This is a genomic window from Corallococcus sp. AB011P (assembly GCF_003611605.1).
Taxonomy (GTDB): Bacteria; Myxococcota; Myxococcia; order Myxococcales; family Myxococcaceae; genus Corallococcus; species Corallococcus coralloides.
In genome coordinates this window covers 809380-864601 of sequence record NZ_RAVX01000001.1, presented here as the reverse complement: position 1 = coordinate 864601, position 55222 = coordinate 809380, and the positions used below count along the sequence as shown (strand labels likewise).

Below are 55222 nucleotides of genomic sequence, written 5' to 3'. Positions count from 1 at the left end.
GCGGAGACGCTGATGACGCTGATGCTGGAGCGAGGCATCCCGCCAGACGAATATCCCCTGCGGTCGCTGGCGCGGCAGCGCCCCATGCGCATGGTGGCGCTCCTGCGCCAGCACCCCACGGTGGCCCTCTCGCATCTGCTGTTCGCGAAGTCCCCGGCGTCGCTGGACGCCGAGTCCCTGACGTGGATCGTCCAGCGCGACCCGACGCTGCTGGGCAGTGCGGAGGACGTGCTGGAGGACCTGCCGGAGCCGCTGCACGCGACGCTCACCGAGGCCTGGGCCTCGTCCGTGAAGCGGGCCCCCGCCTGGGGCACGAAGCTCATCGCCCGGATCGTGGCCCCGGCCGTGCGCGAGAGCGTCTACGCGCGCTGGACCGCGGGGGCGCGGAACAGGGACGGCGTCATCCAGCTGGAGCAACTGCGGCACCTGCCGGTGGACCTGCGCGAGCGCGAGGCGCGCCGGCACCTGCATGAGGTGATGGCGCTACATACCCGCGCCGAGAAGCGCATCGCCTACGCGCGCTACCTGCCGTGGAGCGAGGCGCTGGAAGTCCTCCGGGCCGAGATGGGCCACCCGGACGCAGGCATGCGCGGCGCGGCGCTGAGCGCCCTGCTGGCCCTGCCCGGCCTGCGTCCGGACGAGCCCGCGTGCATGGCCCCCGCGCTCGCGGTGGTGCTGGCCCGGAAGAACGAACAGGACCCGGTGCGTGGGCTGATGTTGCAGGCGCTGGCGGACTGGCCCCGGCGGATGTGGCGCGCCGAGCACACCGAGGCACTGGGCCGGGTGCTGCGCGACGCGCTGGATGCCGCGGACCTGTCGATGCCCACGGCGCAGGCGGCGGAGCGGCTGCTGGTGCGGGCGTTCCGCGCGGACCCGGCGTGGGGCGCACAGTGGCTGGGGACCTTCCTCAAGGAGCGCGGGCGCGTCCAGGACGGCGGGCTGGGGCACCGGTTGACGGACGAGGAGGTGCGCCTGTCCGCGCCGTACCTGCTGAAAATGGCGAAGGTCTGGGCGGAGCGCGAGCGGGGGGGGCCCCTGCTCCAATTGGCGGCGAGCCTGGGCAAGCGCGCGGTGCTGGTACCCGGCCTGTCGGACTGGCTCGTCTCCGTGCGTGACACCACCCCCCAGGTGCGGTTGTCGCTCGCCCTGACGGTGTGGCTGTCGAGGGAGGACCGGCCCCGCTTCGAGGCGACGCTCGCGGCCACGCTCCGGCTCTGGAGGGACCGGGGCTGGGCCGAAGAGGTCGTGGCGCTGGCGGCTTCCGAGCAGCCGGGGGAACCCCTGCACCCGGAGCTGGTGGGAGAGTTGGAGCGGATGGCGCTGCGGCAGGGCAAGGCGTACGCGTCCGTCCTGTCGATCCTGCGCCACCGCGCCTGGAGGGACTTCGACCGGCTCCTGCCCGAGCTGCTCAAGCGGGACGAGAGCATCATCGCCATTTCGGTGGTGCGCGAGTACCTGCACCGGCGGCGGCAGGACCTGCTCGGTCCCTACCTGGACGCGCCGGTCATCACCGGCCAGTTCGCCACGGGGGCGACGCACTGGATCCTCCCCTTCTTCTCTGGCTTCTTCCGGTGGACGACGGAGCAGTGCCAGGCGTATTCGCGCGCGCTCGCGAGGCTGTGCGCGGACATGGAGCGGGACACACCCACGCTGCTGGGGGCGGTGTCGCTGATGGCGGCGCTGGACTGGGCGCCCATGGACGCGCTGCTCGCGCTGGCGGACGACAAGCGGCCCGCGGTGCAGGAGCGGGCGCTGCGGGTGATGGCGCGGTGCGACCAGGGCCAGGGCGTGCCCACGCTGCTGAGGGCGCTGGAGGATTCACGTGCGCGCATCGCCATCTACGGCCTGCGGCGTGCGTTCAACGGCATGCCGGTCGCGCGGGTGCTGTCGCAGCTGGCGGAGGTGCCGCTGAACAAGGTCACGGTGGCCAAGGAGGTGGTGCGCCTGCTGGGCGAGCTGCGCTCGGACGCGGGCTACGAGCGGCTGCTGGAGCTGGACGCGAAGCCGCTGCACCGCGACGTGCGCATCGCGCTCTTGCGTGCGCTGTGGGACCACCTGGACCGCGAGCCCACGTGGGCGGTGTTCGAGCGCGCCGTCACCGGCGAGGACGCCATCATGGCGGCGCGCGTGGGCGACATCCCGGCGGACCGGCTGACGGAGGCGCTGGATGCGCGGCTGTCCGGGCTGCTCGCGAAGGTGCTGGCGCGGCCGGAGCCGGATGCGCGCATCGACCTGCTGCGGCGCGCAACCTGGCTGTCCGTGAAGGACCGGGAGCGGGTGTTCCTCTCCGCCTGTGGCGCGCGGCTGGCCTCGCCCTATGACGACGAGGTGCGCGCGGCGATGGGGGCGCTGGTGTATCGGGCCGACGAGCGCGACGTGGCGCTGTTCGAGCGGATGCTGGAGGCGGTGGCGCACGACCGGCGCGCGCTGAGCGTGGCGATGGACGCGCTGCTCCAGCCCCGGGACCGCATGAGGCCCGTGCCTCTGCAGGCTGTGTATGGACTGGTGACGGGAGGGCCGCTCACGAAGGACCCGTGCCTGGCGACGCTGCGCGTGCGCTGCGCGGTGGTGGCCCTGGGGCCTCCGGCTTTCGCGATCCACCTGGACGCGATGGGACAGGAGGGCTGGCTCCATGCGGACGCGCTGGTGGCGGCGCAGGTGGCGGTGTCGAACCTGCCGGTGGAGACGATGGAAGACGTCGGAGGGCGCCTGGCGCGGAGCTCCAGCCCGGAGGCGCGGCGCGTGGCCCTGCACTGCCTGGTGCGCGACGCGGGGGACGGACGCGGCTGGACGGAGGAACGGCTCGCGGCGCTCGCCATGTTCCAGCGGGACGACTCACCGCTCGTGGCCGGCGCCGCGCAGTTCGTTTTCCCGCCTCGGGAGATGGTGACGGCACCGGAAGGGGCATAGGCCCCCGGAGCGGTGCTCCAGAACCTGTCCGACTGTCGGACAGGTTCGTGCGATTCGCCGCCGACCGGGCTTCACGTTCGGCGCCCCGGACTCCGGACACTCAGTTCAGCGAGCGGACCGGGGCCATCCACGCGGCTCCGCGCTCCGCTTCGCTCGCGTATTGCTCCAACTGCAGCGCCCGGTGGGCCACGGTGTGTTCAGCCAGGACCCTGGCCCGGGCCCGCATGCCCAGTTGGCGCCGGTCCGCTTCCGGCATCGCGAGCAGGTAGCGCAGCACGTCCTGCTCCGTGCGGGCGACCATCACCTCCTCGCCCAGCGAGAAGACGTCCTCCAGGCCCGGCCAGGGGTCGCAGATGAGCGCCGCTCCACAGGCCGCGGCCTCGAACAGGTTCGCCCCCGGCGTGTGCTCGGCTTGGGACAGGGCCAGCGTGAAGCGCTGCGCACCGAGGAAGCCCGCGTGCTCCGGGAGTGACGGGGCCTCGTGCCTCGCCACGTTGGCGGGCCAGGCGTCATCCACCGCAGACAGCGTGCCCGCGAGCACGAAGCGCCCCTCGGGCCAGCCGCGCGCGGCGCCCAGCAGCCATTGCGTCAAGAGTCCCCGCCGCTCCGGCGACGACGGCCCCGCGTACCCCAGGTCCCAGCGCGTCCGCCCGCTTCCAGGCGCGAAGTGCTCCGCGTCCACGCCCGGCAGGAACACGCGCGCGCGGGCCACGCCCCACTCGCGCTCCAGCTGACGGGGCACCGGGCCTCCACTGGAGCAGAGATAGAGCCGGTAGCCCGTGAACAGGTCCGGCGTCATGCAGGCGGGGTCCTCCCGAAGGGCGTGCCGCGCCAGCGTCCGGGGCGTGTCCCGGTCCCAGAAGACCGTGAGCCCCCGCGCCGTGTTCGTGGCCCAGCGGCTCACGTCCGCGACCTGCGGCACGTCCGCGTCCACCAGCACCAGGTCCGCGCGGCGCACCCGCGAATGGAAGCGCGCGTGCAGGTCCGCCAGGTCCAGGTACGGCTCGGCGGCGGAGGGCTCCTCCCCACGTGCACCGGGCGCCGTGCGCTCCAGGAAGAGGACCGTGTGTCCGCGCCTCCGGAGCGCCTGCGCGAGCTGTCTCGGGGCCGTGGCCGCCTGTGCCTCGGCGGTGGCCCGGCACACGGGGCCCAGGAAGACGATGTCCATCCACTCGGGCCTCCTCACGCCCCCAGCCCGGCGGACGGAGGACGCCCCGCGCGCGGCATGCCCCAGGGCTATCGCTCCGCGACCGGGGCGGACAAGCCAGCAGGCCTCGTGCCGCGTGAACTCCTCAACGGCACGGCCAGCGTCCGGCCCGCGCGTGCCATGAGGACGTCCGCGAGTGGACCGTGCCCTTGTCCCGGAAGCCAGAGCACCTTGGGCTACTTCGTCGCGGGCGCGGCCTGGGTGGGCGGCGTGTTTCCCGCCGGGGCCGCCGCGGGCTTCGCGGCGCCGCCCTTGCGCAGGGGACACGCGGCGATGGCGCCCGAGACGTCGATGGCGTCCTTGCCCTCGCTCACATTGAGCACCTTGCGGTCCTCGCCCACGACGAACGTGTAGCGCTTGGACACCGTCATCACCGGCATCTTCACGTCGTACGCGCCCACCACCTTGCCGTCCGGATCCGGGACGAACACGAAGGGCGCCTTCAGCTCCGTCTTGAAGCGCGCCAGCGTCTCCGCGTCGTCCGTGGAGAAGGCCAGCACCTGGCCCTGCACCTGCTCGATGTCCTTGTAGCGGTCACGGTACGCGGTCAGCTCCTTCGTGCAGCCGCTGGTGAACGCCTTGGGGAAGAAGGCCACGATGACGGGCCCCTTCTTCACCATCTCCGACAGCGTGTAGGTCGTCCCCGCGGTGTCCTTCACCGTGAAGTCCGGGGCGGTTTCACCCACCTGGGGAATCGCTGCGCTGAGCCATCCGACGACGAGCAGGGAGTTGAGCATGCCCGGGACTTAACGGGCCCCGGACACCGCGACAAGTCCCCGCGCCCCCAGGCTCTACGGCGACTCCATGCGGGCCCACACGGCGGCGGCGGCCTCGCGCGATTGCTCGGCCACCACGGTGGGGTTCACCGACAGCGGCCTGCGCGCCCACACGCGCCACACGCCGTCCACCATCACCGCCTCCACGTGGCGGCTGCCCAGCCCGTGCACCACGTGCCACGCCAGCGTCTCCGCGGTCAGCGGCGTGGGCGACAGGTAGTCCAGCACCAGCAGGTCCGCGAGCGCGCCCTCGCGCATAGGGCCGATGGCCGCCTCGAACACCTGCGACGCCAGCCGGTGGCCGTTGGCCAGGTAGCGCAGCACGTCGATGGGCTGCCCCGCCTCGCGCGAGCGCAGATACGCCGCCTGCGCCTCCGCGAACAGGTCCGGCGACGTGCCGTCCGTCCCCAGCGACGCGCGCGCCCCGAACTTCAGCGCGGGCGCGTAGCCCACCTCCTGCCCCTGGTTGGAGCGCGGTGTGTGCAGGAACCACGTCCCCGTGGCCAGCACCTGCGCCAGGTCCGCCCACGCCAGGTGACCCGCGTGCGCCGCCATGGCGCGGGGCGACAGCAGGTTGCTGGTGAGCAGCCGCGTCACCGGCGGGTTGCCGTGGCGCTCGGTGGACAGCCGCTCGTCCAGCGGATCCTCCGCGAGCGGGAAGTGCAGCCCGGTGCCGGTGGTGTTGAGCGCCTCGCCCAGGCCCTGGAGCGCGTCGTCGCCCAGCGTGAAGCAGGGGCCCGCGCCCACCTGCCCGCGGAAGCGGCCCCGGGCCTTGCGCGAGAAGCTGACCGTCTCCTCCAGCCCCTCCTCGCGGCCCACCGCGCCCATGCGGTCCGTCACCGCGTAGGACAGCACGCCGCGCACGCCCACCTCATGGAGCCCGCGCGCCGAGCGCAAGAGCGAGCCCGTCACCGCCTTGGGCGAGGCGTGCAAATCAAACAAGGTGGTGGTGCCGCACTGGATGGACTCCAGGCCGCTCGCGGTGGCGGCCACCTGCACCGCGTCCAGGTCCAGCGCGTTCTCGAAGGGCCAGCGCACCTGCTCCAGCAGGGCCTGGTAGGACGTGGGCATCGGACGGACCAGGCCGCGCGACAGCACGGTCGCCAGCCGGTGGTGGGCGTTGACGAGCCCCGGGAAGACGAGCTTGCCGGACAGCGCGACCACCTCGTCGTCGGGGCCGGGCGCAAGGTCCTCGCCCCGCGCCACGATGCGCTCACCTTCGATGCGCAGGTCCACCCGCTCCACGGACGCGGGCTCCAATTCGACGACGAAACCACCCTTGAGGACGGTGCCCAACATCCCTCCCTGCATCCGCGACGGTACGCGAGGTTCGTGAAGGCGGCCCCCTCCCCTTAGGGGTCACGCTTGAGGCGGGGGACGTTAGCACTCCCGGCCCGTCCTCCGTCATCGGCTCCACACATCCCTGCACCCACACCCGTCGTCCCGGCCGGCCCAATACGGTGGGCATGCGCGGGGGGACCGGGGACAAGCAGGCAGGCGGCGCGTCATGACGTTGGGCGCCGGGGGCGCGGGCCCGTAGACTGCCGCCACCTTGGTGTCGGAACCCGGCGTTTCCTGGGCAGGCCGCTACCGCTTGAGCGCGCGCATCGCGACAGGCGGCATGGCGGAGGTGTATCTGGCGCGCGCCATCAGCCTGGACGGGCAGCGCGGTCCGGCCGTGGCGGTGAAGCGGCTGATGCCGCACCTGGTCGCGGACCGGCGCATCGTGCAGATGTTCCTCAACGAGGCGCGCATCACCGCGCAGGTGCGCCACCCCAACGTGGTGTCCATCCTGGAGCTGGGCATGGAGGGCGGGGAGCCCTTCATCGCCATGGAGCTGTTGGAGGGTCGCTCGTTCGCGGAGGTGCGGCAGGAGGCCGCCGAGCGTGGCCAGCGCGTTCCGCTGGGCATCACCCTGCGCGTGCTGGTGGATGCGTGCCGGGGATTGGACGCCGCGCACCGCGCCGTGGACGAGGCGGGCCGGCCGCTGCGCATCGTCCACCGCGACTTCACGCCGGACAACATCCACGTCGGGGCGAACGGCGCGGTGAAGGTCATCGACTTCGGCATCGCGAAGGCGGACGCGCTGGGGTCGGGGACGGAGCCCGGGACGCTGAAGGGGAAGTTCTTCTACATGTCGCCGGAGATGATCGCCGGCCGCAGCGTGGACCACCGCGCGGACCTGTTCGCCGCGGGGGTGATGCTCTACGAGCAGCTGTGCGGCCGGCGGCCCTTCACCGGCATGTCCACCGAAGAGGTGCTCACGCGCATCTCCGAAGGAAGGCCGAAGCCGCCCACCGCGTTCGACCCGTCGGTGCCGCAGGCGCTGGAGACGGTGTGTCTCAAGGCGCTCGCGAAGGACCCGGAGGCGCGCTTCGACAGCCTGCAGACGTTCATCGCCGCCATCGAGCTGCTGGGCGGGCCCGCGGAGGTCGCCGCGCCGGCGCAGGTGGCCGCGTACCTGGACACGCTGTTTCCGCCGGACCGTGACCCCAAGCGGCTGGCGCTGCGCAACGCGAGGCTCGCGGATCCGTCCAATTCGGGCGCGGATGGAGCCCCCGGCATGGACGTGCTCCCGCCGTTCGGTGTGCAGGGCATTCCGTCCTGGCCCGTGCCGCCACCGCCGGCCGCCGCTCCGCCGGCTTCACGTCCTCTTCCGCCCCTGGGCACCCACACCGTGTCGATTCGCGGTTCGACCCGGCCCATGACGGCGGAGATTCCGGTCGCGACCTCGGGAAACCCGGCGGAGGGCGCCGCGCACGGCGTGGCCTCCCCGGCGTCCGTGAGCAAGGGACGCGGAGAAGCTCCGGCGGGTGCTCGCGACCCGGCGTCGCGTGGAGCTCCCCGGTCGCGCAGAATCATCGCCATCGTCGCGGGTGTGCTCGCGCTGGGCGGACTGGGCGCGGGGGCCACGTGGTACCTGCGGCGCCCGGACCTGCCGCCCCCCGCGAGGATCGCCGCCGCCGAAGCCGCCACCACGGCGGAGGCGAAGGTGTCCGCGCTGGACGGGCTGGGCAAGGACGTGCGCGCCACGGCCAAGGAGCTGGCTCGCGCGGGCACGCTGCTGCTCGACGCGGGCGCCCACCCGCAGGCCCTGGCGCTGGCGGAGGCCTACACCTCGCGCTTCCCGAAGGAGGCGGAGGCGCACCTGCTCGCCGCGCGCGCCGCCACCGAGCTGCGCATGGGCAAGCGCGCGGAACGCGCCATCGACGAGGCCACCGCCCTGGCCCCCAAGGACGTCCGCGCGCCGCTGGCCCTGGCCGACCTGCGGGCCCTCCAGGGGGATGTGCCGGGCGCGCTGACGGCGCTCGCGAAGGCGTACGCGCAGGCGCCGGGCTCCGCGAAGGTCGCGCCCCGCTACGGCCAGCTCCTGTCCCAGGGAGGCCGGCTGGACGAGGCCGCCACCGTGCTGTCCGCCTGGACGCGCCAGCACGACGACGCCGAGTCCCTGGCGGAGCTGGGCTTCGTGCGCTTCCGCCAGGAGAAGCTGGACGACGCCGTCGCCCTGCTCAAGCGCGCGCAGCGCAAGGCCCCCTCGCTCGCGGTGGCCCATTCCTACCTGGGCGCCGTCCTCTTCCGGCAGGGCGACCTGCGCGGCGCCGAGCGCGAATACCGGGAGGCCGAGCGTCTGGCCCCGGACGACCCCCGCGCCCTCACCGCCCGTTGCCAACTGCACGTCCACGAAGGCGATGCCGCCCGGGTGGCCGAGGTGAAACGTACGCTGGCGGAAAAGTTCCCGGACCGGGCACAGGCCCTCTCGGCAGAGTGCGGCACGGGGGACTAGCTTCCATCCATGCGCCTTCGCCTCCTCGCCCTCGCCGCGTCCAGCCTGCTGCTGACCGCCACCGCGTGCGGCTCCACGGACGACTCCGACACCCCGCCCGATGACGAAACGGAGCTTCCGGGCAACCCGGCCGGGGACGTGGCCCCCGCGGACCGCACGGCCTGCGCGGGCCTGACCGTGACGCCCGGCACCTACGACTGGACGGTCGAGCACGGCGGCCACACCCGCGCCTTCCGCGTCCACGTCCCCACCGGCTACGACGCCACGAAGCCCACGCCCGTCGTCCTCAGCTTCCACGGCTTCGGCTCCACCGAGCAGGAGCAGGAGCAGCTGACCGGCTTCTCCACCCTGGCCGACGCGGAGGGCTTCATCGCCGTATACCCGCGTGGACTCAACTTCCCGGAGATCTACGGCCGGGGCGAACCCGACACGCGGGGCTGGAACGGCGAGGCGTGCTGTGGCCCGGCGCAGATTGCCAACGTGGACGACGTGGGCTTCGTGGACGCGCTGCTCGCGGACTTGGACACCCGCGTGTGCACCGACCCGCGCCGCGTCTTCGCCAACGGCTTCTCCAACGGCGGCTTCTTCTCCTACCGGCTGGCCTGTGAGCGCGCGCAGCGCATCGCCGCCATCGCGCCCGTGTCGGGCATGGAGGGCGTGACGGACTGCCGCCCGTCGCGTCCCATCCCCGTGCTCCATATCCACGGCAGCGCCGACGAGACCATCTTCTACGACGGAGGCAGCAACGTCATCGGCGGCAAGCCCTACCCGTCCGCTCCGGAGTCCGTGCGCCGCTTCGCGGAGTTCAACGGCTGCACCGGCCCCCAGCAACAGACGTATCAGCAGGGCAACAGTACTTGCGTGGCGTATACGGGCTGCCAGCCGGAGAGCGCCACCGCGAGCCTGTGCACCGTCACCGGCGGCAAGCATGCGTGGCCTGGGCAGCCGCTCTACAATGGCGGCACGACGGACCTGGACGCGTCCCTCCAGATGTGGCGCTTCTTCCAGGCGCGTCCCCGCCCCTGAAGGAGGCAAGCCACGCCGCCCCGCGCCCTCATCATCAACGCCGATGACCTGGGCTACGACCCGGGCATCACCCGAGGCATCCTCCAGGCACTGCGCGAGGGCGTCGTCTCCTCCGCCACCCTGCTGGTGAACGCACCGGACTCCGAGTCCGCCGCGAGACAGGCCCGGGGGCTCGCCATCGGGTTGCACCTGAACCTGGACCGGGGCGCGCCCGTGGCCCCTGGCTTCCCGCGCGAGTGGAGCACCGTCGATGGAAGCCTCGACGGAACCCGAGTGGGAACGCTCCCCGCGGACGTGGTGGAGGCGGAGGCGCTCGCGCAACTGGAGCGGCTGGAACGGCTGCTGGGCCAGGCCGCCACGCACCTGGACGTGCACAAGCACCTGCACCGGCATCCCCAGGTCCTGGAGGGACTGTCACGCGTCGCGAGGCGCGCGGGCCTGCCGGTGCGCTCCATCGACGCGGACATGCGCGGCGCGCTGAGGGCCCGGGGCGTGGCCACGAACGACCACTTCGTGGGCGAGTCCGGCGCGACGGCGTACTGGACGCCGAAGCGCTTCTCCCAGTCCCTGGCGGCGCTGCCCGCGGAAGGCGTCACGGAGTGGATGTGTCACCCCGGCCACCTGCCCGAGCTCGTCACCACGCGCTACGCCGCGCAGCGCGAGGTGGAGTGGACGACCTTCGTGGACGCCCGCTCGCGCACGGCCCTGGAACAAGCGGGAGTGCGCCCCACGGACTTCCACGTCCTGCGCGAGGCCCCACTCACGCGGGCGTGACGAGCGGAAGCTCCGACTCCACCGGCCTCAGCGTCCTCCGCACGGGCAGTCTCACGCGGGCGTGACGAGCGGAAGCTCCGACTCCACCGGCGTCAGCGTCCGGCGCTTCTCGCGCGTCAGCACGGTGCGCACACCCGCGAGCAGCTCCTCCGGGCGGTACGGCCGGGGACACAGCGCGGCGTTCTCCTGCGCCCACCACGGCCGCGCATCCCCCGCCAGCAGGATGGGCACCGGCCGCGCGCGGGGCAGCGTGGCGAAGGTCTCCAGGAAGCTGCCCACCGCGGACTGCGTGGCGCTCGTGGACAGGACGATGAGGTCCACCGGCAGGTGCGTCGCCTTGCGCAGGGCCTCCGCGCCGCTCTGCACGGTGAAGACCTCGAAGCCCTCCGCCCGCAGGGTGCGCTCCGCCGTGGCCTCCTGATTCGAGTCCTCGTCCAGCACCAGCACGCGCCGGGGCAGCCTCCGCACCTCGTGCGCGGGCATGCGCGGCAGGTCCAAGAGGAACGTGGAGCCCTCGCCCTCGCGGCTGCGGAGCGCCAGCGCGCCGCCGTGCATCTTCACGATGGAGTGGCTGATGAACAGGCCCAGCCCCAGCCCACCGAAGTTGCGGTGCGACACGTTGCGCGCCCGGTAGAAGCGCTGGAACACCAGCGCCTGATCCGCGCCCGGAATCCCGATGCCGTGGTCCTGCACCTGGATGCGCGCGGACTCGCCCGTGCGCCCCACCCGCACCGCGATGGGCGCCCCCGCCGGGCTGTACTTGTGCGCGTTCTCCAGCAGGTTCACCAGCACCTGCTCCAGCCGGTCCCTGTCCCCCAGGACCCAGACGCCGTCATGCGGCACGTCCACCGTGAAGGGGCGCTCGAAGGCGTGCCGGAAGTGGTCCACCACCTCCGCCACCAGCTGCCCCACCTCCAATGGCGACGAGTCCAGCGCCAGCCGGCCCAGCTCCAGGCGGCTTGCGTCCAGCAGGTCCTCCACCAGCCCCGCGAGCCGGTCCACCTGCCGCTTGGACTTGAGCACGCTCGAGAGCGACACCGACTGCCCCGCGGCGATGCGGCGCTCCATGGAGTACAGGCCCAGCTTCAGCGGCGTGAGCGGCGTCTTCAGCTCGTGCGACGCGATGGACATGAACTCCTCGCGCACGCGCAGGGCGGACTGGGCCTCCCGCAACAGCCGCGCGTTCTCCACCGCCACCGCCAGCTGGCTGGCCGCCGCGCTCCACATCTCCAGCTCACGCACGGAGAAGGACGCGCCCTGTTCCTTGTAGATGAGCAGCAGCCCCACCGTGCGGCGCGGCGCGCACAGCGGCACCGCCGCGAACACGGAGCCGACCGCGTCGCCGTAACCACGCTGGATGCCCAGCTGTGGCTGGCGCAGGGCCAGGGCCTGACGGTAGGGGTCCTCGGACGGGTCGAACGCGTCCTGCGGCGCGTCCAGGCCCTCCAGGTCCGACACCGCCATGCGCTTGAGCGTCGCGTCGTCCTCCTCGTAGAGGAACACCTCCGCGCGCCGCACCTGGGCACACCGCACCAGCGAAACCACGGCGGCCGAGCAGACGCGGTCGACCTCCAGCGACTCACCCACCGCGCGAGCAATCTCCCGCACGGCCTGTGAAAACGCGCCCTCGTCGTCCACGCCGGACGGCTCCACCACCAGCCACGCCCCGGCCGTGCCGTTCGTGTGGGTGGGCTTCACCTGCACACGCACCTGCCGGAGCGTGCGGGTGATGACGTGGCCGGAGTGCGCCCGGTGCTCGCGGATGGCGCGCTCCAGGGCGTCCAGGCTGCGGCCGGGCTCCAGGGCCTCCAGCAGGGTGCTGCCCGGGGAGAGCGTCACGCCCGTCTTGGCCGCGAAGCCCTCCTCGCACCATTGGACGCGCAAGTCAGGACCCACACGCAGGAGCGCTTGGGGCAGGCACGAGAGGACATCCTCGACGTCATTGGGTGGCAGCATGAGGGGCGGGACGCGCTCGCAACAGGGGTCGCCGGAGGGAGATAGGAATCCCCGAGCATGATCGCCAACCACCCCCGGACGTTCTCCTGTCCCGGAGGGTCGCGGCACGTTGGGACCCGAACAGAGCCGGCACCGGGCAGCCAGGGAGGCGCCGTTGTGGAGGGCGGTGACACGCGCCGAACGTGTGCTACACGACAGCGCATGTCCTCTCAGCCGTCCAAGGAAATCCAGACCTTCCCCAACCCCGCCGCCGATCGCGACTACGAGATCGCCTTCGACGTGCCGGAGTTCACCTGCCTGTGCCCCCTGACGGGCCAGCCGGACTTCGCGCGCTTCACCATCAAGTACGTGCCGGATCAGCTGTGCGTGGAGCTCAAGAGCCTGAAGCTCTACATGTGGTCCTACCGCAACGAGGGCGCCTTCCACGAGAAGGTGACCAACACCATCGCGGACGACATCATCAAGGCCATCCAGCCGCGCAAGCTCACGGTGGTGGGTGACTTCTTCGTGCGCGGCGGCATCGGGACCATCGTCACCGTCACGCACGACAAGAAGAAGCAGGCCTGAGCCACGCCTCTCAGCGGGTGAGCTGCTCCAGGAGCGGCACCCACTGGGACTGGGACAGGTAGAGGCCGGTGCCCGCCGCCGCGATGCCGGCGGTGAGCGCGGCCAGCACCCACTTGAGTTTGCTCGGAGCGCGTGAGGGCTTCTTCGTGGCGAAGACGTCCAGCACACCCAGCTCCTGCTGGGTCAGGTGGGCCAGGGCCTCCGTCTCCGTGAGCTTCTCGCGGTAGCGCAGGAAGGCCACGAGCAGCGCGGGGTGGGACACACGCACCTCGTGGGCGAGGAACAGGTCCAGCTCGCGGCGCATGGCCGCGGCGTCCGGGAAGCGGGCCTCCGGCTTCACCGACAGCGCGCGCTTCACGATGCGCGCGAGCGGTGGCGGCACGTTCGGAGCCACCTTCTGGAGCGGCGTGAACTTGCCGTCGCGGATGCGGGCAAAGACTTCGCCGGCCGTCTTGCCCACGAAGGGGCGGGTGCCGGAGAGGGCCTCGTAGAGAAGCACGCCCAGGGAGAAGATGTCGGTCCTCGCGTCGATGGGCGCGCCCGTGACCTGCTCCGGGGACATGTACGACGGCGTGCCCACGGCCATGCCCTGCTGGGTGAGGGCTTCGAGGCTGACGTCCTTGGCGATGCCGAAGTCCATGAGCTTCACCTCACCGGACTTGGTGAGCATGACGTTCGCGGGCTTGAGGTCGCGGTGGATGATGCGGCGGAAGTGCGCGTGGTCGAGCGCGCTGGCGATGCGCGCGCCGATGACGGCGGCGACGTCCGGGGGCAGCGGGCCGTCCTTGATGAGGCCGTGGAGGGTGGGACCGTCCACGTACTCCATGACCATGAAGAGGCTGTCGTTCTTCTCCACCAGGTCATAGAGCGTGACGATGTTCTGGTGGCGGAAGGCGGCGAGCGCCAGCGCCTCGCGGCGGAAGCGGGACAGGGCCTCCTGGTCGCGCTGGCCTTCGGGGAGCAGCTCCTTGATGGCGACCTCGCGCTGAAGCAGCTCATGCAGGCCGCGATACACCAACGCCATGCCGCCGCGGCCCAGCTCGCCGAGCACGCGGCAGGCGCCAATCTTGCGGTGACGGATCCTCTCACTCTTCTCTGCGGCGGCGACGGTCACGGGCCGCAGGGTATCGATTCACGTCTCATGCGTCGATGGGCCCTCCCTGGCGAGGTGGGTTCGCACAGGTGTGATGGAAAGGCGCGGTGTCGCTGTCTCACGCCAGGGGGCCTACCTGTGGCGCGGGGACTGGCAGGATGGGGACATGGGACTGGGACGCCGGACGGATTGGCTGTGGGTGTTCGTGGCGGTGGGGCTGGGCGGCTGCGCGGGGCCACGTCCGCGCACGTATGCGCAGCAGGGCATGGACTCGGTGTCGAACACCTGCCGGACCCAGCCTGCGCTGTGCGTCGGGCAGGAGTCGGTGGTGCCCGTCCCACGCGCGGCGCAAGTGGCCACGCTGATGGCGGGGGCGAAGCTGGCCCTGGACGCGGAGGCGAAACGGGCAGTGGAGTCCGTGCTGAAGAAATGCGCGGAGGATGCACGGTCGGAGGTGATGCTCCGGTATCACGATGGGAAGGACCCTACGGTCGAGCAGTGCAACGAACTGGTTCGCAATGCTCGAGGCGAGACCGTGTCCCGTGCCATCTGGCTGGGGGAACAGATGCACGCCGTGGCGCTGGCGTGCGCCGCAGAGGGCCTGGAGGCCGTGATTCCAGGGCGCTTCAGCATCGAGCCGACCTACCGCCTTGCTCAACGCACCGGCACCTTCACGCCCTTGAGTCGCCAAGAGGTCGAACTGCTCAAGCAGCCCCGGTTCCTGTACGAGCTGAAGGGGACGGTCTCACCGGACGTTGTCATTCACTCCGGTGACCTCATCCGGGTCAGCGCGGTCTACGATTTCAAGTTCTTCTGTTCGAACGCCGCCACGACCTCCGCGCCCGGGTGGCGGCCCCTTTCAAAGAGCGCTTCGCCCACCGATCCGACACAGAAAAACACCTATATGGACGCCTTCAATCTAGGCCATGAGCAGGTTCTCCGCGTCATTCCCAGGTGGGGGATACTCCGATGACAAGCCTGCCCCGCGTTCGGATCTACATCAGAGATGACTTCGGGCCAGACCTCCTCGCCGTGAATGACGGCCTCCAGTTGTGTCTCTTCATGCCGCACGCGCACAACGCCTTGAAGCCTCGGATACAGCGGGCGCTCGACCTCTATCGGGAGGCCATTGGAAAGGACGCCCTGGGCTTCTATGGAGATCTCGACGGCCAATGGCAGACAATCGACACGGAGAGCTGGAAGCTCATCCATCATCGCCTTCACGACGAAGATGTCTGCCATCTTCAATTGCTGGGTGGATCCACCTCGGACGTTCCCACGGAACCCCACCGGTACAAGTTCCATTACGTGGGGTACGCGCTCGATCGCCCCCCCGAAGACCTCCATTGGCCGGACGCCGTCAGCGCACTGCGGCTGACCTTCCCCACGGAGTTCCTGGAAGCCCAGGGCCCCGAGCGCTTCCGAGCACTGGCGATTGAGATTGCCGGTATCCTCCCCTTCGGTTCAGGCCATGCGGGTCTTTCATTCAACGGCGAGCCTCTGGCATCTGTCGTCCGCGATGAGGTGAAGGCATTGAGCTTCCGCCATCCGGCCATGGACGTGCTTGAATTCGACGATGTGGCCCGGGACCTGGGCACGCGAGTCCGCGCCCCGGCCTGGATGAACTTCCTGGGTCCACCGGTCCTCCATGAACTGGGGGGAGTGGAAGGTCTGCGCTCCCGGCTGCACTCGCCGGGCACCACCGTGCAAGCACTGGGTCCAGACCGGGCTGTCGTCACGCTGGGCCCATGGCCGGAGGCCGGCGACACCGAGCAGGGACAGACCTTGCCTGCCTACCGGGAGCTCGCGCGCGTGCTCGAACCATGGCTCTACCAGGAGGCCGGGGCAGAGGACTCTGACTTCTTCACCACGACGCGCCGCTGGCAGCGCCGCTTCCTCGACTGAGCGCTCCGTCTCCCGTCCCCCTCCGCCCTGCACCGCCCCGCGGGCGTTCCCATGCTTCTTCCATTCAACGTGCCTGGGAGGACGCCATGACGGAACGGGACGCATACATCCAGAAGATGGAGGCCGAGCAGAGTGAGGCGACCGCTCGCTTCCGCGAAATCGAAGCCCAGGCGGACCTGGCCGACAGTGAGGACACCCTCGATGTCCTCACCGGCGCCCGTGCCTTCAACGACGACGTCAACCGCGAGATCCAGGCGCTCCGCCGCGCGGACCAGCGCGACTGGGACCGCGTCAAAGCCGGCGCGGAGAAGGCCCGCAGCCGATTCCGCGAGCACCTGGACCACGCGGGCAGCCGGTGGGGCGAGCTCCGCGAAGGCTACCAGCGCCAGCGCGAAGCCGAGCTGAAGGAGCTGGGCGCGCAGATGGACCGCTGGGTCGCCTCCCACAAGCGCACCCGGGCCGAGGACTCGCTCCTCACCCGCGAGGAGCTCGACTTCATCACGCGCGGCCTGAAGACCTCCGGCGAGATGCTCAAGAACCTGCGCAACGCGCACGGGCATGTCTGGAAGACCGCCCGCGATCAGTACGAGGCCAACTGGCGCGAACTGCAGGAACGCTCCCGCATCATCCGCTCCGACGGCGCCCAGGATGAATCCGGCGTCTCCCCCTCCTGAAGCCCCATCTTCACCAACGCCACACGGCTGTCACACGGCTACGCTAGGAAACGCCCCCACCTGGAGGGACACGGCCCGGAAGGACCGTGCCCCTCCAGGCGTTTTCGTCCGCGAGCCCATGGCCCTTCCAGCACGCCCCTCCCCGACTCCCGTCCTCGCCGCCATCGATGTGGGCACCAACGCCGTGCGCCTGGAGCTGGCCCGCCCGGACGCCGAGGGCTCGCTTGAAACCCTCCACCAGGAGCGAGACCCCATCCGCCCCGGCGAGGGCGTCTTCACCACCGGCGAGATGCCCCCGGAGACGGCCGACCGCCTCCTGTCCACCCTGCGCCGCTACGCCGCGCTCTGCCGCCGCCACAAGGCCCAGGTGCGCGCCGTCGCCACCAGCGCGCTGCGCGAGGCCCGCAACCAGCAGGACATCGTGCGCCGCGTGCACGAGGAGGCGGGCCTGGAGCTGGAGGTCGTCAGCGGCAAGGAGGAGGCCCGCCTCATCTGCCTGGGCGTGCTGCACAGGAAGCCCGCCAACACCCGCTCGCTCCTCGTGGACATCGGCGGTGGCAGCACGGAGGTCGCCATCGCCACCGGCGAGAAGGCCGACGAGCTCTGGAGCCTCTCCCTGGGCTCCGTGCGCCTCACGGAGGTGTTCGACACCGCGCGCACCGTGACGCCCAAGCAGCTGCGGCTGATGCGCAGCTTCGTGGAGGAGACCCTTCACAAGACACTCCCGGAGAAGCTCCCCGCCCTGCCCCGCGTGGCGCTGGGCTCGTCCGGCACCATTGGCGCCGTGGTCGGCTTCGCCGCCGCGGACAACGGAGGCAATGCCACCGTGCGACAGCTCACCCAGACCGTGGAGTCCCTGGCGAAGATGCCGCCGGAGCGCCGCCGCAAGCGCTTCGACCCGCGCCGCGCGGACATCATCGTCTCCGGCGCCGTCATCCTGGAGGGCGTCGCGCGCCACCTGGGCGTGGAGTCCGTCAGCGTCGTCAACCGCGGCCTGCGCGACGGCCTGCTGGTGGACCTGCTCTACCGTCAGGACGAAACGCGCGAGGACCACAGCCTCGCGGACGCGGCCCTCGTCATGGGCCAGCGCTTCCGCTTCGACGAGAAGCACGCCCGCCAGGTCGCCCGCCTGTCCCTGACCCTCTTCGACAGCCTGGCCTCACTGCACCAACTGCCCCTGTCCGTGCGCCCGCACCTGGAGGTCGCCGCGCTGCTGCACGACATCGGCACGGCGGTCAGCTACGAGCGCCACCACCGCCACACGTACTACCTCATCCACAACGCGGACATCCCGGGCCTCGCGGACCGCGAGCGTGAAATCATCGCGCGCGTCGCCCGCTACCACCGGCGCTCCCCGCCGGAGCTGTCCCACTCCGGAATGGCCGGGCTCACTCCGTCCGAAGCGCGGCGCGTGCGCAAGCTGGCCACGCTGCTGCGCCTGGCGAACGCGTTGGACCACAGCCACCACCAGCCCATCCGCGACTTCAAGGTGACGGACGGCCGCGAGGCGGTGACGCTGCACCTGCACGCCCGCCACCCCCTCGACCTGGAGCTGTGGAACGCCGAGCGCGAGGTCGTGGCCTTCCGCAAGGTGTTCGGCAAGCGGCTCGCCTTCCAGGTCCACTCGACGGGACGCTAGGGCCACTGCCTCCCCGCCCGCTCTCCAGCAGAGGGAGCGCGGCGCCGGTCCTGCCCGGCCCCACCGCCGTGCCCAGAGTCCAGACGAACGGGTCCGTGTGCCTTCGCGAAGGCGCCGTGGGCCTTCACGTCTTTCGAGGCCCTGGCGGGGCAAGGAGCGGAACATGAAGGCAGTCGTTTTCCATGGCATCGGGGACATCCGGCTGGACGACGTCCCGGAGCCGAAGCTGAAGGAGCCCACGGACGCCATCATCCGGCTGACCGCCAGCGCCATCTGCGGCACGGACCTGCACATGATCCGCGGCACCATGGCGGGCATGAAGCCCGGCACCATCCTCGGCCACGAAGGCGTGGGTGTCATCGAGGAGCTGGGCAAGGACGTGCGCAACTTCAACGTGGGCGACCGCGTGGTCATCTGCTCCACCATCGCGTGCGGCAACTGCTCGTACTGCCGCGCGGGCTACTACGCCCAATGCAACGACGCGAACCCCAACGGCCCCGCCGCGGGCACCGCCTTCTTCGGCGGGCCGGAGATGACGGGTCCCTTCGACGGCATGCAGGCGGAGAAGGCGCGCATCCCGCACGCGGCGGTCACCATGGTGAAGGTGCCCGAAGGCGTCACCGACGACCAGGCCATCATGGTTTCCGACATCTTCCCCACGGGCTATTTCGGGGCGGAGATGGCGGAGATCAAACCGGGTGACACCGTGGCGGTGTTCGGCTGCGGCCCGGTGGGCCTGTTCGCCATCGTGAGCGCGAGGCTCCTGGGCGCGGGCCGTGTCTTCGCCATCGACAGCCACGAGGACCGGCTGACGCTCGCGAGGGCCCAGGGCGCGGAGGTCATCAACTTCGAGCAGGAGGACCCGGTGGAGACGCTCAAGCGCCTCACGGCGGGCATCGGCGTGGACCGCGCCATCGACGCGGTGGGCGTGGACGCGCAGCACGCGCACCACGGTCCGGCCGCCAAGAAAGCCAAGGTGGAGAAGCCCGGGTTCAAGCGCGAGGTGGAGCAGGTCGCGCCCAAGCAGAAGCCGGACGGGGACAACTGGGTGCCCGGCGACGCGCCGTCGCAGGCCGCGCAGTGGGCGGTGCAGTCGCTGGCCAAGGCGGGCACGCTGTCCATCATCGGCGTGTATCCGCAGACGATGACCGCGTTCCCCATTGGCGAGGCGATGAACAAGAACCTCACCCTGCGCATGGGCAACTGCAACCACCGCAAGTACATCCCCAAGCTGCTGGAGCTGGTGCGCTCCGGCACGGTGGACCCCACGGCCATCCTGAGCCACGTGAAGTCCATGGCCTCCGCCATCGACGCATACCGCAACTTCGACCTGCGCAAGCCGGGCTGGGTGAAGGTGGAGCTGGAGCCGGGCGCCACGCTCCAGTGACGCGTCACGAATCCAGGATGAGGCACGTGTCGCCGAACTCGTGTCCCAGGTAGCCCGCCGCTTCCGCGTGCGCCGAGGCCCGGAGCAGGAGCGGAAGCGGCGTGAAGGCTTGCAGCAGCGCATGGTGGCTGCTCCCCGGGTCGTGCACGCCGGTGAGCAGCCCGTGCACCACCCGGGGCACGTAGCCGGGCCCGAGCAGCAGGTCCGTCACGTCCTCGCCCGGCACCAGCCTCCCGTGTTGCGTCGCGCGCCCTTCCAGTGCACGCACCACGGTGGTGCCCACCGCCACCACACGTCCACCCCGAGCCCGAGTCTCCTCCACCAGCGACACGGTGCGCTCGGGGATGTCCGAGCGTTCGGGCCGGGGCAGCGCCGCGTCCAGCGCCGCGTCGCCCGTGGAGGAGAGGCCCGCCGCGTGCGTGAGGGACGCCCAGCGCACGCCGCGCGCCTTCAGCCGCAGCAGCACGGACGCGGTGAGGGGCAGGCCCGCGGAAGGCATCTCCGCGGCCCACGGCCGTGAGGCGTAGAGCGTCTGCACGTGCCACAGCGCGAGCGGCCCCGCTGTGTACGCGTACTGCACCGGACGGCCCGCGGAGTAGAGGGCCTGCCAGAGCGCCGCACCGGTCCGGTCGAAGGCCACGCGCAGGAGCCGGGGGGATGGGGGCAGCACCTCCACCACTCGCGCGGTGAGTCCGCCGACTTCCAGGCGTGCGCCCACGGGGAGCTCCGGCGGTGGGGGCCGGTCCTCGGTGCGCCGTCGCCAGTCTCCCGCGCCGAAGAGGACGGCGGTCCAGGTGTCGTCGGGTTCGCGGGAGAGGAGTCGCAGCTCGATGGCGGCGCCCGAGCCGGTGCGGCCCGTGAGGGAGCCGGGCAGCGTGGCCGCGTCGTTCATCACCAGCAGGTCGCCTTCGCGCAGCAGTTGGGGCAGCTCCGAGGCGACGGTGTCGGTGAAGCGTTCGCGGCGGGGCTCCACGTGCAGGAGCCTCGCGGTATCGGGGTGTTCCCGGGGCCAGCGTGCGGCGTTCATGCGGCCTCCCATCTCGCGGCCTCGAAGCGCAGGCCGGACGCGGTGTCCCGGGCCTCCACGAGCGCGAGGATGCGCGCGGCCACGTCCTCCGGCTTCGCCAGCGTCGCGGGGTCGGCGTCCGGGAGCGCGTCGCGGTGCATGGTCGTGTCCATGTCACCGGGGTCCACGGTGAGCAGGCGCACGCCGCTGCCCTCGAACTCAGAGGCCCAGATGCGCGTCAGGTGCTCCAGCGCGGCCTTCGACATGCTGTAGGCGCCCCAGCGGGGATAGGCGGACACGGCGGCGTCGGAGGTGATGTTGAGGATGAGTCCCCGGCCCCGGACGACCATGCTCCCCGCGACGGCCTTCGTCAGACGGAAGGGCCCCAGCAGGTTGACCTCCAGCACCTGCGACACGTCCTCGCACGCCGTGTCGAGCAGGAGCGGCAGGGGTGTGGGGCCCAGGGTGCTCGCGTTGTTGATCAGGACGTCCAGCGGGCCCACCAGCGCGGTGGCGGCGCCGACCAGCGGGTAGATGGCCTGCTTGTCCCCCACGTCGAAGGCGAGCCCGTGCACCGCCAGTCCTCGCGCCTTCAGGGGCGCCACCGCCGCCTCCAGCGCCTTCGCGTCGCGCGCCACGCCCACCACCCGGGCGCCCCGCCGGGCAAAGGCCTCCATCAGGGCCCGGCCCAGTCCCCGGCTCGCGCCCGTCACCAGCACTGCTTGATTCCGCATGTCCATGGCGTGTCTCTCCTTGAGGCATGGATAGCGGATGGGTGCCGACGGGATGGCATGGGCGCCAATGTGTTGGCAGAATGCCAGCGTATGAGCGAAGAGGACCTTCCAGGCAGGCTGGCGCGCAACCTGAGGACGCTGCGGGAGACACGAGGGGCCACGCAGGTGCAGCTCGCGAAGCTGGCGGGCGTGCCCCGGGCCACCTGGGCGCATCTGGAGTCCGGCGCGGCGAACCCCACGCTGTCGGTGCTGCACCGGGTGGCGGGGGCGCTGCAGGTGTCACTGGAGGAGCTGCTGGCCCGGCCCAAGGCGAGCGCCCGGCACTACCGGAAAGACAGCCTGCCGATGAAGCAACGAGGCGCGGCCTTCCTGCGCAAGCTCCTGCCGGATCCGCTGCCGGGCATGGAGTTCGACCGGATGGAGCTGCCGCCCAAGGCGCGCATCACCGGCGTGCCGCACACGCCGGGCACGCGCGAGTACCTGGCCTGTGAAACCGGAACGCTGGCGCTGGTGGCCAGTGGGGAACGCTTCGTGTTGGAGGCCGGTGACGTCGTCGTCTTCCGGGGAGACCAGAAGCACTCCTATGAGAACCCCGGTGCGCGCACGGCGGTGGGCTACTCCGTCGTGCTGCTTGCGCCGTCGCTCTGAGAGTGACCTTGCCTGAAGCCGAGACACCGCAGCACCGGGCTGTCGCGCCTCGATGCCGACGTCATGTCGGACCCGGGTGGAAGCATTCAGGGCATTCCCCTCCCAGGTGGACTCCCCGGAGATAGACGATGCGCGTGGGTGTCGTAGCGCTGTTCGCGGCCTTTCTGTTGGTGGGCTGCGCGGGCGTGGAGACTTCCTCCACGAGAAGCAGTTCACGGGCCTTCCGGCAAAGCGCCTCGCATGCATTGGACGCGTCCGACGAGGAGGAAGGCAGTCAACGACTCCACCGGCGTCAACCCGTCCGCATCCCTGCGGGGACGGTCATCCTCGCACCTCCTGGGAAGGTCTCGCGGCAGGCCCTGGAGATGGGCCTCCTGGATGTGGACGCCTTCGAGAAGCTGCTGGTGCGCGCCGGCATGGAGGACGTGGACGAACTGCCCCTGCGCCGCAATCCCTTCACTCCGGACGACGCAGTGGAGGTGCTGGGCCGGCTGATGGAGAAGCCGGTGACGCTCGGTACCTTCCCGCCGCGCATGGCTGCGGGCTTCCTGCTGCGCGAGGTGTTGGAGCGCGGAGAGGTCTCCCGCGAGGAGCTGGCGCGGCGGGTGACGCGCTTCGCTCGCGAGCAGGTGGCTGTGCTGCGGCCAGATGGATACCTCGCGTGGGCACTCAATGGGCGCACACAGCAGAAGGTCGCGCCCATCGCTTGGAGGAACGGCGCCTTCCGCGCGGGCAACTTCGAACTGGGACGTTTCTACAGTGGCAAGGGCGGGGTCTTCCGCCCGGTCGATGAGCAACTCCGGGCGTCGGACTCCAGACCGCTGGCCGAGGTGTACGACGACGCGGACGTCGTCAGCCGCTCGCTGGATGGCGCGGAGGACGCCTTCGTGGAGCTGTACCACGCACTGGGACAGGTCCTCTCCCGGCCCACGGACAGCATCGCGGGACTGCGCAATCTCCCCGCGGGCATCGCGGCCCTCATCGCGTCCTCGCCCGAGTACTGGGAGCGGTTCCAGTACATGACGGCCGGCGAGCAGATCCGCGAGACGGCCCGATTGACGACGAGCGTGGTTGCCATCTGGGGAGCAACCTCGGCCACGACGCGGACACTGAAGGGGCTGGCGTCGGGTATCGACGCCACGGTGCCCGTGCTGTCGCTGTCAGCGGAGGGGGCGCTGGTGCTGGAGCGCATCTCGGTCCCCGTGGGACGCACGGCGGCGGTGTTGAGCAGCGCTCCCGGTGCGGCCATCATCCTCCAGCGAGGCGATGATTCAGGCTCGGGAGATGGAAGCGGTGGAGGTTCGCCACCGAGCGGCCCAAAGGGCTACTCGTCCTTCAAGTCGTTCAAGCGGGCCATGGGGCCGGCGGGGAATGGAAAGGAGTGGCACCACGTCGTGGAACAAACCGACGGGAACGTGGCTCGCTTCGGACCCCAGGCGCTCCACAACACGGAGAACGTCATCCCGCTCGACAAGGCAGTTCATAACTCGGTGAGTGCGTTCTATTCGTCGCACCAGTATCGGCTCACAGGCTCGACGTCGCTAACCGTCCGGCAATGGCTGAGCACCCAATCATTCGAAGCCCAATGTGCATTCGGGCTGCGTGCCATCGAGAACATTCGGAACAGACTATGGTGACGGAAGATCTTCAGAAGCTTGTCGCGAAGTTCGAGCAGCATGCAGCGGCGCAATCAGAGGCCATCATGCGAGGGGACGCGAAAGCCGCGAACAAGCACGCGAAGGAATCCATCGCAGCGTTCAAACGGCTGAGGACCCACGGAGATGTAGGACGGGACGCGCTCGCAACCCTCTTCACCCATCCGCGCATGGATGTTCGAACGGCCGCTGCGGCACTGCTCCTGCGGTATCGCACCGTCGAAGCCAGAGCCGTGTTGGAGGAGGCCGCGAAGGGCAAAGGGCTGATCCCCTTTGAAGCACAGGAAGCCCTGAAGCGATGGGAAGAAGGAACCTGGTCCCTGGACCCTGCTTGAGAGAATGGCTCAGCACTCACTCGTTCGAAGCGAGTGGCGGGCCGGGAACCTGAAGTCCACGGAGGACTGAACATGCCCATGCGGAGCGCACGCCGCTTCCATTCAGACCTTTAAAGTCCAAATCCAATGGACTTTTCAGGTTCATGACGTCCAGACTCCCGGATGGCGCCGCCGCGCCGAGCCCTGGCCCCGAGGAGTTCATGCCGACGCCCCCATCCAGCAGCGAGCCGGCCCGCTCCCGGGTCGCACCGTTCCGTCACGTCTTGCCTCCCACGCCCGGCCGGCCCCGGCCTCTCTTCACCATCGACGGCGTCCGCTACGAGGCCATCCGCGAGCTGGTGCGGATGCAGACAGGGGAGGTGCTGATGCTCGCCCGCCGATTCCCGGAGCGGGGAGACACCCTGCCCGGGCTCTGCTTCGTGCGGCGCCTGGCCAATCCCTCCACCACGCCACGCCGCATGCGGCTGGGAGCGGAGATCCAGCTGGCCTTCCGGCTCCGTCACCCCGCCATCGCCCAGGTGTTCCACCGCAAGGTGCACCAGGACTCGCTGCACGTGGTCATGGAGTACGTCGACGGTCCCTCGTTGGAGACCCTGGTGAGCGCGAGCGTGGCGCGCGGCCAGCCCGTCTCCGAGCCCTTCGCCCTCTACGTGGGAGCGGAGCTGGCCGAAGCGCTGCACCACGCGCACACGCTGACGGATGAGGCGGGCAAGCCCCTGGGAATCATCCACCGCGACGTCAATCCCCGGCACGTCTATGTGGGGATGCACGGCGAGGTGAAGCTCGTGAACTTCGGAGCGGCTTATTCGGTGGTCATCGGACGCGAGGAGTCGCCCGCGAGCCTCGTCCGGGGTGACGTGGCCTATGCCTCACCCGAATACATGGAGCGGCTGGCACTGACGCCACGCTCCGACGTCTTCAGCCTGGGCGTGCTGCTGGTGGAGCTCTTCACCGGCAAGCATCCCTTCGACGTGCAGAACGCGCCCCGGCGTCCCGAGGGACTGCGCCCGTTGCAGGTCGAGTTCCTCCCTTCCCTGCCCCTGACGCAGATGCGGGTGTTGCTGGCTTGCTTCGGCCCGACGGAGGTCGAGGCGGCGGTGGGACCGCTCTCACCAGAGGTGAAGCAACTGCTGCACAGGGCCCTGCGCGCCGAGCCTGAAGAACGGTTCGCCACCGCGGCGGACCTGCGCGACGCCCTTCGCTCGGCCCTGGCCAGACGACACCCGGGCTACGGGCGCCAGGAGGCCGCGGATGAAGTCGCGCGGTTGCTGGCGGAGGGCCGCGTGCTCCGGGACGTAGTGGAGTTTGGCGAGGGCGGCCTCTTCGAGGAAGGCATGGAAGAGGAAGGCCCGGCGGAAGAGTAGCGCCTCAACGTGCCAGGGCAGAGGCGACATGGAGGAGTGCGTCCAGTTTCTCCGCGTCCAGCTTGCGCGCGAGGTGCAGCAGGCGTCGCAGGTCCGGCGCGTCGCCGTCTTCCCGGGGCGACTGCTTCTTCGAGCCCTTACGCACCTCGCCCGACGGGGTCAGGCCCAACAGCGCTTCAGGGGAGACGCGAAGCTCCTGGCAGAGGCGATAGAGAGACGGGACGCTGGGCAGCATCTTGCCGCGCTCCAGGCGGCTGTAGACGGGGTGTACCAGTCCAATGCGCTCGGCGACTTCGGCCTGCGTCAGTCCCAGATGCTCGCGGGCGGCGCGTGCCGCCGTGCCAATGGTGATGCCAAGTTCTTCATTCATGGAGGGCGCGCAGCGTATCCGAGATATGCGCTGAAGCCCCTCGGGCCTTCGCGAGGAGGCCGCATGCGCGAGACACATGAACCTGGAATGAGGACGCCATGAGGCCACCGCCCGCCATCCTGGCACCCGGAGCGGAGGTGCTGGGATACACGGTGGAGCGCCAGTTGGGACAGGGCGGCTTCGGCACGGTGTATCTCGCACGCAACGCGGGACAGCCATTCGCTTTGAAGCTGCTGTACCTGCCGCGTTCCGGCGAGCGGGTGGAACGAGAAGTCTCCATCCTCCTGAAGCTTCACCACCCCCACGTCGTGAGCCTCCAGGGTTACGGGCTGTGGCCCCCACGCGAGCCGCGCTTCGCGGTCATCGTGATGGAGTACGTGGACGGGCGCAGCTTGGACCTCTGGGCCCACGAGGAGAATCCCTCCGCGCGCCAGGTGACGCGGGTGTTGGTGGACGTGGCGCGGGCGCTCGCCGCGACGCATGCGGCGGGAGTGCTGCACCGGGACGTGAAGGAGGCCAACATCATGGTGCGCGCCTCGGACGGACCGGCCAAGGTGGTGGACTTCGGCATTGGCGACTACACCGGCGCGCGTGATTTGACGGTGGACATCCTCCCGCCCGGGACGCCGGAGTACCGCGCGCCCGAAGCGTGGAGGTACTTCCGGCAGCATGCCCGGGTGCTCGGGGCCCGCTACGAGGCGGGCACGGCGGATGACCTCTGGGCGCTGGGCGTGGTCTTCTACTGGCTGCTGACGGGGCGCAGGCCTTTCGATGGCGAGGACGACGCGGACTTCATCGAAGCCGTACTCACCCAGACGCCCGCGCTACCGCATGAAGTGAACGAGCGTGTGCCGCATGCGTTGAGCGACGTGTGCCTGCGTCTTCTGGGAAAGACGCCCGAGACTCGCACACCGAGCGCCCTGGCTGTCGTGGCCGCGCTGGAGGAAGTCCTGCGGGGCGCGGACGCGGCGTGGGACGTGCCCCTGTGCGACGCGTTCGCTGAGGACACCGCGACGACGGAGAGCGAGCTGGACAGCTTCGATAAGTGGCTGAGCCGTCCCAGGCACAGGCACAGGCGGGGCATGCGTGCACCGCTGGAGGCTCCACCGACGCAAGCCGGAGCCACGCCGCCGGAGACGAGGGCGAAGCCACGACATTCCTTGCGCGCGTGGGCGGTGGTGGTGACGGCCCTGGTGTTGATCACCGCGGGCGCGCTGCTGCTGCACAGGACGGTGCGATTCCCAGGAGTGGTCACGCTTCGTCAGGAAGTAGCGCCCACGGACAAGTCGCCTCAATCTGACCGGGCCGCGGCGCCCAGCGGGCCAGAGGCCACCGCCGCGGCCGTCGCCCTTCCCGCGACGCTCCAGGAGGTTGCCGCCACCGTGACGACGCAGATGCCAGAGACTTCCTCCCTTCCGCTCTCCTCGAAGCCCGCGAAGAAGGTCCGGAGTGCCATGACCCGTGCGGCGGGCATGGCCACCTGCACTGCGTTGCTGGGATGCCCCGGCACTCAGGTGCGTCCGCCCCCACCACCAGAGCCCTGCCCTGTAGGGGCGGTGAAGGCCATGAAGGAATGGGGCATCAGGATGGGGGACGAGTACATCGCAGCCTTCGACTTCTCGCGACCGCGCATCATCTCGGTGTCAGAAGGCCCCACCCAATTTCTCCTGGCCGAGAACGTGGGAGACCTGCGGGGCGGTGCGGAACTGTCAGGCCGGCTCATCGTGAGAGACCGCGTCTACGGGCGCCTGACCTGGGCGACGACCAACCAAGGCGACAGCTTTCCCGTGTGCCTGGAGGTCTACGCGGAGGAGGGAGGCCGGGGCCTGCCGAGGGAGCCTGGAGACGACTCACCGTCGAGCGCCCGGGTCTTCACCACGGTGAGCGTGAAGGCAGTGCGTGAGTTCGAGTAGCAGTCCTGCCTGGGAGATGCAGCCAAGTGCCCTCTTCATCCACGGTGGTCCTCCTGGCGCTCGTGTTCGCGAGTGTGGGGGCATTCGCCCAATCCGAGAGTTCGGCCTCCGTGCCGGGCGCCCGGCGCATTGAACTGTCCCCGGATGGGACGCCATTCGTCGCGGAAATCGCGGTCAGTGCAGGGCTCTCCACGAGCCTCTACTTCGACTCGGAGCTGATGCGTGACGGCATCGAACTGGAAGGGAGGGAGCGCTTCACCCTGGTGGACATCGGGCAGGCCACTCTCCGCCTGGTTCCCTCTTCGCGTGTCATCCCTGGCGAGCACTTCCGGCTCGTCGTGCGCTTCAAGGATGGCGCGGCTCCGGTGAGTGCCTCGTTTCTCCTCCAGGTGCATCCCGCGAAAGCGGAGCCCGTCATTGAGGTCTATCGCGGGAAGCGGACGCTCGAGACCTATCAACAAGAGGTCCGGGAGGTCCGTGCGGAATTGGAGCGCTGCCGGAATGAGAGGTCACGGTTGGAGGCCGAGCATGAGGCCCCAGCCGGACTGGCGGGGCTCCTCTCCACCGGAACCCTGGATAAGGATGGTGTGGCGGGGCGTGTCGTGACCAAGGACATCCTTCTGTCTTCTGGAAATGCCTTGGAGGCGACCTCCGTCATTACCTACCGCGCAAAGAGGGCTGTTGCCGTCGTGGTCACGCTGACGACGAAGGCGGGGGTGCAGCCCTGGAACTCAAAGGGGGCGACACTTCGAAGCAGGAGTGGAGCGGAATTGCAGGTGCTCCGCATCTGGCTGCAGCCATCCCGTCCCTTGGACAAGACCTCAAGCATCGTGGTCGAGGCCGAGGCCCCGGAGGCCGGTATCCAGGGACCGTTCTCCTTGAAGCTCTGGGAGGATGGCCCCCGCACCATCACGCTGGGCAACGTGACGTTCCCATAGTCACAGCTGCGTTTGGGCTCCGCGCAATGGAGAGCATTCGGAAACAGCCCATGGTGACGGAAGACCTTCAGAAGCTCGTCGCGAAGTTCGAGCAGCATGCGGCGGCGCAAACGGACACCATCTGGCGAGGCGACGCGAAAGCCGCGAACAAGCACGCTCCCTGGACCCCGCGTAAGCCGGGCCACCCGCTACGCCCCACCGCCCTGCCACGTCAGCATCCCCATCACGCCCACGTCGCGAGCTCCTCCCGCGTGGAGCCTCCAGGGCACCGCCACTCCGAACTCCAGGGACTTCAGCGGGCGCGCCAGCAGCCCCGGTGACAGGAGCAAGGTGGAGGTACCGTCCTCGTCCCTCCAGCCGGCCTCCACCATGGGCCGCAGCGGCCCCAATGCGAGCACCGCTCCGGCAGCGAAGTCCGGGTGGAGTTCGTTCCCCAGGCCGCGCACCCCGGGCAGTTCCTCCGCCTTCAACTGGAGGTTGAAGCCCACCGGTCCCACGTCCTGATACGCCAGCAGGTACGGTTCGAAGCCCGGGCGGAAGCGGTCGTCCGTGAGGTCGCGCGTGGCTTCCAGGTCCATTCCCACGCTCAGCGTGAAGCCTCGGCGGCTGTCGTTGATCAGCGCCAGCCCGATGCCCACCTCCGCCGTGTCCAACCCTCGCGGATCCTCCGGCGTCGTCAGCGCCACCTTCGCTTCCAACTGCACGCGGTCGCTCAGGCCGTACTCACCGCGCACCGGCAGCTCGAAGCGCGTCTCATCGTCCTGACGCGTCCACTCCAGCCCCGTGCCCAGCTCCACCTGCCCCCGCTGCTGCGGAGGCGCTCCGTCTCCCAGAAAGAACTCCTGCACCCGCCCCTGCACCCCTTCCTCCGCCACCGCCGGTACCGAGAAGAGGCCCAGGAGTCCCACCGAGACGAGCCACCGTCCGTTCGCCATGCCCGTACGGTGGACACGCGCCTCATGCCCCGGGGCCTCCCCGCCGTCCCTACCACCGCTCGGCTGCCCGCCCGCTTCAGGAACAACCCAATGCGCTGGCGCTCCGCGTGGGGGCTTGCATCACCGTGCGTGAGGGTGGCAAGCCTGCGCTCCCACTTCTTCGAGAACGACCATGCCCCTCCCCTCCGCTCGACACACCATGGCCCTGCTGGCCCTGAGCCTCACCGCCTGTGGCGGCAAGGACGTGCGCCCCGGCGATGATGAGAATCCCAACCCCGTCACCGACCCCTGCGTGGAGAGCACCACCGCCGACCCGGCCAGCGGGACGTGCGCGCCGCTGCGGTTGCAGTGCGCCAGGGACCTGAGCGGCTTCAAGACGGACCGCTACGTCTGGCGCGACCGCGACTGCCACGTGCGCTCCGTGTCGCTCGTGCGCAACGACGCGGCGGACCCCGCGGGCTGGAACGGCGGCTACATCCGCCGCTACACCTACGAGGTCGCGGGCGCCGAGCGCACCTGCGACGGCCAGAGCACCCAGGTGCCCGGCTGGGGCATGGTGACCAGCCACCTGAAGGAAGGCCAGACGTGGGGCGCCTGGACGCAGGACGTGCGCGGCACCGGCCGCTTCGTCTTCAAGGGCGCGCACCATGCGCTGCACGAATTGAAGTGGCCGCTGTCGCTGGATGGCCGCGTGGTGCAGGTGACCGTGCAGTACCTCTTCGCCACCGGCCGGGACCACCCGCTGTATGCCATCACCCACGACGCGTCCGGCTTCCCCGCGAACCAGATTGAAGCCGACGTGCGCTCGCCCTACGGCGACCTGGCTTTCGACGGCAACGCCAACACGGACATCGCCGGCCTGGGCTGGGGCGACCGCTACCGCTTCGTCACGCTGTCCTCCCCCGTGACGATGAACACCGGCTGGGACTACCGCGAACCCAACGTCGTCCCCTACACGCGCATGTGGACCGCCGCGCCGGACGCGGAGATGGGCGCGGTGCAGACCCAGACATGGGAGCAGAAGCCCGCGGGCGGCTACTGGCTGTATCCGGAGTGGGAAACGCGCCACGCCAACGGCCCCATGCCGGTGGCCTACAACTGGCCCTACCAGCTCAACCAGTACGAGCTGCCCTCCGTCACCAACTCCCACCGGCTCGCGTGGGGCAGCAACTTCGGCGCGGTGGGCCTCTCGCAGTACCCGCGCCTGGGCGATGACGGCGTGATGCTCTCCGGCCACCCCTACCAGAGCTACTCCGTCTTCATGGTGCTGGGCACGCACACGGCCAACCCCGTGCTGTCGCTCGTGTCGGAGGTGGAGGCCTGGCAGGGCGTGAAGCTCACCGCCTCCGAGGGCACCGTGCGCACGCGCGGCCCGGGCGGCGTGGGCCGGACCGACTCCGTCACCTACGACGTCGCCGGCTACAACCCCGTCTACGCCACGTGGGAAGCGGACGCCGCCTCCAACCGCGTGACGCTGGCGTTCGACACCGCGGGGCGCACGCTCGCGCGCCCCATGCTGGTGGTGCATGGCTACACCGCCACCACCGCGCCGAAGGCGGTCACCCTGGATGGCCAGGCGCTCACCGCGGACACGGACTACTTCGCGTCCGTGGATGAGGCGGGCAAGGCGCTCTGGCTCACGCTCCAGCGCGACCTGAAGGGCTCCGCCACCCTGAAGGTGGAGTAGCCCCACGCAGGGGACAGGCCCCTGGCACCCTCGCGAGTGCCCGGGGCCTTCCCTTCATCGCTTCACGCCGGACCGTCAGTCCGCGTCGCCGCTGCCGCCGTAGCCCTGCGGGGCCTCCGAGCGCAGCCGCTGCCACTCGGCGCGGGCGTCCTGCTCCACGCGCTTCTGCTCGTCCACGCGGCGCCGGGCGTCCTCCACCTCGCGCTTGGCCTCCGCGACGGCGGCCATGTAGTTCGCTTCCGACATGTCCTTGGCGCGCACGTCGCCGCTGCGCTCCAGCGCCTTGTACTGGGCCAGGTTGAGCTCCGTGTCCGCCACCTTCAGCTCCGCGGCGCGCAGGTCCTGCTCCGCCTTGGCGGTGTCCGTCTTGCGGTCGTGCCAGGACACCTCGGCGTCCGCGGCGACGCGCCCCGCCTCGGCGCCCTGGAGCTTGGACTGCGCCTGCGCGATGGGGCTCCGCTGACCGGTGGCCTCGGCGGCCTTCACCGCGGCCTTCTCCGCCTCCATGCGGCTCTTGGCGGCGTCGCCATTGCGGCGGGCCACTTCCGCGGCGCGCTCGGCGTCGCGCACCGCCACCTCGGCGCGCGTCACGTTGTCGGCGGCCTTGGTGCGGGCCAGCTGCGCGTCACGCACCTCGCCCAGCTGGTCCTCCGGGACGCGAGCCATCATCGCGTCGTCTACACGCGCGGCCTTCGAACTGCCGCAGCCGGCGAGGAACGCCATGGACGCCCCCAACGCCAGTCCCATCACCCAGTGCCGCTTCGTCCTGTTCTGGAACATGCTCTCAATCCCCCGTACGAGATGACTGGGGAAGAACCTAGACACGCCTCCGTCACGCGACAGGGGCCACGGACGCCGCCGTTGCCCCTGGAATCCGCCCGCGTTCGGGCAGGCCGTGGAGCAGGCAGGCGCGGCCCCTCTTTCGCCCCGCGCCGTTGCCGTCCAGCACTTTCGTCACGGGGCATGTCCCAACCCGCACGGGGTGCGTGTCTCAAGGTCGCGCGAACGACGCGCCACCAGGGAGAGGGATGACATGAAGCGAACCGGATGGGGATTCGTGCTGGGAACGGGCTGCGCGCTGATGGTCGCGGCCTGCGGCGCCGGCACCGAGGACTTCGACAACCTCGAGGGCACGGAGTCCGTGAAGATGAGCATCTCGCTCGCGGGTGACGCGTGCGGCGTCACTTCGGCCGCGGCGACCGTGAGCGCGCCGGACCTTCCGACCTCGTACCCCCAGTCCCTCTACGTGGGGAACGGCTACATCGAGGGCTACCTGAGCAACATCCCTGTCGGGCCCGGGCGAATCGTGGACGTGAGGGCCTACAACAAGGCGGGGCTGGAGGTGTACGCCGGCAGCGCGGTCGTGGACGTGTACTCGGGCTCGGTGGCGTACGCGCAGCTCCAGATGAGGCGCAATCCACAGAACTGCCCGGGCGGGGGGACGGGCGACATCTACATCATCGGCACGCTGGAGGGCACGGGCCCGGGCTGGGACGCGGGCTACGACGCGGGCCCCGGTCCGTCCTACGATGGGGGACCCGTCTTCGACGCGGGCAGCGCGTTCGACGCGGGCTAGAACGCGCGGAGGTGTCGCAGCCCTCCTCAAGTGCCCCGGCCGTAGAACCATGCGGTGAGGGCCAGGCGGGAGGCGTGGGCGGGCATCACCTCGTGCTCCAGCCGCTCGCTCAGGAACACCACCAGGCGGTCCAGCACCGGCGCCACCTCCACGGGGGCGCCGGTGTCCTCCGGGAACAGGCGCAGCACGCCGCCGTGCTCCGGCTTCCAATCCGCGTTCGCGTACCAGATGGCGGTGATGCGGCGGTTGGATTGGCCGGGGAACGCGTCGCGGTGGCGGGCGTAACGCGCACCGCCGCCGGGATAGCAGGCGAGCTGCACGTCGAAGCGCCCCAGCCCCAGGTACGCGCCCGAGGACACGGACTCCCCCAGTGCCTGGAAGCGGTGCCACAGGGCTTCGAGCTCGGGGGCGGCGCCGGGCAGTACCCACTCGATGTGGTCGCCACGCACGGACGTATCGAGCGCATGGTCCGCGCCGCGCCGGATGCCCGCGGGCTTCAGCGTCCCAGCCTCTACTCGCGCGAGCGCCGCGGCCCTTGCCGCCAGCGCCCGCGCGACGCCAAGGAAGGCGTCCCGCACGAAGTATCCCTGGGAACCCAGGGCCTCCGCCTCCGCGTCCGTCAGCTCCATCCTGCGTGACTCCTTCGCGAGTCCCTGTCCGGAAGCCCGCGTCCGACACGCTGCACCAGGATGCCCCCGTTCCGGAAGCGGGTAGACTTTCCCCCATGGCGAAGAACCTCTCGCGAGCCCTCTCCCTCCTCGCCGCGGTCGCGCTCGGCGCGCTGGGGGCCTGGGTGCTGCTACGCCCCACGTCTCCCCGGCTGCCGGACACGGCGGCGGTGGTGGAGCAGATGCGGGAGGTGGCCCGGCTGGAGACGCTGGACGTGTCCCTCTACAAGAAGGTCACCTTCACGCCGGAGCCGCAGGCCACGGACGCGCTGTGGAAGGACGTGCTGCTCTGGGCCAGCTACACGCTCCAGAACCCGCACGGCCGCGCCATCGTGTTCGCGGACGCGCACCTGGGGTTCGACTTCCAGCGCTTCGACTCGAGCCACCTGCGCGCCGTGGGCACGCGCGTGGACGTGCTGCTGCCGCCGATGCAGGTGACGGTGGCCCTGCGGCCCGGGGAGACGGAGATCATCGACTCCAACCTGGACAGCGCGCAGACGGCGCAGCTGTTGGAGAAGGCGCGTCTGGCGTTCGAGAGAGAGGTGCGCCAGGACCGGCGCCTCCAGGAGAAGGCTCGTCAGTCCGCGGAGCGCTCGCTGCGGGGGCTCTTGCTCACGCTGGGCTTCCGAGAGGTGCGGTTCGTGGAGACCTTGCCGGTGGGGAGCGCGGGATGACGGAACGGTTGGAGTTGATTCAAGGAGACATCACGCGCATCGCGGCGGACGCGATCGTGAACGCGGCGAACTCCGGCCTGTCGGGTGGCGGCGGCGTGGACGGTGCCATCCACCGCGCGGCGGGTCCGGAGCTGGTCGCGGAGTGCCGCACGGTGGGCCGCTGTCCCACGGGAGAGGCGCGCATCACGCGGGGCTACCGGTTGCCCGCGGCCCACGTCATCCACGCGGTGGGCCCCTCGTGGTGGGGCGGGGACCGCGGCGAGGACGAGCTGCTTGCCTCGTGCTACCGGAGCACGTTCGCGCTGATGGAGCAGCACGGGCTGCGCACGGTGGCGTTCCCCGCCATCTCCACGGGTGCCTACGGCTTCCCCATTGAACGGGCCGCCCCCATCGCCCTGCGGGAGATCCGCGCGGCCCTGGCGCGGCGGCCGGAGCTGGAGCGCGTCACCGTGGTCCTCTTCAGCGAACAGGACTTGAAGGTGTATCAGCGGGCGTTGGGCGCGTAGGTCACGCGCTTCGCAGTGAGTCCCCATCCAGGACGAACGACCCGGGCACGCCGTCCGGCGCATGCCCCAACGCCGCGAGCCTCCGCACCGATTCACCGTCCGAGTCCCGGCACAGGAGCGCCACTTCGCGCCGGCCCAGGCTCACGCGCAGCGGGCCTCCGCCCGTGGCGGCCTCCACCCTGCGGCGCTGCGCCTTCGTGAGCAGCCGTGCGCCGTCATGCCCGTCGCCGCCCGTCACCGCCCAGACGCCGGAGAACGCCTCCGCCAGCCGCACCTCGCCCTGGTCGATGACGACGGGCCGCACGTCCGCGGGCCGCAGCTCCAGGTTGTGCCACGCCGCCGCGTCCACCGTTTCGAGCGTGAGCCCTGCATCCCTCAACGCGGAGGCCGGCAGGTAGCGCACGAACTCCGCGTCCTCCAGCACGTAGAAGACCTCCAGCCCCTCGGGCCCCGGACGGAACAGCGCGCCCTGGGTCCCCGCCACGAAGCCCGAGGGCCGCAGCACCGGACGCAGCGCATCCAACGACACACCCGTGGGCCCCACTCCCGAGGACAATCCGCCCAGCCTCGACGCCAGCGCCTCCACGTGCGCGGTGAGCCCCTGCGCGCCCGGTGACTCCTGATACGCGGCATACAGCGAGCCCACGTCCACGCGGCCCACGCCACCCGAGGCCAGCTTCACCAGCAGGTCGCGGCCTTGACGCCGGAAGGCCACGCCCGCGCGGCCCAGGGCAGCGGTGAGCGCGGCGGTGAACTCCGGACGCAGCACCTGCTCCTCGGGCGCGGGAGGCGGAGGAAGGTCCGCGGCCTCCAGCTCCGCGCGCAGCAGCTTCGCCTCCGCGTCGAAGGGGTCTCGCTCCACGGCCTCCGCCACGTAGGCGCGGGCGCGTGCTCCCTCCCCCTGCCGCAGCGCGAGCACGGCCAGCACCTTGAGGGCCTCCGGGTCGCCGGGGCTCAGGACCAGCGCTTCCCGCAGCTCCGCTTCCGCCTCCCGGTGCCGCTCCAATCCCAGCAGCGCTCGCGCGAGGCCCAGGCGAACCTGGAGGTCCTTGGGAAAGTCACGCCGCAGGGCCTGCATCAACGGCAGGGCTTCGCGCTCCGCGTCCGCGTTGACCAGCGCATGCGCCACGGTGAGGCGCAGCGTGGGTCCGGGCGTGCGCGCGGCCTCGTCACGCAGCGCCTCCAGCTCCGCGCCGCTGAGCACTTCACCCGCCTCCACCTTGCGGCGCAGGCGCTCCAGTTCCGCCGGGGAAATCACGCGCGGACTCTACTCCCTCCGGAGCTCAGGCCCGTCAATGCGTTGCATCGTGCTCGGCGGGTTCCTCCTCGCCTCGGTGCTGGGAGAGGAAGTCGTCCAGGGCGCCCACGTCGATGGGCTTGCGGAACACGGCATCCACCTGCGCCAGGCTCGCGCGGTTCTGGCCCCGCACGTCCATGCCGGTGACGATGGCCAGCAGCGCCTGGGGCGTACGCTGCCGCAGCTCTCGCGCCAGCTCCCAGCCCGTCATCTCCGGCATCACCGCGTCCAGCAGCGCGGCGTCGTAGGGGTGCTTCTCCCAGATGCGCAGGGCCACGTCCGGGCTGTGCGCCACCTGCACTTCGTAGCCCTCCTCGCCCAGCACCTCCGCCATCATCCGCGCGTTGTCCAAATCATCGTCCACCACCAACACGCGGCGCGCGCGCCCGGGCATGCGCGGCATGCGTCCCGCCGGCGGCGCTGGCGGCTGCGCGGTGGGCTCGGGAGCACCTGTCGGCGCTTCGCGGAAGCGCGGCAGCCGCACGATGAAGCTGGCGCCCGAGCCGTCGCGCCGGTTCTCCACCGTCAGCTCTCCGCCCCAGCGCTGCACCTGCGTGCGCGCCACCGCCAGGAACAGCGAGAACTGCGGCGCCCCCGGGTCCCGGCGCAGCGGGTCGAACAGGCCCGCCAGTTCATCCTGCGCGTAGGGCCGCCCCCCATCCTCGATGCGCAAGTCCAGCCAGTCCTCCCGGGCGGGGCGGGAGCGGATCACCAGCGTGCCGCCGCCCTCCATCCGGTCCCGCGCGGACAACATCAGGTTGACGATGAGCTCGCGGAAGAAGCCCGCGTCCGCCTTCACGCCCCACGGGAAGCCCAGGTCCAGCTCCGTGTGCACCGGGTGCTGGCGCTGCTCCAACTCTCCCCGGGCCAGCTCCAACGCCTCGCGCACCGTCTGGTCCACCGGCACGTCGCCCAGGCGCTCCTCGGTGCGCTGAACGCTGAACTCCTGCAGCCGCGCCACCAGCTCGCCAATGTTGCGCACCGTCTTGTCCAGCGCGTCGACGTGCTCGGGCTTGTATTCGCGTTGCAGCAGCGTGATGCGCAGCCGCAGCACGTTGAGGAAGTTGTTGAGCGCGTGCGCGGCGCCGCTCGCCAGCTGCCCCAGCGCCTGCTGCCGGGTGCGCCGCAGCAGTTGTCCCTGGAGCCGGCGCACCTCGTCGTGCGCGTTCTCCAGGGCCTTGGTCTTCACCGCGGCCTCGGTGCGGTCGCTGAAGGTCTGGATGACCCCCGCGAGGACCTGGTCCTCCTCCCACACCGGCGTGGCGCTCATCTCCAGCGTGGCGTCCCCGCCGCCAGGGCGCTCCACCTGCATCATCACGCCGCGCACCGGCGCCTTCTCGCGCAGCGCGCGCAGGAAGGGCATGTCCTGCACCTTGAAGGGCTCGCCCGTGGTGTGCCGCGCGTTGACCTGGGTGAGCACGGGCCCCAGCGAGCCGGTGGCGCGCGCGCCCACCACCGCGCGCATGGGCACCCCCATCAGGCGGCTCACCGGCGGCGAGGCGAAGGACACCATGCCGTCCGTCTCCGCCAGCAGGATGCCCACCTCCACGTGGTTGAGCACCGACTCCATCACCGCCGCCTCGCGGAAGCGCACCTCCTCCGTCTTGAGCACGCGCGCGTAGGAGGCCTGCGCGGACGCGTCCGCCTCCCACACCAGCTCCGACACCAGCTCCGCCACGTCCGCGTGGATGACGCCTCCGTTGCGGCGTGAATAGACGTAGAGCAGCACCTCCTGGAGCGACTTGAACTCGCGGGTCAGGTCTTCGGGCTCGAAGTTCTGGTCGTACCGGAAGGCCCCGTGCGAACGCACCACCTCCGGCCACAGCCGCACGGCGTCCTCGCCCCGGTCCTCGAGCAGCCGGGCAAGCTCATCCAGCAGATGGCGCAGCGGCGCGCGCAGGTCCCGGCCGGGGACCTCCACCTCGTACGTCTCCGCGCGCAGGCGCTTGGACCACAGGCGCGTGATGCGCTCGCCCTCGTCCGAGAGCAGGCCTGACAGCGCGGTGATGGCGTCATGGGAAGAAGGCACGCTCAAGGGCGCACGATGCGCACGCCCCAGGCGTCCAGCCACCCGCCCCCCCTCTCCTCGCGGTGCGGCAATGTCAGGCGTTTCACATGAAGGAAGCCATCACGGGCCCCGAGCGCCCGCCTGTCCGTCCGCCCTGGCCATGGCGAGCGGTCGTCCCCACCTTCCCAGGTACGGATGAGCATCAAGGAGCGCAGGAAGAACGACCTGGAGCAGCCAGAGGTCTCTCAGCAGGCCATGGCGCAGCTCTTTCGTGGCGAGCTCAGCCGCTCGGACACGTGGCGTACGCGGCTGGACACGACGACGAACTGGGCGCTCACCACGACGGCGGCGGTCATCTCCTTCGGCTTCGCGTCGCCGGAGAGTTCGCACGTCACGTTCCTGGTGGGCATCTGGATGGTGGTGTCCTTCCTGCTCATCGAGGCGCGGCGCTACCGCTACTACGACCTGTGGAACCGCCGCGTGCGCCTGCTGGAGGACGGCTGGTGGGCGCCAATGCTGCGGCGCGAGCCGGTGGATCCAGACGCGCTGCGGGAGCTGGCGGTGGAGATGTCCCGGCCGCAGATCCAGCTGTCGCTGGTGTCCGCCATCGCGACGCGGCTCAACCGCGCGTACGGGCCCATCCTCATCGTCCTGTTGGTGACCTGGTTCTTCAAGGTCTACAGCCACCCGCGTCCGCCGCGTGACTTCGGGGACTTCGTGGACCGGGCGCACGTGGCCTGGATTCCAGGCCCGGTGGTGATGGCCGCGCTGCTGTTCCTCACCGTGGCGGCGGCGTACCTCTTCAGCGCGTCCTTCTTCATCCGGGCGCCGCTGGGCGAACTGCGCACCCGGCCGCGCGGACGCAGGGCGGCGCTGTGGGAGGCCTTCTACCGGCCCTACGCCATCCAGCGCCGCAAGCGCCCGCGTCCCCCGGGCGTGCGCGCCAGCACGCCGCGCCCGCCGGCCCCGTTCGACCGCTGACGTTAGCCGCCGAGCTGCGCGCCCACCTGCGCCATCAGCGCCATCACCCGCGCGCGCGTGGGGGCCTGGAGGTCCGGCCGCACCGCGATCGCCTGGAGCATCTGGAACACGGGCGTGCCCCCTTCCAGGTGCTGGGCCGCGACCGCCAGCAGCGCGGGCTCCTCGCCTGGCGCCAGCCCCCCGGCCACCACCCAGGCCCGCAGCTGCTCCAGCGCGCTGGCATCCAGCGGCCGCGTGTTCAGCGCGTCCAGCAGTGCCCGCTGCACGCCCCGGTCCTTCTCCGTCCCCAGCGCGTCCAGGAGCAGCCGCGTGGCCAGCTCCTGCGGGGCGGCGCGCAGCGCGTCCGCCGCCGCGGCCCGCACGTCCGGGGACTCCGCGCGCAGGTGCGGCGGCACCACGTCCATCAGCCGCTCCGCCCGCGTGCCGCCCATCGCTCGCAGCGCGTGCGACCGGGCCTCGTCCCCAGAGGCCTGGGCCACGGCGGTCTCCAGCGTCCGCACCGCGGCGCGCGCCTCCACGGAGTCCGGGTTCAGGTGCGACGACCAGACCCCCAACGCGTATGACGTGGCCCGCTCCACCGGGACGTCGTGCTCCATCCGGGCGCGCTCCAGCAGGCCGTTGATCATCACACCCGTCTCCGGCTCCGGCTTCGTCAGGAACCCCGCGCGCTGCACCATCATCACGTACGCGCCCGCGTGCTCCCGGGCCTCCGTCGACAAAAGCAGCGTGCGCAGCGTGGCCTGCGCCTGCGGGTGGCCCGCGCCCACCAGCAGGTCCAGCATCAATTCGCGCATGCCGGGCTTCGTGCCCGGCTTCAGGAACAGCCGCGCCAGTTCCTGGCAGCGCTTCGGCTCCAGCGTCAGCGCTGCGATGGCCCGCCGCGCGAACACGTCCAGCCCCGCGATGGCCTCCGGACCGCTGGCGTCCTCCAGCGTCTCCAGCAGTTCGTCCACCGTCATCCCGTCCGCCTGGCCGCGCAGCGCCGCCGTCTCCGGATCCATCTCGAAGGCAATCTGCGACGGCGTGCGAATCACCAGCTTCTGCTCGCCCGACGGAGGCAGGGGCTGCATCTCCCGCGACTGGTAGGTCAGCCTCAGGCGCAGCCGCTTGGACAGGAGCACGCGCCCGTCCGTGCCCAGCGCGTCCAGCACCTCGTCCTGGGTGATGGCGACGAGGCGCCCTTCCGCGTCCCGGTCGAAGGTCGTGAGCGAGCCCAGCTCCTGCTTCGCCACCGTCGCCGCGCCCGCCGCGCGCAGGCTCTGGTAGCGCGTCCTGCGGCGCGTCAGCCGCGAGGTGTCTCCGGGCTCGAAGGCGAACGCCGACTCCACGTCGCCCGTCTGCGTGGACTCCGTGGTGGTCCAGGCTGCCGCGTCGCGCAGCTCGGAGGGGAACAGCTCCGCCGCCAGCGTCTGCGCGAACTGGCGGAACAGCGGGGGCTCCGCCTCGGAGAAGCGCACCGCCTGGAGCGCGCCGCGCGCATCCAACTCCAGCCACGCGCTGGCGGTGTCCGGCAGGTGGGCCTGAAGCGCCGCCGCGTCGGGCAGCAGCGCCTGTCCGGAGAGGGTGGCTTCGTGCCGCGCCAGCCGGCGCAGCGTCAGGCGCAGCCGGGTGCCCGTCGCGCGCGTCTCCAGCGCCTGGAGCATCAGCTCGCCATCCAGGTGCAGCACGCCCTCCAGCTCCTGGGCCTTCGTGTCCTGCGCCGGCATGGGCAGCGCCACGCGCGTCAGGTCATCCCAGACGAGGTGGAAGGTGTGCGCCTCGCCCACGCGCCAGCGGAACAGCGGCAGCCGGTGGACGGACTCGGAGGCCTCCACCGTCGCGGCGGACGGAGACGACTCGGACAGCCAGAAGGGCAACGCTCCCAGGCACACCAGGGCACCCAGGCCGGCCACGCCACGAACGAGGGTCGAGCGACGCATGAAACACTCCCGCAAGGAAAAGTCGAAGAAGGTAGGGAACCACTCCCCGGGGCCGTTGAAGGCGGCCCCGGGGTCATGCGAGCGCGGCTAGTAGAGCTGCGCGAGCGGCAGGTAATGCTGGTCGTTGAAGAGCTGCGCGCTGGTGCCGAAGCCCGGCCACGACACGATGGGGAACTCCGCCTTCAGGAAGCCCAGCTCCGCGAACAGGGAGAGCCGGCCGTCCAGCGAGCGCAGCGTGAAGTTCAGGCTGGTGCCCAGCCCCAGGAACAGCGTGTTGGGGTTGGTCGGGTGCGTGGGCGAGCTCAGCGCCACGCCGATGCGGCCCTGGAGCGGCAGCTCGAAGCGCACGATGGTCAGCGTGCCGCGGACACCAATCTGGAGGCCCGGGATGCCGATGGCCAGCGACACGAAGCCGTTGGCGGACGCGTAGGGCCCGATGTTGCCCAGCAGGTCCAGCGTGATGAGGTTGCGCGTGCAGTCACGGCCCATGGCGCCGCCCAGCGAGGCGACGATGCCCACCTCCACGGACAGACCGCCGCTCACCGTCACGGGGATGAACCACACCATGAAGGTGGCGCTCGCCTTGGCCGCGTCCTTGTCCACGAAGGGCTTGCGCTCCACGAAGGTGAAGCGCGCCGGGTAGGACTGGTCGAACGTGAAGACGGGGTTGCCCAGCACGCGCGCGCTCAGCTCCGCCCGGATGGCGGAGGGCTGCGTGGACGCGCGGCCCGTCAGGTAGGCGACCTCCGTGCGCGTCGGGCTGAACACGTTCGCGTAGAGCCCCAGCTCGCTGAAGATGCTGGCGTTGGTGTCGCACCAGTTGCCGTTGAACGCGGAGCCGGGCGTGCTGATTTCCCAGCCGGCGCGCAGCGAATAGCCACCGCCGAAGTTGTTGTCGCCCGCGTAGCCTCCCGCGGAGAAGTCCTGCCCCTGGCGCTTGGTCATGGTGACCGGGTTCGTGGGCGGCTGCTGATTCGCCGCCTGCTGCGCCAGGTACTCCGCCAGGATCCGGGAGTACGCGCTCACCAGCGTCGGGTTGAGCGTGTAGTCCTTCTGGTCCAGGCCCTTGATCTTCAGCCGGTCCGCGTTGCGGATGAAGCTCTCCACGCCGAAGTCATTGCCGGTGACGGTGAGGCACTGGCGCAGGTCCGCCTCGCGGCGGGGCACCATGACCGCGTCCACCATCGCCTTGTAGCGGCGGGGGCTCCAATCACACGCCGTGGTCTTGTCGGTAACGAGGCAGCCCTCGGCGTCCGCCTTCTCCAGCGACGCCTCCAGGGCCTTGTCCAGGCCGTACAGTTGCTCGGCGGTCTTCTCATCCAGCTCCACCGTGCTGAAGTCGCGGCTGCGCAGCATCTCCGACTCGCGCTGCCAGCTGGCATAGGCGGCGTTGCGCCGCTCCAGCAGGGCCGCGAAGGCCTCCTGGCGCTGCTGCGAATCGTTGAGCACGTCGTCGGCGACCTTGCTCAGCGACTTGCTCAGGGCCTGGTGCCACGCGTCCGAGGGCAGCACCGCCTGGCGGGCCTCGGCGTTGTTCGCCTTCAGCGCCGCCTCGGAGGTGAAGACGTAGCCCTTGGTGCCCTTGGGGTACGGCCCCGGCACGAAGCGGAAGTACGCGTTCTTCTCCACGCGCGTCTTGCCGTCCCAGAGGGGCGCCTGCTTCACCCCGTCCTTGCTGAACAGCGTGCGCTCCGCGATGCCCCCGGCGCCGTAGGCCGCGGTGAACAGCGCGCGGAAGTCGTCGCCGAAGCGGCCCGCGTTCTGCTCGAAGCGGCTGAAGTCGTAGTGCTTCTCGTGCACGTACTCCTGGCACGAACGCTCCAGCACGCCGTTGGCGTCCCACGCCTGGCGCTGCTTGTCGTACGCCTGCTCCACCTTGGTGAGGTTCTTGTAGCCCTTGCGCGCCAGCACCTGGCCGCGCTGCACCTGGCCCACGATGGACTCATCCGAACCGGAGAAGAGCGTGTCGAGGACGGCGTTGGGCTGCACGGCCACCGACTCCACGCCGCCGCCCAGGGTGTCGGGCAGCAGCGCGGTGCGCTTGGGCGCGGACGTGTAGCGGGCCTTCCACTCGGACTCCATCAGGCCCTGGCAATACGAGTCGTTCTCCTGGCCGCACGCGGACGCGCGGTAGTCCACGTTGGAGCACTCGGTCAGCGTGGGCTGGAGGCAGGGGGCCGCCAGCGCCTGGGGCGCCGCCAGCGACACGGTGGACAGCAGGGCCCAGCGCACGGGGCGCGGCAGCCGGACGGGGGTTCTGCGCGAACTCATGAAAGCCTCATCTCGGGGAACGCACGGGCCGGCAGGGCCCGGACGCCGCTGCCCTTGAGCACGATGCGTGCCGGGCCCCTTCCCCCCGCGCGTCAGAGGGAACATCGAGGGAGCGCCCACCGCCGTGAGGACACACAGACCACAAACGGCAAGAACCGCCGTTGCCCGGAAGGCAACGACAGACGCCTGGGACCTGGAGCGCGATACACGTTCGACACATGCGTTGGACGCGCCCTCCGCCTGGGCCGGCCCCCGTCGTCACGCGCCGGGCGGATCCCCCTCGGCCCCCCGCCGGGCGGCCGGACGGACCACCCGGGCTGATGGGGTCCATGCCCAGGGGTGAATCCCGGCTGCTTTCGCCCTTCCGGCCCTCCCGGATTTGTGGTGTGAACCGGGCCCATGGCGAACACGCGCACTGTGACGGTCATCAACGGCGACGGCATTGGTCCCGAGGTTTCGGCGGCCACCATCCGCGTCCTGGAAGCCCTCAAGGTCCCCCTGGAGTTCGAGTTCAAGGACGCGGGCACGGAGGTGGTGGCCAAGTTCGGCACCAACCTGCCCCACGAGACGGTGGAGGCCGTGCTCCGCAGCGGCGTGGCGCTCAAGGGCCCCACCGGCACCGTCGTGGGCGGCGGCCTGCCCTCCGCGAACGTGGGCCTGCGCAAGCGGCTGGACCTGTACTCGTCCCTGCGCCCGGTGAAGAGCGTCCCCAACGTCAAGACGCGCTACGAGAACGTCGACCTGGTCGTCGTGCGTGAGAACACCGAGGACCTCTACGCGGGCCTGGAGCACATCGTGGTGCCGGGCGTCGTGGAGGCCATCAAGGTCATCACGGAGAAGGCGTCCACGCGCATCGCCCGCTTCGCCTTCGAGTACGCCAAGAAGAACGGCCGCAAGAAGGTGTCCGCCATCCACAAGGCGAACATCATGAAGCTGTCGGACGGCCTCTTCCTGGACTGCTGCCGCAAGGTCAGCCGCGAGTTCCCGGAGGTCGCCTACGACGAGGTCATCGTCGACAACCTCTGCATGCAGCTGGTGAAGGACCCGACCCGCTTCGACGTGATGGTGCTGGAGAACCTGTACGGCGACATCGTCAGCGACCTGTGCGCGGGCCTGGTGGGCGGCCTGGGCATGGTGCCGGGCGCCAACATCGGCGAGCGCACCGCCGTCTTCGAGGCCGTGCACGGCACCGCCCCGGACATCGCGGGCAAGGGCATCGCGAACCCCACCGCGCTGATGATGTCCGCGGTGATGATGCTGGAGTGGCTGGACCTGCGTGAGGCGTCCCAGCGCATGGCCAACGCCATCCAGAAGGTCTATGGCAGCGAGTCGAAGGTGCGCACCGGCGACCTGGGCGGCAGCGCCACCACGCGCGAGTTCACCGACGCCATCATCGCCGCGCTGTAGTCCTCGACGCGCGGCGCATCACCGCTTCAAAAGCCAAAGGGGGCGGGAGGATTTCCTCCGCCCCCTTCGTGCTTTTCAGCCGACGGTGACCTTGCGGACGCCCCGCGCTTCCAGGAGCGCGGGGAGCCGTTCGCGCTGGTCGCCCTGCAACACCAGCGCGTCCTCCTCCACCACGCCACCGCAGCCCAGGCCGTTCTTGAGCGCCTTGAGCCAGGTGTCCAGCTGGGCGGCGGGCAGCCCCAGCTGCTCCACCACCGTCACCTCCTTGCCGCCCCGGCCCTTGCGCTCCATGCGCACCACGGCGCGCGCGGGCCCCTTCGGCTCCGGCTTCTCCCGGGGAGGGGGCGGAGGAGGCCCCGAGGGCAGCGCGTCCCGCTGCGCGGACAGGGCGGCGAAGGGGTTGTTGAAGGGCCCCGGCGGCGGGGCCTCGTCCTTCTTGTCGCGCTTGCCCATGGCGTCCTTTGTGTTGCTGTCCCGTTACGGGTGGGCGTGGCCCTCGTGGCCGGGGGCGCCGGTGCCCCGCGCGCGCGGAGGCGGCAGGGCGCTGAAGGCGGGGGCGTCGGGGTTGCCGCTCGCCAGCACCAGCGCGTAGATGAGCGGCGCGGACGGCGGCACCTCGCGGCCGTTCACCAGCACCAGCGGCGTGCCCTGGATGTTGAAGCGCATGGCGTACTCGACATCCTGGCGCAGCTTCCCGATGGTCTCCGGCGACGTCATGCACCCCTCCAGCTGCGGGCGCGCCACGGAGCCGGAGCTGGCGATCTCCATCACCTTGTCGGTGTCCAGGAAGGCCTGCGCGGCGAAGAGCTTCTCGCGCAGCGTCCAGAAGTCCTTCGCGCCCTCCAGGCACACCGTGGCCCGGGCCGCGGCGCAGCGCACGCTGAGCGCGTCAGGACCGCGGTTGGGGATGGCCGGGTTGCACTGGCCATCCAGCGGGAACTGCCGCGCCTCCACGGACAGCATGCCCTTGGGGGCGTGCTGCTTGATGAGGGCCAGCTCCTCCACCAACGACTTGCAGTGGGGGCACTTGCTGTCCGTCCACTCCAGCACCTTCACGGGCGCGTCCGCCGGGCCGTAGAGGGCGCGCGGCGGATAGGCCGCGAGCTTCGGCGTGCCCGACCGGTACATGGCCAGCGAGTCCGACAGGAACTGCTTCTGGTCCTGCGGCAGGCTGGCGATGAACTCAGGCAGCGTGGTCGGCGGCGCGGGCGGGGGCGGCGGCATGCCCGAGTTGGAGCCGGACGTGTTCTGCGCCTGCGTGGAGGCCACCGGCGGCAGGAAGGCGCCGGCCTTCGGCGCGTGCGGCGTGGCCCGGCCGGGCATCAGCATGGCCACGAAGGCGACGGCGGAGATGCCCACGGTCCACTGGAGCGTGCCGCCCCACTCGCCCGCCTGGGGCAGCAGGGGTCCGGGCAGGCCGCGCCACGCCACGCCCGCGAACGCGAGCACCAGCACGTAGGTGCCCAGACACGTGGGGCACACCACGCCCACGCTCGCGCTGACGCTGGCGAAGACGGCGACGGAGACAACACCCGCGAGCGCCAGCAGGCGCAGGCCACTGGCCGCCGGACGCACCGAGCGGCCCGCCTTCGCCCACGCGAGGTACAGCGCGGCGAGGCCCACGGCGGAGAGGCCCCACACGAGCCCCAGGCCCGCGATGGGGATGCCCAGGGTGTCGTGCACGGCGCTTGCGAAGTCCGAGTTCCAGACGGTCTCGCAGTTGACGTGCTCGTTGATGCCGCAGCTGGTGGCGCCACCGGCGCGCAGCGTGAGCAGCTCCATCCATTGATAGACGGCGAGCGCACTGGTGAGGAGGCCCAGCACCAGCAGCGCGAGTGCGCCACGGGTGGGAACGGGTGCGGCCGGGGTCGGGGCCTTCTTGCTCATGCGTGCTCCGGAGGCGGGGTCATCAGGACGAGGAGGCGGGCATTGTCCGGGCCGTCATTGACGACGCCGTGTTCGGTGCCCGCGGGGGCGAAAAGGGTGGAACCGGGGCCATGCGCCGCTTCCTCGTCGCCGATGCGGAAGCGGCAGCTCCCCTCCAGCACGAGGTACACCTTGTCGGACGTGGCATGCCGGTGGGGCTTCTGCGCCTGGCCCGGGGCCAGGCAGTAGACGTCGAGGAAGAAGCGACCCGACTGGAAGACGGTGTGCTTCTGGAGCTTCTCTAAAGAGAAGCCCTGGAAGGCCGAAAGCTGCTTCACATCCATCGTGGCATCCGCTCCTGCGCCTCTATATAGCGACGGGCATGGAACCGCTGACGCTGCATTTTGTTCACGAGCAGGTAGGTGCCCGCTTCATTTCGGTGGGCGGCCGCGAGGTCGTGGCCGGGTATGGAGACGTGGGCGCGGAGTATGGCGCGGCCCGTGACGCAGTGGCACTGCACGATGCGTCCTACCGCGAAATCCTCCGGATAACGGGGGAGGATCGCGCCTCCTTCCTCCACGGCATGGTCACCCAGGAGGTGAAGAACCTCCCGGTGGGCTCGGCCGCCTATGCCGCCTTCCTCACGGTGAAGGGCGCCATGGTGGGAGATGCGCGCATCCTCAAGCGGGAGGACGACCTCCTGCTGGACCTGGAGCCCGGCCTGGGCGCCAAGGTGCGGGAGTTCCTGGACAAATACCTCATCTCCGAGGACGCGGAGCTGCACGACGGCACCCCGGACCAGGGCTGGCTCAAGCTGCTCGGCCCCCGGACGGCCCAGGTGCTGGCCGCCGTCCCGGGCGGTCCCCTGGAGCTTCCAGCGCCCCTGTCCAGCCGGAAGGCCACCCTCGCCGGGCAGGAGGTGTGGTTGCTGGGGACGGCGCTGCCGGGTGGGCTGTCCGGCGTGGACGTGCTGGTGCCGCGCGCGGGCCTGGAGGCGGTGTGGGCGGCGCTGGTCCAGGCGGGCGGGGCGCACGGGCTGAAGCCGCTGGGGTTCGACGCGCTGGAGCTGGTGCGGGTGGAGGCGGGGGTGCCGCGCTACGGGCAGGACATGGTGGACACGACCATCCCCCTGGAGGCGAACCTCACCCACGCCATCTCCTACAACAAGGGGTGCTACATCGGGCAGGAGGTCATCGCCCGGGCCACCTTCCGCGGGCAGATGAACCGCAAGCTGGCGGGGCTGCTGCTGGGGGAGAAGGACGTGGCGCCCGGCACGGAGCTGCGCCGCGGGGAGAAGAAGGTGGGCTGGGTCACGAGCGTGGTGACGTCCCCGGTGAAGGGCCAGCGGGTGGCGCTGGGCTACGTGCACCGCGACTCGCTGGAGCCGGGCACGGAGCTGACGCTGGGCGAAGGCGCGGGCACCGTCACGGTGGCCGCGCTGCCCTTCACGGCCTCGTAGCCTGGGACAGCGCCTGTCGCACCGCCGCGCGCACGGGCGCGGGCACCTCATCTCCTGGAATGCGCCGGCACAGGGACACCGTGCGCTTGAGCGAGTCGCACGTGTCGGTACAGCGAGGGCAGCGCGACAGATGGTCCTCGAGACGCACGCAGGTGGCCTGGTCCACCTCCTGTGCGACGAACTCGGAGAGTTCCTGCGCCAGCTCCGGGCACGCCGGGGCCTGCCCCTGGGCGCCCTCCCCCATCAGCGTGGAGAGGTGTTCGCGCACCTGGAGCCGCGCGCGGTGCAGCCGGCTCTTGAGCGCCCGCACCTCGATACCCACCACCTTCGCCGCCTCCTCCGCGGAGAGGTCCTCCACGTCCCGGAGGATGAGCACCTCCCGGTGGGCCTCCGGCAGCGCGAGGATGGCCGCCTGCAACACCTCTCCCATCTGCCGCGCCAGGGAGACCTTATCCGGGGTGGCTTCCTCCGCGGCGACGTGGGTGGCCGCGGGAGAGTCCAGGGGCTGGAACTCCTCGGGCGCTCCCACGCGCCTGCGGCGCAGGCGGTGGCAGTGCGTGCGGGCCAGCTGATACAGCCACGTGGACAGCTCCGCGTCGCCCCGGAACGCGTGGATGCCCCGGAAGGCCGCGAGCAGCGTCTCCTGGAGCACCTCCTTGGCGTCCTCCTCCGAGCCGCACATGCGCAGGCCGAAGCGGTACACCTGTTTCTCGTGGCGGGCGAGGACCGCCTCCAACGCCTTGCTGTCGCCAGCGCGCGCGGCCTCCATCAGCGGATCATCGGTTCGCGTCGCCATCACCCGGTCGCCTCCTCCACATGTCACCATCACGGCCGAGACGGAGACCGCTCGGTCGTCAGGAGGCCGTCCTGGCCATCCTCATGAGGATGCATAGCGGGAACCAGGCGCCGGTGCTGAAGGGACACGCCGAGCGGGTCCATGGGTGCGAGGAACTCCGCATGTGATGGATGATGGTCCCTAGTAGCGGATGACCTGATAGCCCTCGGCCACCAGGCGCGAGAGCTCCGCCACGCCGTTGTCCACCACCTCCGCCTCCGGCTGGAGCTTCTTCGGGTCGATGTCGAACTTCGCGAGCGCGTGGCCGCAGGCCACCAGCCGGACGCCCGCGGCCTTCGCGGCCTGGGCCTCCTTGCGAACCTCCTCCGGAACGGCCTTGACCGTCGGATCCAACGCCACCACCGCACGGCCGTAGCTCAGCCACACCACGTCCGACAGGTAGCCGGACTCCCTGGCCGTCTTCGCGTGCCGGAAGGAGCTGGAGAGCGTGCCGAGGTCCTCCAGGCCCGTGGTGGACACGAAGACGAGCTTGCCCTGGTGCGCGGGCAGCTTCTTCCCGGTGGCCTGGGACGGCGCCGTGGCGATGGCGGCGAGAGGGACGATGACGAGCGCGGCGAGGACGAGCAGCAGGTTGCGATTCATTCGAGGGACTCCGCTTCGGGGCTGGTTGAAAAGAGGCTCACTGCACCTGCTGGGTGCGCAGCACGGGCGGGAGGTCCTCGCCCACGGCGCGCCCTTGCAGCGCGTCGTTCAGACGCGGCTTGCCGGCGAGGAAACGGCGCACCGCCTCGTGCGCATCGATGTCCAGGACGTGCGGCTCCTGGACGCCGGGAATCCGGCACACCATGTCGGGGGCATCGCCCTCACGCTCGCAGGCCGTCACGGTGTAGAGGCGGTCGTCCTCCACCGGCCTGCCGCTGACTTCGATTGCCAGCAGGCGATTGCCCTTGGGTGCATCGGCCCGGAAGCGCAGCGTCATCCCCGAGGGACGCGGCAGCCATCCGCCAAAGCGCTTCTCCGGATCCTTCGCGAAGACGTTCTCCAGCTCCTGCTCCCAGAAGGCGCGAAGCTGGCGGCCACTCACCTTGCCTGTCTTCAGCTTGTTGACGATGGGGAAGAGGTTCCACAGGTCCGCCTCGCGCACCGGCCCGGGAAGCAGCGGCGTGCCGAAGCGGAAGCCGTTGGAGAGGCCAATCTCCGTCCCTCCGGCGGCGCGGATGGCGTCGGCCAACACGTTGTCGAGCGGGTTCTCCACCACCGCGTAGCGCGCGAGCGTGACGTCGGTGTGGCCCACCGGCGCTGACAGCTTCGCCTCGTGCGGAGCGAGGGCGGCGTCCACCAGCCGGGCCACCTTCGGGTCCTCCGGGAAGCGCGAGGCGGTCAGCTCGATGAGCTCCCAGCGGCGGTCCACCACCCGGCCCTCTTCCACCCACACGTCCAGCCGCCCGAGGAAGGAGCCGAAGGCGCCGGGCTCCACCACCCAGCTCCCGGCCTGCGCAATCGGCGCATAGGTGCGCTCGTGCGTGTCCCCCGACAGGTGGACATCCACCCCGGGCACCTTGCCAGCGAGCCCCACCGCCTTGGCGAGCCCCACGTGCGTCATCAACAGCACCACCTGGGCCCCTTCGCGCTCGCGCACCTCGCGCACGAGCGCCGGCAGTTCCTCCGGGCCGTCGTAGCGCAGGCCCTGGCTGTAGCCGGGAGGCTGGCGGCGCGGGACATCCGGATCCGTGAAGCCGACGACGGCCACCTTCACCCCGCCCACCTCCTTCACGAAGTACGGCGGGAAGAGGCGCTCGCCGCTCGCCGCGTCGCGCAGGTTGGCGGCGACGAGTGGATGCTTCAGCTCGCGGGCGCGCTGGCGCAGCACCTGGGGGCCGTACACCACCTCCCAGTTGCCAGGCACCGCGGCGTCCAGCCCGAGCGCGTTGAGCGGCTCGATGAGGGCGCCGCCCTCGGTGAGCGCCGCCGCGCCCGAGCCCTGAATCGTGTCACCGGCATCGAGCACCAGCACGTCACCGCCGCGCTCGGCGCGGATCCGCTGGATGGCGGCGGCCACGCGGGCGAAGCCGCCGGCCTCTTCGATGCGCTCCTTCCCTTCGTGCCAGAACAGCTCGGGGTGGGCGCGCAGCTGCGCGTGCAGATCCGCCACGTAGAGGACGGTGAGCTGCTTGCGCTGGGACGAAACGCTGTCGGCCGACAGGGTGATGGATCCCGGCCGCGTCAGGGTACAGCCGGAGCCCAGGCCGCCCAGCGAGAACAGCGCGCCGAGCAGGGAGAGGAGAGACAGCATCATCATGAAGCACCTTGAGGAAGAGGGACTGCGGAGGGGACACGAGGTGTGCCGCGCGAAGTTCCCGCGGCGCCCCGACCGCTCCCATCCCATCACTCCCAGGCCGACATGGGGCCCAGGTTGAAGACGTCCTGGAATCCACGCTCCTTCAGGAGGAGCTCGGCGCGGCTGCTGCGCGCGCCACTGCGGCAGTAGAGGACGAGGGGCTTCTCCGGCGAGCCGAGCTCGGCGAGCCGCTGGGGCAGCTCATCCACGGGGATGTTCACCGCCCCGGGAAGGTGCCCGGCGGCGAACTCCTCCGGCGTGCGGACATCCACCAGCGTGGCGCCCGCCTCCACCCGCTGGTGGGCCTCGGCCCCGGCGGAGCGCTGGTGCGCACAGGAGACGAGGAACGGACCGGCGAACAGGGCAGCGACGACGAGAACGGACTTCATGGAGCGGCTCCAACCGGGCCCAGAGGCCCGCTGGGCCCTGGGGAACGGGGTACAGCGGGGTGGAACGTCAGAATGCCCGCGAGGAAGCTGCCGGAGAGGCCGGGACTCATGCCCCGAGGACACGGCCGGGAAGCTCGAAAGTTCCCGGCCTCGCGACCTCAAGGCGCCAGACGGGCCAGGGCGTCGACGAGCACCGGCTGCTCCAGCTCGGAGACGGCGAGCGCGGCCTGCCCGCCCCCGCGCGGCGCCACGCAGATGCGCTCACCGATGGGGCCCTGCGTGCAGCGCGTCTGCTCTCCGGCGAAGCTCACCGCCTCCCGCGCCGCGGGGGAGCCCGGCGGCGGCAGGAAGAGCGTCATCGCCGTGCCCCCCTCGTGCCGGTACAGCAGCGAGGCGGAGAGCTGTCCATGCAGCCGGCAGCGGCGGGCCCCCAGCAGCGTCGCGCCGGGCACCACCGGTACGTCGACCGCATAGCCCACCTCCCGGGCCACCCAGGCCTTCACCGCGGCCGGATCCGAGGACTCGAACTCGCAGGGAGTGGCGCGCGAGAAGGCCTTGAGGTGGTGCCGCTCGAGGTCCATCGCCAGCGCGTCGTTCATGCCACCGGGCCACGACGTCCAGAGGATGCCCACGGACGCGACCGCCGCGGCCAGGCCCACCGTCCACCGTCGCCGGAAGGCGGGGCGGGAGCGCGGAGCCAGGCGGGAGACACGCGCCCTCAGCTCGGGCGGCACGTGCGTCTCCGTGGCGGCCTGGGCCTTCAGCGCCTCGCGCAGCGAGGCATAGCGGGCCGCCTCCCGGGCACAGCCCACGCATCGGGCCAGGTGCTGCTCCACGGCCTGCCGCTCGTGCGCCGGGCCCTCCCCATCGAACCACGCGGAGAGACGTTCCTGCCACGCCGGGCTACAGGCTTCCATGTGACTTCTCCTTCTCCAGGAGGTCGAGCATCGCCCCCCGGGCCCGCGCGAGGCGCGAGCGCACGGTGCCCACCGGACAGCCCTGGACCTGGGCGATCTCCTCGTAACTCAGCTCTTCGACTTCGCGCAGCCACAGCGCATCCCGCCACTCGGGGGCCAGCGACTCCAGCGCCGCCTTCATGCCCGAGCTGAGCGTGTGGGCGTGCAGTTCCGCCTCCAGGTCCGCGGAAGGCTCGGGAGCGGCCTCCTTCCCCAGACCACCCTCCAGCACCTCCAGCCGGGGGCGCAGGCCCCGCCGGGAGTTGAGGAAGACAGCGCGCTGGACGGCGAGCAGCCATCCCTTGAGCCGCTCCGGGTCGCGCAGCTCGTCGTGCCGCTCCAGCGCGCGCGCCACCGTCTCCTGCACCAGGTCATCCGCCTCGGCGGTGCTGCCCGTCAGTCGGCGGCCCACCCGTCGAAGGGCTGGCAGGTGCTCCAGGGCACGTTCAATGAAGGACCGGCTGCTCACGTTTCCTCAGGACACGGTGGCGGCCGCGAAAAGTTCCCGAGGGGCTACGGAGTGGGCGATGCGCCCGGGACCGGAGTCCCCGCGCTCGCGCTCCGTCGCGCCTGCAGCACCTGGGCGAGGGCCATGCCGGCGAACATGGCGGGCACGAAGACGAGCAACTGCGTCGCGCCGGTGGCGAGCGAGGTGAGCGCGGGGCCGGGGCAGTAGCCGCCGAGCCCCCAGCCCACTCCGAAGAGGCCCGCGCCCACGAGGAGCCCGCGGTCCACCCTGCTGGCGGAGAACGAGGGGAACTTCGCGGCGAACAGGGGCCGCTCACGTCCGAGGATGAGGGGCCGCAGCGCCGCGTGCACGGCGATGGCGCCGCCCATCACGAACGCGAGCCGGTAATCCCAATGCCCCGCGATGTCGAGGAAGCCGAGGACGTTGGCCGGGTCCGTCATGCCGCTGATGCCCAGGCCGATGGCGAAGAGGAGGCCGCTGAGAAACGCACTGATGTTTGAACGCATGGAGGGCTTTCCCTAGAGGACGTGGCGGACCAGGAAGACGGTGAGGACACCGGTGGCCATGAAGGTGAGCGTGGCCGCGATGGAGCGGGCCGAACCGCGGCTGATGCCGCAGACGCCGTGCCCGCTGGTGCAGCCATTGCCCAGCCGCGAGCCGAACCCCACCAGCAGTCCGGCCCCCACCAGCAGCCAGGCGCCGCCCGCGCTCAAGGACGTGGGGGCCGGGAAGGAGCCAGGGCGCAGCCACGCCAGCAGCAGGCCCCCGGAGAGCAGCCCGGCGAGGAAGAGCACGCGCCAGGCGACATCCCCGCGCACGGGGGCCAGCAGCGAGCCCACCACGCCGCTGATGCCGGCGACCCGGCCATTGGCCAATAGGAGCAAGGAGGCACTCAGGCCGATGAGCGCCCCACCCAGGAGGGGAGGGAGGAGGGAGGAGATCATGTCCCGTGAGAGCCAGATTCGAAGGTGGAGGATTCCGCCAGGGGAAGGCCCTGAATCCTTTTGCCTGACCGCTGGCTCTCAAGGACAGGAGGCTTCGACATGATTTTCCGCCAGCTTTTCGACTCAGAGTCCTCGACCTACACCTATCTCCTCGGCGACGAGTCCACGCGGCAGGCCGTCCTCATCGACCCTGTCATCGAGCAGGTCGACCGGGATCTGAAACTGGTGGGCGAGCTGGGCCTCACCCTCACCCACGTCTTCGATACCCACGTGCACGCGGACCACGTCACCGCGTCCGGAGTGCTGCGCGAGCGCACGCAGGCCACGGTGGTGGGGGGCAAGGGAGGAGCCGCCTGCGCCAACGTCCAGGTGGGCCACGGAGACGAGGTGCGCGTCGGGCAGCTCGTCTTCCAGGTGCTCGCCACCCCGGGCCATACGGACGACAGCGTCAGCTACCTGCTGGGCGACCGCGTCTTCACCGGGGACGCGCTGCTCGTGCGAGGCAACGGCCGCACCGACTTCCAGAACGGGAACGCGAGCCAGCTCTACGACAGCCTCACCCGCGTCCTCTTCCGCCTGCCGGATGAAACGCTCGTCTACCCCGCGCACGACTACCACGGTCACATGGCGACGAGCATCGGCGAGGAGAAGCGGCACAACCCGCGCGTCGCGGGCAGGAGCCGGGAGGAGTTCATCGAGGTGATGAACAACCTCCACCTGCCCAAGCCCAAGAAGATCGACGTCGCCGTCCCAGCCAACCGCGCCTGTGGGCGCACGGCGCCTTCACCGCAGGGGGCCTGAAGTCCCCTGCCCTTCCCAACAGGAGCAAGCCATGACACCCCACCCCTATCAGGACCTCACGCCCTCGCAGCTCGACACGCTCGGCCCCGAGGTGCGGCGCATCGACGTGCGTGAGCCGGACGAGTTCACGGGCCCCTTGAGCCACCTTCCCGGAGCGGAGCTCGTCCCGCTGGGCACGCTGGAGGCGGCGTCCGCGTCGTGGCCGCGGGAACAACCGCTGCTGCTCATCTGCCGCTCGGGTGGGCGCTCCTCGAAGGCCGCGCAGGCGCTCGCCCAGCGTGGCTTCAAACACCTCTACAACCTGGCGGGCGGGATGCTCGCCGTGCGCGAGCCCCGCGCGCCCCAGGGCTAGCGGAAACGAACTCCATGCCCATCATCGGCTTCTCGCTCGCGGCCCTCATCGGCCTGTCGCTCGGCCTGCTCGGCGGCGGCGGCTCCATCATCACCGTGCCCATCCTCGTGTACGTCCTGGGCTTCGGGGCCAAGGAGTCCATCGCCATGGGGCTGGCCGTGGTGGGCGTCACCAGCCTCTTCGGCGCGGCGGGCCACTGGCGCAAGGGCAACGTGCAGCTCCGGGCGGCCCTCGTCTTCGGGGCGGTGGCCATGGTGGGCAC

52 protein-coding genes (2 of these 52 running past the window's edge) are annotated in these 55222 nt (G+C 70.8%); 26 read left to right on the top strand and 26 right to left on the bottom strand.

Going from position 1 to position 55222, the window contains the following annotated elements:
• Positions 1 to 2910, top strand: partial view of a hypothetical protein gene (locus tag D7X30_RS43530; RefSeq protein WP_120561411.1) — the 3' portion only. The gene continues 654 nt to the left of window position 1, outside the view; only the last 2910 of its 3564 coding nucleotides appear in the window; the start codon falls outside the window, past its left edge; the stop codon is at positions 2908 to 2910.
• A gap of 100 nt (positions 2911 to 3010) precedes the next feature.
• Here the strand turns inward: D7X30_RS43530 and D7X30_RS03705 are convergent, their stop codons facing one another.
• The 3 genes from D7X30_RS03705 to D7X30_RS03695 all read right to left on the bottom strand — a co-directional run bounded on the left by D7X30_RS03705 (position 3011) and on the right by D7X30_RS03695 (position 6189).
• On the bottom strand, positions 3011 to 4078 hold the full coding sequence (locus D7X30_RS03705) for a glycosyltransferase (protein ID WP_120561410.1): 1068 nt from the start codon (positions 4076 to 4078) through the stop codon (positions 3011 to 3013).
• Positions 4079 to 4293: 215 nt separating this feature from the next.
• Entirely contained in the window at positions 4294 to 4854 is a 561-nt protein-coding gene (locus tag D7X30_RS03700; RefSeq protein WP_120561409.1) for a redoxin domain-containing protein, read from the bottom strand.
• A gap of 54 nt (positions 4855 to 4908) precedes the next feature.
• Entirely contained in the window at positions 4909 to 6189 is a 1281-nt protein-coding gene (locus tag D7X30_RS03695; RefSeq protein WP_120561739.1) for an amidohydrolase family protein, read from the bottom strand.
• 325 nt (positions 6190 to 6514) lie between these two features.
• Between D7X30_RS03695 and D7X30_RS03690 the strand changes: the two genes are divergently transcribed.
• The 3 genes from D7X30_RS03690 to D7X30_RS03680 are packed head-to-tail and all read left to right on the top strand — an operon-like array spanning position 6515 to position 10477.
• A complete protein-coding gene (locus D7X30_RS03690) occupies positions 6515 to 8677 on the top strand; it encodes a serine/threonine-protein kinase (protein ID WP_233591403.1) in 2163 nt (720 codons plus the stop codon).
• 9 nt (positions 8678 to 8686) lie between these two features.
• Positions 8687 to 9703 (top strand): PHB depolymerase family esterase, encoded by a 1017-nt coding sequence (locus D7X30_RS03685; RefSeq protein ID WP_120561407.1) that lies wholly within the window; start codon positions 8687 to 8689, stop codon positions 9701 to 9703.
• Between the two features lie 30 nt (positions 9704 to 9733).
• Complete coding sequence (locus D7X30_RS03680; RefSeq protein WP_120561406.1) at positions 9734 to 10477, top strand: carbohydrate deacetylase; 744 nt, start codon at positions 9734 to 9736, stop codon at positions 10475 to 10477.
• A gap of 51 nt (positions 10478 to 10528) precedes the next feature.
• On the opposite strand, the gene D7X30_RS03675 is transcribed toward D7X30_RS03680, so the two are convergent.
• Entirely contained in the window at positions 10529 to 12433 is a 1905-nt protein-coding gene (locus tag D7X30_RS03675; RefSeq protein WP_120561405.1) for an ATP-binding protein, read from the bottom strand.
• 201 nt (positions 12434 to 12634) lie between these two features.
• Here D7X30_RS03675 and queF point away from each other — a divergent pair, with 201 nt between their 5' ends.
• Complete coding sequence (queF, locus tag D7X30_RS03670; protein WP_120525213.1) at positions 12635 to 13000, top strand: preQ(1) synthase; 366 nt, start codon at positions 12635 to 12637, stop codon at positions 12998 to 13000.
• Positions 13001 to 13010: 10 nt separating this feature from the next.
• Here the strand turns inward: queF and D7X30_RS03665 are convergent, their stop codons facing one another.
• Positions 13011 to 14024, bottom strand: a complete 1014-nt coding sequence (locus D7X30_RS03665; protein ID WP_233591402.1) for a serine/threonine-protein kinase — start codon at positions 14022 to 14024, stop codon at positions 13011 to 13013.
• A 235-nt stretch (positions 14025 to 14259) separates the two neighbouring features.
• Between D7X30_RS03665 and D7X30_RS03660 the strand changes: the two genes are divergently transcribed.
• From D7X30_RS03660 to D7X30_RS03640, 5 genes are all read left to right on the top strand, one after another.
• A complete protein-coding gene (locus D7X30_RS03660; RefSeq protein WP_147443085.1) occupies positions 14260 to 15066 on the top strand; it encodes a hypothetical protein in 807 nt (268 codons plus the stop codon).
• Entirely contained in the window at positions 15063 to 15998 is a 936-nt protein-coding gene (locus D7X30_RS03655; RefSeq protein WP_120561402.1) for a DUF3396 domain-containing protein, read from the top strand. The genes D7X30_RS03660 and D7X30_RS03655 overlap by 4 nt, the downstream gene beginning before the upstream one ends.
• Before the next feature lie 86 nt (positions 15999 to 16084).
• Positions 16085 to 16672 carry a hypothetical protein gene (locus D7X30_RS03650; RefSeq protein WP_120561401.1) on the top strand — a complete coding sequence of 196 codons (588 nt, stop codon included), beginning with the start codon at positions 16085 to 16087 and terminating at the stop codon, positions 16670 to 16672.
• Positions 16673 to 16790: 118 nt separating this feature from the next.
• Positions 16791 to 18311, top strand: a complete 1521-nt coding sequence (locus tag D7X30_RS03645) for a Ppx/GppA phosphatase family protein (RefSeq protein WP_120561400.1) — start codon at positions 16791 to 16793, stop codon at positions 18309 to 18311.
• A 163-nt stretch (positions 18312 to 18474) separates the two neighbouring features.
• Positions 18475 to 19698: a zinc-dependent alcohol dehydrogenase gene (locus D7X30_RS03640; RefSeq protein ID WP_120561399.1), complete on the top strand. Its 1224-nt coding sequence runs from the start codon at positions 18475 to 18477 to the stop codon at positions 19696 to 19698.
• Positions 19699 to 19702: 4 nt separating this feature from the next.
• On the opposite strand, the gene D7X30_RS03635 is transcribed toward D7X30_RS03640, so the two are convergent.
• On the bottom strand, positions 19703 to 20725 hold the full coding sequence (locus D7X30_RS03635) for an S-adenosylmethionine:tRNA ribosyltransferase-isomerase (RefSeq protein WP_199724154.1): 1023 nt from the start codon (positions 20723 to 20725) through the stop codon (positions 19703 to 19705).
• On the bottom strand, positions 20722 to 21438 hold the full coding sequence (locus tag D7X30_RS03630; protein WP_304984670.1) for an SDR family oxidoreductase: 717 nt from the start codon (positions 21436 to 21438) through the stop codon (positions 20722 to 20724). The genes D7X30_RS03635 and D7X30_RS03630 overlap by 4 nt, the downstream gene beginning before the upstream one ends.
• 90 nt (positions 21439 to 21528) lie before the next feature.
• Between D7X30_RS03630 and D7X30_RS03625 the strand changes: the two genes are divergently transcribed.
• The 4 genes from D7X30_RS03625 to D7X30_RS03605 all read left to right on the top strand — a co-directional run bounded on the left by D7X30_RS03625 (position 21529) and on the right by D7X30_RS03605 (position 25440).
• A complete protein-coding gene (locus D7X30_RS03625) occupies positions 21529 to 22086 on the top strand; it encodes a helix-turn-helix domain-containing protein (RefSeq protein ID WP_120561396.1) in 558 nt (185 codons plus the stop codon).
• A gap of 365 nt (positions 22087 to 22451) precedes the next feature.
• Positions 22452 to 23723: a hypothetical protein gene (locus tag D7X30_RS42205; protein ID WP_199724153.1), complete on the top strand. Its 1272-nt coding sequence runs from the start codon at positions 22452 to 22454 to the stop codon at positions 23721 to 23723.
• Positions 23717 to 24076: a DUF2019 domain-containing protein gene (locus tag D7X30_RS03610; RefSeq protein ID WP_199724152.1), complete on the top strand. Its 360-nt coding sequence runs from the start codon at positions 23717 to 23719 to the stop codon at positions 24074 to 24076. The genes D7X30_RS42205 and D7X30_RS03610 overlap by 7 nt, the downstream gene beginning before the upstream one ends.
• 200 nt (positions 24077 to 24276) lie before the next feature.
• Complete coding sequence (locus D7X30_RS03605; protein WP_120561393.1) at positions 24277 to 25440, top strand: serine/threonine-protein kinase; 1164 nt, start codon at positions 24277 to 24279, stop codon at positions 25438 to 25440.
• Between the two features lie 4 nt (positions 25441 to 25444).
• On the opposite strand, the gene D7X30_RS03600 is transcribed toward D7X30_RS03605, so the two are convergent.
• Positions 25445 to 25810: a helix-turn-helix domain-containing protein gene (locus D7X30_RS03600; RefSeq protein ID WP_120561392.1), complete on the bottom strand. Its 366-nt coding sequence runs from the start codon at positions 25808 to 25810 to the stop codon at positions 25445 to 25447.
• Between the two features lie 98 nt (positions 25811 to 25908).
• On the opposite strand from D7X30_RS03600, the gene D7X30_RS03595 reads away from it, so the two are divergent.
• Together D7X30_RS03595 and D7X30_RS03590 are read left to right on the top strand one after the other, a co-directional pair.
• Positions 25909 to 27723 (top strand): serine/threonine-protein kinase, encoded by a 1815-nt coding sequence (locus D7X30_RS03595; protein WP_120561391.1) that lies wholly within the window; start codon positions 25909 to 25911, stop codon positions 27721 to 27723.
• Positions 27724 to 27749: 26 nt separating this feature from the next.
• On the top strand, positions 27750 to 28661 hold the full coding sequence (locus tag D7X30_RS03590; RefSeq protein ID WP_120561390.1) for a DUF2381 family protein: 912 nt from the start codon (positions 27750 to 27752) through the stop codon (positions 28659 to 28661).
• Positions 28662 to 28849: 188 nt separating this feature from the next.
• Here the strand turns inward: D7X30_RS03590 and D7X30_RS03585 are convergent, their stop codons facing one another.
• Positions 28850 to 29596, bottom strand: coding sequence for a hypothetical protein (locus D7X30_RS03585; RefSeq protein WP_120561389.1), 747 nt, complete (start codon positions 29594 to 29596; stop codon positions 28850 to 28852).
• Between the two features lie 172 nt (positions 29597 to 29768).
• Here D7X30_RS03585 and D7X30_RS03580 point away from each other — a divergent pair, with 172 nt between their 5' ends.
• Complete coding sequence (locus D7X30_RS03580) at positions 29769 to 31283, top strand: hypothetical protein (RefSeq protein ID WP_120561388.1); 1515 nt, start codon at positions 29769 to 29771, stop codon at positions 31281 to 31283.
• Between the two features lie 75 nt (positions 31284 to 31358).
• Here the strand turns inward: D7X30_RS03580 and D7X30_RS03575 are convergent, their stop codons facing one another.
• On the bottom strand, positions 31359 to 32063 hold the full coding sequence (locus tag D7X30_RS03575) for a hypothetical protein (RefSeq protein ID WP_120561387.1): 705 nt from the start codon (positions 32061 to 32063) through the stop codon (positions 31359 to 31361).
• A 253-nt stretch (positions 32064 to 32316) separates the two neighbouring features.
• Between D7X30_RS03575 and D7X30_RS03570 the strand changes: the two genes are divergently transcribed.
• Positions 32317 to 32859 carry a hypothetical protein gene (locus D7X30_RS03570; protein ID WP_121710471.1) on the top strand — a complete coding sequence of 181 codons (543 nt, stop codon included), beginning with the start codon at positions 32317 to 32319 and terminating at the stop codon, positions 32857 to 32859.
• A 26-nt stretch (positions 32860 to 32885) separates the two neighbouring features.
• On the opposite strand, the gene D7X30_RS03565 is transcribed toward D7X30_RS03570, so the two are convergent.
• Positions 32886 to 33488: a 2OG-Fe(II) oxygenase gene (locus D7X30_RS03565; RefSeq protein ID WP_120561385.1), complete on the bottom strand. Its 603-nt coding sequence runs from the start codon at positions 33486 to 33488 to the stop codon at positions 32886 to 32888.
• 95 nt (positions 33489 to 33583) lie between these two features.
• On the opposite strand from D7X30_RS03565, the gene D7X30_RS03560 reads away from it, so the two are divergent.
• Both D7X30_RS03560 and D7X30_RS03555 read left to right on the top strand, forming a co-directional pair.
• Positions 33584 to 34201, top strand: coding sequence for a DUF4230 domain-containing protein (locus tag D7X30_RS03560; protein ID WP_120561384.1), 618 nt, complete (start codon positions 33584 to 33586; stop codon positions 34199 to 34201).
• Entirely contained in the window at positions 34198 to 34707 is a 510-nt protein-coding gene (locus D7X30_RS03555; RefSeq protein ID WP_120561383.1) for an O-acetyl-ADP-ribose deacetylase, read from the top strand. Before D7X30_RS03560 ends, D7X30_RS03555 begins: the two co-directional genes overlap by 4 nt.
• A 1-nt stretch (position 34708) precedes the next feature.
• Here the strand turns inward: D7X30_RS03555 and D7X30_RS03550 are convergent, their stop codons facing one another.
• Both D7X30_RS03550 and D7X30_RS03545 read right to left on the bottom strand, forming a co-directional pair.
• A complete protein-coding gene (locus D7X30_RS03550; RefSeq protein WP_120561382.1) occupies positions 34709 to 35965 on the bottom strand; it encodes a tetratricopeptide repeat protein in 1257 nt (418 codons plus the stop codon).
• Positions 35966 to 35999: 34 nt separating this feature from the next.
• A complete protein-coding gene (locus D7X30_RS03545) occupies positions 36000 to 38033 on the bottom strand; it encodes a hybrid sensor histidine kinase/response regulator (protein WP_120561738.1) in 2034 nt (677 codons plus the stop codon).
• A gap of 174 nt (positions 38034 to 38207) precedes the next feature.
• On the opposite strand from D7X30_RS03545, the gene D7X30_RS03540 reads away from it, so the two are divergent.
• Positions 38208 to 38993 (top strand): DUF2270 domain-containing protein, encoded by a 786-nt coding sequence (locus tag D7X30_RS03540; protein ID WP_120561381.1) that lies wholly within the window; start codon positions 38208 to 38210, stop codon positions 38991 to 38993.
• A 2-nt stretch (positions 38994 to 38995) separates the two neighbouring features.
• On the opposite strand, the gene D7X30_RS03535 is transcribed toward D7X30_RS03540, so the two are convergent.
• Together D7X30_RS03535 and D7X30_RS03530 are read right to left on the bottom strand one after the other, a co-directional pair.
• On the bottom strand, positions 38996 to 40912 hold the full coding sequence (locus D7X30_RS03535; RefSeq protein ID WP_120561380.1) for a HEAT repeat domain-containing protein: 1917 nt from the start codon (positions 40910 to 40912) through the stop codon (positions 38996 to 38998).
• A gap of 87 nt (positions 40913 to 40999) precedes the next feature.
• Positions 41000 to 43183 (bottom strand): hypothetical protein, encoded by a 2184-nt coding sequence (locus D7X30_RS03530; RefSeq protein WP_120561379.1) that lies wholly within the window; start codon positions 43181 to 43183, stop codon positions 41000 to 41002.
• 399 nt (positions 43184 to 43582) lie between these two features.
• Here D7X30_RS03530 and D7X30_RS03525 point away from each other — a divergent pair, with 399 nt between their 5' ends.
• Positions 43583 to 44590 carry an isocitrate/isopropylmalate dehydrogenase family protein gene (locus tag D7X30_RS03525; RefSeq protein WP_120561378.1) on the top strand — a complete coding sequence of 336 codons (1008 nt, stop codon included), beginning with the start codon at positions 43583 to 43585 and terminating at the stop codon, positions 44588 to 44590.
• Between the two features lie 75 nt (positions 44591 to 44665).
• Here the strand turns inward: D7X30_RS03525 and D7X30_RS03520 are convergent, their stop codons facing one another.
• From D7X30_RS03520 to D7X30_RS03510, 3 genes are read right to left on the bottom strand one after another with little or no spacing between them, the layout of a single operon-like run.
• Complete coding sequence (locus D7X30_RS03520) at positions 44666 to 45043, bottom strand: translation initiation factor (RefSeq protein WP_120561377.1); 378 nt, start codon at positions 45041 to 45043, stop codon at positions 44666 to 44668.
• 24 nt (positions 45044 to 45067) lie between these two features.
• The gene (locus D7X30_RS03515; protein WP_120561376.1) at positions 45068 to 46477 is read right to left on the bottom strand and encodes a vitamin K epoxide reductase family protein; all 1410 of its coding nucleotides are present in this window, start codon (positions 46475 to 46477) and stop codon (positions 45068 to 45070) included.
• The gene (locus D7X30_RS03510) at positions 46474 to 46800 is read right to left on the bottom strand and encodes a cupin domain-containing protein (protein ID WP_014399741.1); all 327 of its coding nucleotides are present in this window, start codon (positions 46798 to 46800) and stop codon (positions 46474 to 46476) included. Before D7X30_RS03510 ends, D7X30_RS03515 begins: the two co-directional genes overlap by 4 nt.
• A gap of 38 nt (positions 46801 to 46838) precedes the next feature.
• Between D7X30_RS03510 and D7X30_RS03505 the strand changes: the two genes are divergently transcribed.
• Positions 46839 to 47915 carry a folate-binding protein YgfZ gene (locus tag D7X30_RS03505; RefSeq protein WP_120561375.1) on the top strand — a complete coding sequence of 359 codons (1077 nt, stop codon included), beginning with the start codon at positions 46839 to 46841 and terminating at the stop codon, positions 47913 to 47915.
• Here the strand turns inward: D7X30_RS03505 and D7X30_RS03500 are convergent.
• From D7X30_RS03500 to D7X30_RS03465, 8 genes are all read right to left on the bottom strand, one after another.
• Positions 47902 to 48711, bottom strand: a complete 810-nt coding sequence (locus tag D7X30_RS03500) for a sigma-70 family RNA polymerase sigma factor (RefSeq protein ID WP_120561374.1) — start codon at positions 48709 to 48711, stop codon at positions 47902 to 47904. The two genes, D7X30_RS03505 and D7X30_RS03500, sit on opposite strands and share 14 nt — an antisense overlap.
• A 180-nt stretch (positions 48712 to 48891) precedes the next feature.
• Positions 48892 to 49353, bottom strand: a complete 462-nt coding sequence (locus D7X30_RS03495; protein ID WP_120561373.1) for a DsrE family protein — start codon at positions 49351 to 49353, stop codon at positions 48892 to 48894.
• Between the two features lie 37 nt (positions 49354 to 49390).
• On the bottom strand, positions 49391 to 51010 hold the full coding sequence (locus tag D7X30_RS03490; protein ID WP_233591354.1) for a bifunctional UDP-sugar hydrolase/5'-nucleotidase: 1620 nt from the start codon (positions 51008 to 51010) through the stop codon (positions 49391 to 49393).
• Between the two features lie 86 nt (positions 51011 to 51096).
• The gene (locus D7X30_RS03485) at positions 51097 to 51438 is read right to left on the bottom strand and encodes a rhodanese-like domain-containing protein (RefSeq protein ID WP_120561371.1); all 342 of its coding nucleotides are present in this window, start codon (positions 51436 to 51438) and stop codon (positions 51097 to 51099) included.
• A 158-nt stretch (positions 51439 to 51596) separates the two neighbouring features.
• A complete protein-coding gene (locus D7X30_RS03480; protein WP_120561370.1) occupies positions 51597 to 52355 on the bottom strand; it encodes an anti-sigma factor in 759 nt (252 codons plus the stop codon).
• Positions 52342 to 52863 carry an RNA polymerase sigma factor gene (locus D7X30_RS03475; RefSeq protein WP_120561369.1) on the bottom strand — a complete coding sequence of 174 codons (522 nt, stop codon included), beginning with the start codon at positions 52861 to 52863 and terminating at the stop codon, positions 52342 to 52344. Before D7X30_RS03475 ends, D7X30_RS03480 begins: the two co-directional genes overlap by 14 nt.
• Before the next feature lie 44 nt (positions 52864 to 52907).
• Entirely contained in the window at positions 52908 to 53369 is a 462-nt protein-coding gene (locus D7X30_RS03470) for a DUF6691 family protein (RefSeq protein ID WP_120561368.1), read from the bottom strand.
• Positions 53370 to 53381: 12 nt separating this feature from the next.
• Positions 53382 to 53807, bottom strand: a complete 426-nt coding sequence (locus D7X30_RS03465) for a YeeE/YedE family protein (protein ID WP_120561367.1) — start codon at positions 53805 to 53807, stop codon at positions 53382 to 53384.
• A 99-nt stretch (positions 53808 to 53906) separates the two neighbouring features.
• Between D7X30_RS03465 and D7X30_RS03460 the strand changes: the two genes are divergently transcribed.
• The 3 genes in view from D7X30_RS03460 to D7X30_RS03450 are tightly spaced (at most 31 nt apart) and all read left to right on the top strand, a layout consistent with a single transcriptional unit that may run on beyond the window.
• A complete protein-coding gene (locus D7X30_RS03460; RefSeq protein WP_120561366.1) occupies positions 53907 to 54608 on the top strand; it encodes an MBL fold metallo-hydrolase in 702 nt (233 codons plus the stop codon).
• A 31-nt stretch (positions 54609 to 54639) separates the two neighbouring features.
• Positions 54640 to 54960 (top strand): rhodanese-like domain-containing protein, encoded by a 321-nt coding sequence (locus tag D7X30_RS03455; RefSeq protein WP_120561365.1) that lies wholly within the window; start codon positions 54640 to 54642, stop codon positions 54958 to 54960.
• Between the two features lie 14 nt (positions 54961 to 54974).
• Positions 54975 to 55222, top strand: partial view of a sulfite exporter TauE/SafE family protein gene (locus tag D7X30_RS03450; protein ID WP_120561364.1) — the beginning only. The gene runs 652 nt beyond the window's last position; the window shows 248 of its 900 coding nt (coding positions 1-248); its start codon is at positions 54975 to 54977; its stop codon lies off the right edge, out of view.

What these genes read in the sequence shown, in the direction of transcription:
- D7X30_RS03705 (WP_120561410.1), bottom strand. Translation starts at nt 4,078, where the DNA reads ATGGACATCGTCTTCCTGGGCCCCGTGTGCCGGGCCACCGCCGAGGCA.
- D7X30_RS03700 (WP_120561409.1), bottom strand. Translation starts at nt 4,854, where the DNA reads ATGCTCAACTCCCTGCTCGTCGTCGGATGGCTCAGCGCAGCGATTCCC.
- D7X30_RS03690 (WP_233591403.1), top strand. Translation starts at nt 6,515, where the DNA reads ATGGCGGAGGTGTATCTGGCGCGCGCCATCAGCCTGGACGGGCAGCGC.
- D7X30_RS03685 (WP_120561407.1), top strand. Translation starts at nt 8,687, where the DNA reads ATGCGCCTTCGCCTCCTCGCCCTCGCCGCGTCCAGCCTGCTGCTGACC.
- D7X30_RS03675 (WP_120561405.1), bottom strand. Translation starts at nt 12,433, where the DNA reads ATGCTGCCACCCAATGACGTCGAGGATGTCCTCTCGTGCCTGCCCCAA.
- queF (WP_120525213.1), top strand. Translation starts at nt 12,635, where the DNA reads ATGTCCTCTCAGCCGTCCAAGGAAATCCAGACCTTCCCCAACCCCGCC.
- D7X30_RS03665 (WP_233591402.1), bottom strand. Translation starts at nt 14,024, where the DNA reads ATGGCGTTGGTGTATCGCGGCCTGCATGAGCTGCTTCAGCGCGAGGTC.
- D7X30_RS03660 (WP_147443085.1), top strand. Translation starts at nt 14,260, where the DNA reads ATGGGACTGGGACGCCGGACGGATTGGCTGTGGGTGTTCGTGGCGGTG.
- D7X30_RS03655 (WP_120561402.1), top strand. Translation starts at nt 15,063, where the DNA reads ATGACAAGCCTGCCCCGCGTTCGGATCTACATCAGAGATGACTTCGGG.
- D7X30_RS03650 (WP_120561401.1), top strand. Translation starts at nt 16,085, where the DNA reads ATGACGGAACGGGACGCATACATCCAGAAGATGGAGGCCGAGCAGAGT.
- D7X30_RS03645 (WP_120561400.1), top strand. Translation starts at nt 16,791, where the DNA reads ATGGCCCTTCCAGCACGCCCCTCCCCGACTCCCGTCCTCGCCGCCATC.
- D7X30_RS03640 (WP_120561399.1), top strand. Translation starts at nt 18,475, where the DNA reads ATGAAGGCAGTCGTTTTCCATGGCATCGGGGACATCCGGCTGGACGAC.
- D7X30_RS03635 (WP_199724154.1), bottom strand. Translation starts at nt 20,725, where the DNA reads ATGAACGCCGCACGCTGGCCCCGGGAACACCCCGATACCGCGAGGCTC.
- D7X30_RS03630 (WP_304984670.1), bottom strand. Translation starts at nt 21,438, where the DNA reads ATGCGGAATCAAGCAGTGCTGGTGACGGGCGCGAGCCGGGGACTGGGC.
- D7X30_RS03625 (WP_120561396.1), top strand. Translation starts at nt 21,529, where the DNA reads ATGAGCGAAGAGGACCTTCCAGGCAGGCTGGCGCGCAACCTGAGGACG.
- D7X30_RS42205 (WP_199724153.1), top strand. Translation starts at nt 22,452, where the DNA reads ATGGGCCTCCTGGATGTGGACGCCTTCGAGAAGCTGCTGGTGCGCGCC.
- D7X30_RS03610 (WP_199724152.1), top strand. Translation starts at nt 23,717, where the DNA reads ATGGTGACGGAAGATCTTCAGAAGCTTGTCGCGAAGTTCGAGCAGCAT.
- D7X30_RS03605 (WP_120561393.1), top strand. Translation starts at nt 24,277, where the DNA reads ATGCCGACGCCCCCATCCAGCAGCGAGCCGGCCCGCTCCCGGGTCGCA.
- D7X30_RS03600 (WP_120561392.1), bottom strand. Translation starts at nt 25,810, where the DNA reads ATGAATGAAGAACTTGGCATCACCATTGGCACGGCGGCACGCGCCGCC.
- D7X30_RS03595 (WP_120561391.1), top strand. Translation starts at nt 25,909, where the DNA reads ATGAGGCCACCGCCCGCCATCCTGGCACCCGGAGCGGAGGTGCTGGGA.
- D7X30_RS03585 (WP_120561389.1), bottom strand. Translation starts at nt 29,596, where the DNA reads ATGGCGAACGGACGGTGGCTCGTCTCGGTGGGACTCCTGGGCCTCTTC.
- D7X30_RS03580 (WP_120561388.1), top strand. Translation starts at nt 29,769, where the DNA reads ATGCCCCTCCCCTCCGCTCGACACACCATGGCCCTGCTGGCCCTGAGC.
- D7X30_RS03575 (WP_120561387.1), bottom strand. Translation starts at nt 32,063, where the DNA reads ATGTTCCAGAACAGGACGAAGCGGCACTGGGTGATGGGACTGGCGTTG.
- D7X30_RS03570 (WP_121710471.1), top strand. Translation starts at nt 32,317, where the DNA reads ATGAAGCGAACCGGATGGGGATTCGTGCTGGGAACGGGCTGCGCGCTG.
- D7X30_RS03565 (WP_120561385.1), bottom strand. Translation starts at nt 33,488, where the DNA reads ATGGAGCTGACGGACGCGGAGGCGGAGGCCCTGGGTTCCCAGGGATAC.
- D7X30_RS03560 (WP_120561384.1), top strand. Translation starts at nt 33,584, where the DNA reads ATGGCGAAGAACCTCTCGCGAGCCCTCTCCCTCCTCGCCGCGGTCGCG.
- D7X30_RS03555 (WP_120561383.1), top strand. Translation starts at nt 34,198, where the DNA reads ATGACGGAACGGTTGGAGTTGATTCAAGGAGACATCACGCGCATCGCG.
- D7X30_RS03540 (WP_120561381.1), top strand. Translation starts at nt 38,208, where the DNA reads ATGAGCATCAAGGAGCGCAGGAAGAACGACCTGGAGCAGCCAGAGGTC.
- D7X30_RS03535 (WP_120561380.1), bottom strand. Translation starts at nt 40,912, where the DNA reads ATGCGTCGCTCGACCCTCGTTCGTGGCGTGGCCGGCCTGGGTGCCCTG.
- D7X30_RS03530 (WP_120561379.1), bottom strand. Translation starts at nt 43,183, where the DNA reads ATGAGTTCGCGCAGAACCCCCGTCCGGCTGCCGCGCCCCGTGCGCTGG.
- D7X30_RS03525 (WP_120561378.1), top strand. Translation starts at nt 43,583, where the DNA reads ATGGCGAACACGCGCACTGTGACGGTCATCAACGGCGACGGCATTGGT.
- D7X30_RS03520 (WP_120561377.1), bottom strand. Translation starts at nt 45,043, where the DNA reads ATGGGCAAGCGCGACAAGAAGGACGAGGCCCCGCCGCCGGGGCCCTTC.
- D7X30_RS03515 (WP_120561376.1), bottom strand. Translation starts at nt 46,477, where the DNA reads ATGAGCAAGAAGGCCCCGACCCCGGCCGCACCCGTTCCCACCCGTGGC.
- D7X30_RS03510 (WP_014399741.1), bottom strand. Translation starts at nt 46,800, where the DNA reads ATGGATGTGAAGCAGCTTTCGGCCTTCCAGGGCTTCTCTTTAGAGAAG.
- D7X30_RS03505 (WP_120561375.1), top strand. Translation starts at nt 46,839, where the DNA reads ATGGAACCGCTGACGCTGCATTTTGTTCACGAGCAGGTAGGTGCCCGC.
- D7X30_RS03500 (WP_120561374.1), bottom strand. Translation starts at nt 48,711, where the DNA reads ATGGCGACGCGAACCGATGATCCGCTGATGGAGGCCGCGCGCGCTGGC.
- D7X30_RS03495 (WP_120561373.1), bottom strand. Translation starts at nt 49,353, where the DNA reads ATGAATCGCAACCTGCTGCTCGTCCTCGCCGCGCTCGTCATCGTCCCT.
- D7X30_RS03490 (WP_233591354.1), bottom strand. Translation starts at nt 51,010, where the DNA reads ATGATGATGCTGTCTCTCCTCTCCCTGCTCGGCGCGCTGTTCTCGCTG.
- D7X30_RS03485 (WP_120561371.1), bottom strand. Translation starts at nt 51,438, where the DNA reads ATGAAGTCCGTTCTCGTCGTCGCTGCCCTGTTCGCCGGTCCGTTCCTC.
- D7X30_RS03480 (WP_120561370.1), bottom strand. Translation starts at nt 52,355, where the DNA reads ATGGAAGCCTGTAGCCCGGCGTGGCAGGAACGTCTCTCCGCGTGGTTC.
- D7X30_RS03470 (WP_120561368.1), bottom strand. Translation starts at nt 53,369, where the DNA reads ATGCGTTCAAACATCAGTGCGTTTCTCAGCGGCCTCCTCTTCGCCATC.
- D7X30_RS03465 (WP_120561367.1), bottom strand. Translation starts at nt 53,807, where the DNA reads ATGATCTCCTCCCTCCTCCCTCCCCTCCTGGGTGGGGCGCTCATCGGC.
- D7X30_RS03460 (WP_120561366.1), top strand. Translation starts at nt 53,907, where the DNA reads ATGATTTTCCGCCAGCTTTTCGACTCAGAGTCCTCGACCTACACCTAT.
- D7X30_RS03455 (WP_120561365.1), top strand. Translation starts at nt 54,640, where the DNA reads ATGACACCCCACCCCTATCAGGACCTCACGCCCTCGCAGCTCGACACG.